We start from the raw sequence: 55360 nt of genomic DNA, 5'->3' as shown, positions 1-55360 counted from the left end.
GGCGGACGGTTCGCGGCTCTCGCACGCGGTGAAGTCCCGCCTCTGACCCCCACGTGAGTGGGAAAGCGTGCGCCTACACACTTTCCCACTCACCTGCGGTCACCGGGGTATGGGCGGCAGCTGGATCGGCGGCAGGCCGGGCAGCTGGATGGGCGGAACGGGGATTCCCTGAGCCGGGGCCTGCGGGGGAGCGGCCTTCACCGATCCGTCGCTGACGTAGATCGTGATCGTCGACCCCGGAATCGCCGAACCGGACGGCGCCGAGCTCGTGACTATCCCCTTGGCGACCTGTGACGCGGTGGTGATCGCGTTCACGGTGAATCCGGCTCCCTGCAGGCGGGACGTCGCGGCCGACTGGCTCAGGCCGGTGACGTCCGGAACCTGACCGTTCTGCGAACCCCGCGCGTATTTCTGATCGATCGGCGGCAGCGTCGTCGGCCCGAAGTTGTTGGCGACGGGATTCATCGCGGCGAACCACGTCTGCGCGGGCTCGTTACCGCCGTAGAGATTTCCGTCACCACAGGGCCTCAGCGGGCCCGAGCAGATCTCGCCCGGTGTGGGCGAGTCGCCGAACACGTAGACGGCGGCGGCGAAGTTGTTCGTGAACCCGAGGAAGCCCGACGACATGTGGGACTCGGTGGTTCCGGTCTTACCCGCCATCGGGAGCGTCCAGCCGGCGCTGCCCGCGGCCCCGGCCGACGTGCCGCCGGCCTTGTCGTCCTTGCTCATGGCGTTGGCGAGGGTGTCCGCGAGGCCGGGCTCGACCACCTGCTCGCAGGCCTGCTGCGTGACCGAGACGGGCTTGCCTTCACGGTCGAAGACCGAATCGATGGGGGTGGGCGGGCACCACTTGCCGTGCGACGCGAGCGTTGCCGCGACATTCGACAGTTCCAGCGGATTGACCCAGGTGGGTCCGAGAGTGAACGAACCCAGATTCTGATCCTTCTGGAAATCCGCCATGCTGCGGTCGTCGAATCCGGAGGTGCCGGGGTCGGCGTACGACCGCAGCCCCAGCCGCACCGCCATGTCGACAGTGGGGGCGACGCCGGTGGCCTGGATGAGCTTGACGAACGCCGTGTTGGGCGACTGTGCGAGCGCGTCCGTCACGGACAGCGACGCCGGGTACTTGCCTGCGTTCTCGACGCAGTACGTGGCGGCCGGGCATCCGCGGGCACCACCGCTACCCATCCCGCGGGCCTCGAACCGCCCGGGGACGTCCAGGACGGCGTTGGTGCCGAGGCCCTTCTCCATGGCGGCGGCGGTCGTGAAGATCTTGAAGATCGACCCGGCGCCGTGACCGGCCAGCGAGTACGGCTGGGCCTGCACGGTTTCGTTGGCGTTCGCGTCGAGACCGTAGGTGCGGCTACTGCCCATCGCGAGGATGCGGTGTGAATCCTGGCCGGGCTGGACCACGTTCATGACGTTGGCGATGCCGTCGAGTCCGGGGCTGGCCTTCGCGGTGAGCGCCGCCTTGGTGGACGCCTGCACCGCGGGGTCGAGCGTCGTCTTGATCAGGTAGCCGCCCTTGTCGATCTGCTCCCGGCTGATGCCGGCGTTCGCCAGGTACTGCAGGGCGTAGTCGCAGAAGAAGCCGCGGTCGCCGGCGGCGATGCACCCGCGGGGCAGCCGGTTGGGTTCGGGCAGCACGCCGAGGGGTGTCTCCTTGAGCTCCCGCAGTTCGGCGGCGCGCTCGGGGATGCTCGAGATCATCGTGTCGAGAACCACGTTGCGGCGTTCGAGGACGCCCTCGGGGTTCGTGTACGGGTTCAGCGCCGAACTGGACTGCACCATGCCCGCGAGCATCGCGGACTGCTGGGTGTTCAGTTCGGACGCGTCGATGCCGAAGTACGTCTGGGCGGCGTCCTGGATGCCGAACGAGGCGTTGCCGAACGGCACCAGGTTGAGGTAGCGGGTGAGGATCTCGTCTTTGGTGAGTTCCTTGTCGAGCGTCAGCGCCATCCGGATCTCGCGGATCTTGCGGGCGGGCGTCGTCTCGATCGCGGCCCGGCGTTCGGCGTCGGTCTTGGCGACGACGAGCAGCTGGTAGTTCTTCACGTACTGCTGGTCGAGTGTCGACGCGCCCTGCTGCACCTCACCGCTGGTGGTGTTGGTCAGGAAGGCGCGCATCGTGCCCTGCCAGTCGACGCCCTTGTGCTCCGGGAACCGGCGGTCCTCGACGGAGACGATGGCGAGCTTCATCTCGTTGGAGATCTTGTCGCTGGGCACTTCGAAGCGACGCTGGTCGTACAGCCACGCGATGGGATTGCCCGCGGAGTCGACCATCGTCGAGACTGCGGGAACGGTTCCTTCGACCAGTTCGGCGGAGACGTTGTCGACGGTGTCAGCCGCCCTGTTGGAGGCGTAACCGAAGCCTCCGGCGAGCGGAAACATCACGCCGGCGAGGAGCACTCCTGCCAAGGCGGAGGATCCTGCGAGCTTCCCCACTGTTTTTGCAATCGACACGATCTACAGACTACGTGGGGTCTGAGGGTGCGCTGGTTGGGCGCAGAATTCGGCCAGGAAAATGCCCTGAGCACGGGGTATGGACGGGCGTACCAAAAAAGCATGTTCACCGTCTTGCGCGTGGCGGTTTCTTTACCTAAATTGTTGGAACAGTGTGATGGAGATAACACCCCATCGCTTATGTGGTGCAGCCTCGGCGTGCTACGCGCTGGGTTTGCGCAGACTCGAAGAGGGGAAACGAATGCACATGACCACCCCAACCAGCCGTCTGGACGTCGAGCAAGCAGAAGCGCGAATCGCCTGGGTCACCCAGGCCCGTTGCCGGGAAGTCGATCCCGATCAACTCTTTGTACGCGGCGCAGCACAGCGCAAGGCCGCAACCATTTGCCGGCATTGCCCGGTACTGATGCAGTGCGGAGCCGATGCACTCGACAACCGTGTCGAGTTCGGCGTGTGGGGTGGCATGACGGAACGTCAACGCCGGGCGTTGCTCAAGCAGCACCCCGAGGTGGACTCATGGTCCGATTTCTTCGAAGCTCAGCGGCAGCACCAGTCCGCTGTCTGAGATTCGGGATCGGATTCGCAGTCAGGCAGGACACAGGCGGGTGACCGGTTCTCCGGTAGCGAGCTGATCAGCTCGTCCGGGTGAGCTGGTCGCCTACCGCTCTCAAGGCCTCGAGGTCCGACACCTCGAACGGCAGCGAGGGCACGCCGACGATCGGCACCCGAGGGTGGGCCGCCGTGAACCGGCTCAGTAGTTGGACCTCACGCTTGGCGATCACCGCCCGATGGGCGTGGATTCGCAGCACAGCGGCGGTGAGGGGGTCTTGGTCCCCGAGTTGGTCGGCGGCAGTGACCGCGTGATCGGCCGACAGGGAACTGAGAGTGGGGTGCGTCCGATTCAGGACGAGGCCCGCGAGTGGCATCTCGTCGCCTGCGAGCCGGTCGACGAAGAAAGCCGCCTCACGCAGCGCATCCGGTTCCGCGGCGGCGATCACAAGAAACTTCGTTCCCGGCTGCCGGAGCAATTCGTAAGTGCGCGTTGCCCTTTCCCGGAATCCGCCGAACATCGAGTCCAATGACTGGACGAAACTCGAGGCGTCCGACAGCATCTGACTGCCGACGATGGTGGACACGCCGCGCAGCGCCAGGCCCATCGCGCCGGTGACGAGCCGGGTGAGGCCGCGGCCGGGCGCGGTGAGCAACCGGATCATGCGGCCGTCGAGGAACGCGCCCAGACGCTGGGGCGCGTCGAGGAAGTCCAGAGCGTTGCGCGACGGTGGCGTGTCGACGACCACCAGATCCCATTCGTCGCTGGAGGCGAGTTGCCCCAGCTTCTCCATCGCCATGTACTCCTGCGTTCCCGAGAACGAGCTGGCGACGGTCTGATAGAAGGGGTTCGCGAGAATCTGCTCCGCCTTCTCCGGCGTGGAGTGCTCGATCACCATCTCGTCGAACGTGCGGCGCATGTTCAGCATCATGGCGTGCAGTTCGCCCGTCGCGTCCGGTCCGAGCTGCACGGGCTGCGGCGTGTTGTCGAGTTCCGCGACGCCGAGAGCCTGCGCGAGCCGGCGTGCCGGGTCGATGGTCAGCACGACCACCTTGCGTCCCTGCTCCGCCGCGCGCAGTGCCAGCGACGCCGCCGTGGTGGTCTTGCCGACGCCGCCGGCTCCGCAGCAGACGACGATCCGCGTTGCCCTGTTCTGCAGAATCCCCGCGACGTCGAGTGCGGAGGCGGTGCGGCGACGCTCGTGTTCAATTGTCTGGGTCATCGGACACCCTGTTCCGTCAGATATTCCGCGAGCTCGTACAGCCCGCCCAGGTCCACACCGTCGGCGAGGGACGGCAGATGCAGCCGCGCCCCGTCCACTTCGCTGAGCTGTCCGGCGCTCTCCTCCTGCGCTTCGAGGACGGACGCGTGTTCGATCGTCTCGGTGAGCAACCCGGCGAAATTCTCCTCGTCCAGGGTGATCCCGGTCTTCTGCAGTCCGGCCCGGACGGCCTCGGCGTCGATGCGGCCCTTCGCGACGTCGGCGAGGGTGTCGGCGGGCAGGAACTGCGGGCTGGTGCGGTTGACGACGACGGTGCCCAGCCGCAGGTCGGCGCGGGCCAGTTCCTCTGCGGCGTCGGTGGTCTCCTGCACCGGCAGCGCCTCGAGCAGCGTCACGAGGTGGACGACGGTCTCGTCGGAATGCAGCAGGCGCACCACGCCCTCGCTCTGCGAGCGCACCGGCCCGCCCTTCGCGAGGTCGGCCATCGCCTTCGTCACGTCGAGGAAGTTGCCGATCCGCCCGGTCGGCGGGGCGTCCACGACGACGGCGTCGTACACCCGTTTACCCGACTTGTCGGAGCGCACCACACATTCCTTGATCTTGCCGGTCAGCAGCACGTCCCGGAGACCCGGTGCGATGGTGGTGGCGAACTCGATGGCGCCGAACTTGCGCATCGCGCGGCCCGCGAACCCGAGGTTGTAGAACATCTCGAGGTATTCGAGGAACGCGGTCTCGATGTCGATGGCCAGCGCCATGACCTCTCCGCCGCCCTCGGCGGCCGCGACCTTCGTCTCCTGCGGCGGCAGCGGGGGCACGTCGAAGAGCTGAGCGATCCCCTGCCTGCCCTCGACTTCCACCAGTAGTACGCGGCGTCCACCCTCGGCCAGGGCGAGCGCCAACGCGGCGGCCACCGTGGACTTTCCGGTGCCGCCCTTTCCGGAGACGAAGTGCAGCCGGGCCCGCGCGGCCTTCTCGGGCCACGTCGGGGTGAGCTGGTCTGGGGATGCAACCACGGGGTCGAGCCTATAAGTCTGGGAGCCGGGATGTGCGGGGGATAGGCTCACCGGCATGAGTGAATTGACTTCCTGGGAGTACGCCACCATTCCGCTGCTCACACATGCGACCAAGCAGATCCTCGACCAGTGGGGCACCGACGGCTGGGAACTGGTGACGGTGCTGCCCGGACCCACCGGTGAGCAGCACGTCGCGTACCTGAAGCGTCCGAAGGGCTGAGGGCCGTGGCGCAGACTCAGAACTGGTCCGCCCGCCTGACCGAACTCGGCATCACGCTGCCGTCCGTCGTTCCGCCGGTGGCCGCCTACGTGCCTGCCGTGCGCACCGGCAACTACGTCTACACGTCCGGGCAGCTGCCGATCGTCGAGGGCAAGCTGACGATCGCGGGCAAGCTCGGCGCCGGTGTGTCGGACGAGGACGCCAAGGCCGCGGCCCGGGCGTGTGCACTGAACGCGCTGGCGGCGGTCGACGCCCTCGTCGGCATCGACTCGGTGGTGCGGATCGTCAAGGTCGTCGGATTCGTCGCGTCCGCCGAGGGGTTCACCGGTCAGCCCGGCGTCGTGAACGGTGCGTCCGAGTTCCTCGGCGAGGTGTTCGGGGACGCGGGCGCCCACGCGCGCTCGGCGGTCGGTGTCGCGGAACTCCCGCTCGGCGCCCCCGTCGAGGTGGAACTCATCGCCGAAGTGCAACCGGAGTCGTAGAGCCATGACGCTTGCCCATCCGGCCTACGCCCGGGTGCGAGAGGTCACCCCGATCGTCTCGGTCGTGCTCGAAGACAATCCCGGCATGATGACGCTCGACGGAACCAACACGTGGATTCTGCGGGCGCCGGGTCGGGATGAGTGCGTGGTGGTCGACCCGGGCGACGCCGACGAGGAGCACCTCGCCCGCGTCGCGGCACTCGGACCGGTCGCATTGACGCTGATCACTCACCGTCACTTCGACCACACCGGGGGAGTGCAGCGGTTCTTCGAACTCACCGGCGCGCCCGTGCGCTCGGTGGACCCCGAGTTCCTCCGCGGCGGCGGCGAACCCCTCGTGGACGGCGAGACCATCGACGTCGCGGGTCTCACCCTCACGGTGATCGCCACGCCCGGGCACACGAAGGACTCGGTGTCCTTCACCGTGGAAGGTGAGGGCACCGTCCTCACCGGCGACACGATCCTCGGCCGCGGCACGACGGTGCTCGATGACTCGGACGGCGACCTCGGCGACTACCTGTCGTCGCTGCGCCGACTGCTGGACCTCGGCACCGGACATCGGGTGATGCCCGGCCACGGACCCGAACTGCCCGAACTGAACGTGATCGCACAGCAGTACCTCGATCATCGCGAGGAGCGGCTCGACCAGGTGCGGGCCGCGCTCGAGACGCTCGGGGGCACTCCCACCGTCCGCGAGGTGGTCGAGCACGTCTACTCCGACGTCGACCCGAAGTTGTGGCCGGTGGCGGAGAAGTCCGTCAACGTGCAGCTCGCGTATCTGCGCGGCCTCGACTGACCGCACAACGACTTCGGCCACCCCCTCGCCGTGAGGGGGTGGCCGAAGTCGTTATGAGAGGGGACTACCGCGCGCGACGTGCCAGGCGCTCGGAGTCGGAGATCAGCACGCTCTTGCCTTCGAGGCGCAGCCATCCGCGGTGCGCGAAGTCGGCGAGCGCCTTGTTGACGGTCTCGCGGGACGCGCCGACGAGCTGGGCGATCTCTTCCTGCGTGAGGTCGTGGGTGACGCGCAGCGAGCCCGCCTCCTGGGTGCCGAACCGCTGTGCGAGCTGCAGCAGCGCCTTGGCGACACGACCGGGGACGTCCGTGAAGATGAGGTCGGCCAGGTTGTTGTTGGTACGACGCAGACGGCGCGCGAGAACCCGCAGCAGCTGTTCGGCGATCTCGGGGCGGTGGTCGATCCACGCCTTGAGCGCTTCGCGGTCCATGCTGACCGCGCGGACCTCGGTGACCGTGGTCGCGGTGGACGTACGCGGACCGGGGTCGAAGATGGACAGCTCACCGAACATGTCGGACGGGCCCATGATCGTCAGCAGGTTCTCACGGCCGTCCGGCGAGCGGCGGCCGATCTTCACCTTGCCGGAAACGATGATGTACAGGCGGTCACCGGGCTCACCTTCGTTGAAGATGACATGTCCGCGGGGGAAGTCGACAGGCTGCAGCTGCTTGGTCAGCGCCGCTACCGCTGAGGGCTCGACTCCTTGGAAGATGCCGGCTCTTGCCAGGACGTCGTCCACGTGCGCTCCTTGGGAATATTGTTCGTCTGTATGCATATTGTGCGCGATTTGCTGCATGTCGACGATGCCCCGGTGATCCGCGGCGTGTCGCTGTGCAACAGGTACGGCTCTGAAGTCTACGTTGAGACGGCTCGGTCTGAGTGACCGATACCACGGAAGTCGCAAAAGTTAACCGGATGATGCGTCCGGTGGTGCGTCTTTCCGGGGGTTTCCAGGGGTCAGCTGGCGCGCCGCGAGCCCACTCCGGTGATGTCGGCGTCGTCGGATTCGAAGCCCGACCGCCCCTTGCGACGTCGATGGAAGCGTGCCAATGCGTGGGGGAAACCTTCGTGGGCCAGGGTGGCCACTTCGTCGTGACTTGCCTGGTCGAGGAACTCTTCCACCTCTTGCTGACGAACCGTGAGCCGGCGGAGTCTGAACTCCACCCGCTCCATTGCCAGCGCAAACAGCATCAGCAGCACTGGGAAGAGGACCACAGCGAGACCTTGCATACCGGGAAGTAAACACTGCAAATGTCTCAGAAGCGACACAGCAGCAATTCGGATCGGTCGGGTATCCGTAGAGTTGATCCCGTGCATGCGACCCCCAGCGACGGCTCCGAAGTGCGTGGACGCACCCGTTCTCGGGCCGCGAAGCAGGAAGAAACCCGACTCGGACTCGTCCGGCGCGCCCGGCGGATGAACCGCAGGCTCGCCGAGGCCTTCCCCCACGTCTACTGCGAACTCGACTTCACCACACCCCTGGACCTCGCCGTCGCGACGATCCTGTCCGCGCAGTGCACTGACGTGCGGGTGAACATGGTGACGCCGGCGCTGTTCGCCCGCTACCCCGACGCGAAGGCGTACGCGGAGGCCGAACGGACCGAACTCGAGGAGTACATCCGGTCCACGGGTTTCTACCGAAACAAGACGAACTCTCTGATCGGGCTCGGGCAGGCGCTGCTCGAGCGTTTCGACGGTGAGGTTCCCGGCAATCTGAAGGATCTCGTGACGCTGCCCGGGATCGGCCGGAAGACGGCCAACGTGATCCTCGGCAACGCGTTCGATGTGCCGGGAATCACGGTCGACACCCACTTCGGGCGGCTCGTGCGGCGGTGGAAGTGGACCGAGGAGGAAGACCCGGTCAAGGTCGAGCACGCCATCGGCGCCCTGATCGAGCGCAAGGAGTGGACGCTGCTCTCGCATCGGGTGATCTTCCACGGCAGACGCGTCTGCCACGCCCGCAAGCCCGCCTGCGGGGTGTGTGTGCTCGCTGGCGACTGTCCGTCGTACGGGCTCGGCCCGATCGACCCCGACGTCGCCGCCGGACTTGTTCGTGGACCGGAGACGGAGCATCTGCTGCGTCTGGCCGGCAGGTGAGGGTAGAGACGAGTGTCTAGTGCAGCGCGGTGGAGTCTGGCCGCCCTCGTGGTCGTGGTGGCTCTCGTCGTCGCGATCTGGCCGCGGGGCGACGACGCGGAGACGCCGTCGTACGAGGACCGGTTCGGTGCGGGCGGCAGCACCCCGACGTCGGTGAGCGCCGATCCCGACGCGCTCGCGGCACTGAGGACGCAAGCGGGCCTGGCCCCGTGCCCCGCCCCGGCGGCCGCGTCCGGGCCTTCGGCGGATCCGGTGCTGTCCGGCATCACACTGGAATGCGTGGGCGACGGCAGTCAGGTGGATCTGGCGGCCGCGCTCGGTGGTAAACCGGCGCTGCTGAACCTGTGGGCGTACTGGTGTGGCCCCTGCGCCGAGGAGCTGCCCTATATGCAGCAGTTTTCGGATCGTGCGGGCGACGCGGTTACCGTGCTTACGGTGCACACCGATCCCAACGAGTCCAGCGCGCTGTCGCGGCTCATCGATTACTCCGTCACCCTACCCGGTGTGCAGGACGGCGACGGTCGCGTCCGCGTCGCGGTCGGGGCCCCTCCCGTCCTCCCGGTCTCGGTGCTGATCCGGCCCGACGGCACGGTGGCGAAGGTGCTGCCGCAGCCGTTCCGCAGTGTCGACGAGATCGCGGACGCCGTCGAACAGAACCTGGGGGTGGCGGCATGACGTCTTCCGTGGACGGCGTCGCCGTTCCGCCCTGGCTGCGCCGGGTCGTGCACCGCACGCCGGCCGACCCGCACCGGATCAACCCCGTCCTCGATCGGCGCGCACCCCGTGGTGCGATCACCCGTGAGGCGGCGGTGCTCGTGTTGTTCGGCGGTCCCGTCGACGCGGACCCGCTGATGGCGGGCGGCCTGCCCGCCGACGCCGACGTCCTGCTCACCCAGCGTGCGTCCACCATGCGCCAGCACAGTGGTCAGGTGGCCTTCCCCGGCGGCGCCAGCGACCCCGGCGACGAGGGACCGATCGCCACCGCGCTGCGGGAGGCCCAGGAGGAAACGGGACTCGACCCGTCCGGTGTCCGCCCGCTCGCCGTGCTCGAGGAGATCTTCATCCCGCCGTCCGGCTTCGACGTCACTCCCGTCCTCGCATACTGGGAGACGCCCAGCGCGGTCGGCGTGGTCGATCCCGCGGAGGCCGAACGTGTCGCCCGCGTACCGGTGCACACCCTGATCGATCCGCGGAACCGGTTCCAGGTGCGTCACCCGGCCGGATACCAGGGGCCGGCGTTCACCGTCGACGGCATGCTCGTATGGGGTTTCACCGCCGGCATCCTCGCCGCCCTGTTCGCCGTCTCCGGTTGGGAACAGGAGTGGGACCGCCACGACATCCGCGACCTCGACACCGTCCTCGCCGAACTCGACAACGACCTCGACGACGACCACCTGACCCACGGTCACGGCCGGCCGGCGGCCGAACGATGACGGGCTCGCACTGGATCGACCTCGCGATCGTCCTGATCGCCTTCGTCGCGGCGACGTCCGGCTGGCGGCAGGGCGCCGTGGCGTCGGTACTCGCCTTCATCGGCGTGGTGCTGGGCGCGGTCGCGGGCATCCTGATCGCCCCGCACGTGCTGGTGCACGTGGACGAGGGCCGCGGTCGCGTGCTGGTCGGCATCGCCCTGATCGTGGTGCTGGTGATCGTCGGCGAGGTCGCGGGCATGGTCCTCGGGCGGGCCGCGCGGGGAAGCATGCACAGTCCGGTCGCGCGTTCCGTCGACAGCGTGATCGGCGCCTGCGTGCAGGCCATCGCGGTGTTCATCGCGGCGTGGCTGCTGGCGATCCCGCTCACGTCCTCGTCGCAGCCTCAGCTGGCGGCTGCGGTGCGCGGGTCGAGCGTCCTCGAGACGGTCGACAACATCGCGCCCGCCTGGATGCGGCAACTGCCCACCGAGTTCACCGCGCTGCTCGACACGTCCGGGCTTCCCGACGTCATCGGGCCGTTCGGGCGCACCCCCATCACGACCGTCGACCCGCCGGACGCCAGTGTCCTGGAGAGCCCCGTCGCGTCCTCGCTGCAGTCGAGCGTGCTGAGGATCCGGGGTGTTGCCCCGAGTTGCCAGCGCGCGCTGGAGGGATCCGGGTTCGTCGTGGCACCCGACCGGGTGATGACCAACGCGCACGTGGTCGCGGGAACGGCCGGGATCGTCGTCGACACTGCGAACGGCCCGATGGACGCCGAGGTCGTGCTGTTCGACCCGTCCGCCGACGTCGCGGTCCTCGAGGTGCCCGGACTGGACGCTCCCGTCCTGAACTTCGCGCCCGAGCCTGCGCGGACCGGCGACAACGCGCTGGTGCTCGGCTACCCGGGCGGCGGCCCGTACACGGCCAGCGCCGCGCGGGTCCGGGAGATCCTGGACCTCAGCGGTCCCGACATCTACCGGGCGGGCACCGTTCAGCGTGAGGTGTACACGGTCCGCGGTTCCATCCGGCAGGGCAACTCGGGCGGGCCGCTCGTCGACAGCGACGGCCGGGTGCTCGGGGTGGTCTTCGGCGCCGCCGTCGACAACAGCGACACCGGGTTCGTGCTCACTGCCGCCGAGGTGTCGCGTCAGTTGCAGGCGGCGTCCGGGGCTTCGGTCGCCGTGGACACCGGGGCGTGCATCCTCTGACGGTCAGGCCGTGCGGGGCGCGACGAGGTCGAGCAGGGCGGCGTTGACGCGTTCCGGGGCTTCCCAGTGCGCGTAGTGGCCGACCCCGGTGACGGTCTGCATCTGCTGGGTGGGTGCGAAGCGGTGGCTGCGGCGCACGGTGTCCGCGAGCACGTACGGGTCGAGGTCGCCGTGCAGGTGCAGGACGGGGATCCGCAGAATTTGATCCATCGACGCCATGAACCGGCTGCCGTCCGGCCGGAACTGACTGCGGAACGCCCACCGCTGGTACTCCAGGGTGCAGTGCGCGGTGCCGGGAATCTGGATCGCCGACCGCATCCGTGACACGACGACGTCGAATTCCGGATTCTCGGTCCAGCCGGGGCCGGAGCGTTCGCGGATCAACCGCTCGACCTCCGACCCGTTGTCCCGGGTGAGGCGACGTTCGGGACGCCACGGCACCTGGCAGGAGACGAACGAGGGCAGCAAAGCTTTGCGCTGGTAGCGGTCGTGGAGGACGGCCTGCTTGAGCGCGAGGGGATGCGGTGAGCTGACCAGTGCGATCGACCGGACGAGACGAGCATGGAGGACCGCCGTGGCCCAGCAGACCAGGCCGCCGTCGGCGTGCCCGACCAGTGTGGCCTCGCCGTAGCCCATCGCCCGGATCAGGCCGGCGATGTCGCCGGCCAGCGTCCACCCGTCGTAGCCGCGCGGCGGTTTGTCGGAATCGCCGTAGCCGCGGAGGTCGACGGCGACGGCCCGGCACCCCTGCTCGGACAGCGCGGTCAGCTGGTGGCGCCACGACCACCAGAAGTCCGCGAACCCGTGCAGCAGGACGACGAGCGGCGCATCCGGTGCGGATGCGCCGACCTCGACGGTGTGGAATCGGATTCCGTTGGCATGGATGTCGCGATGAATCCAGGGGCCGTCGAAACGGACGGTGGACGGATCGGGTGGTGCCACAGGAGCGAGTTACCGCGCGTGACGTCCGCTGGGCGATGCGAGATGGGCCTCCGCATCCGAGTACGACGTGGGCAGCACCGTCTTGGCCTGCCTCAGGGAGTCGAGTGTCTTCTCGGGTGCGCGGAGTTTGCGAACCCGCAGATAACCGAGCAGCGCGAGGATCGCCGTCACCACGAGCATGATCAGGAAGACGATCAGGAACGCCAGCCAGCGGGCGATCCACACGTCGAGGAGTTCGGCGAGGAAGAAGAAGAAGAAGAACGAGCTGAACAGCAGCACGGTAAACGCGAGGATGAAGAACAGGCTGCCCTGCAGGCCCTTCTTGACCTCACCGGTGACCTCGGCCTTCGCGAGCTCGACCTCGGCGCGGACGAGGGTGGACACCTGCGCGGTCGCATGCTTGACCAGCGTGCCGAGGCTCGCCTCGCCGGGTGTCTGAGCGTCCACGTCCGTGAGCGGGATCGACGACACCGTGTTCGGCACCCCGTCTCCCGTATAACGCGGGCTGTCTCCCTTGCCGTGAGTGATGCTCACTTGTCGACCCCTCCAGGTAGCTCTTGCACGTCCGAGTCATCCTGCCGGGCCGCATGGGCCCGACCGCGTCGCCACAGTAACGCTGATCCGATCAGCGACGCTGTCAACGATGTCACGAGCACCGCGACCTTAGCTATTTCGGCCGCGCTGCCGTCACCGATTCCCGCAAGCGCGAGATCCGCTACGAGAAGGCTAACGGTGAACCCGATCGCGCCGAGCACTGAGAGGGCAAACATGTCCCGGAACCCCAGTGCTCGCGGTTTCTTCGCGATACCCAGGCGGATCGCGAGCCAGGAGACGCCGAAGATGCCGACGGTCTTGCCGACGAGGAGGCCGGCGATCACGGCCTGCGAGATGGGGTTGATGAACAGTTGCCCGAGGAGCTCGCTGCTGAGAGCGACCCCGGACGCGAACAGGGCGAACACCGGGACGCAGAAGCCCGCCGACAACGGCTGGATGCGGTGCTCGAGGCGGGACGCGGGGGATTCGCGTTCGCCGGGGTCGCGCCGCACCCGGGTGAGGAGGCCGAGGGCGACGCCGGCCAGCGTGGCGTGGATTCCGGCTAGGTGCATGCAGTACCAGGCGAACAGCGCGAGCGGAACGTAGAGCAGTGGGGTGGTGATGCGCCGGTGCTGGGCGACCGCGTAGACGGCCAGGCACACGGCGGCGCCCAGCAGCCACAGCAGGGCGATCGAACTGGTGAACAGGACGGCGATGAGCACGATCGCGAGAAGGTCGTCGACGACGGCCAGGCTGAGCAGGAACACGCGGGCGCTCGCCGGGATGCGGGACCCGGTCAGCGCCAGCACACCCAGTGCGAACGCGATGTCGGTGGCGACGGGGATGGCCCAGCCCCGGTCCATGCCGGGTGTTCCGGCGCCGATCGTCGCGGCGATGATCGCGGGCACCACGACGCCGCCGCAGGCCGCGATGATCGGGAGCAGCGCACGTTTGCGGTCGGCGAGTTCGCCCACCACCAGTTCCCGTTTCAGTTCCAGTCCGGCGACGAAGAAGAAGACCGCCAGCAGCCCGTCCTGCGCCCACGTCCCGACCGTCAGGTTCAGGTGGAGCGCCTCCGGGCCGATCGTCCAGTCGCGCAACGCGAAGTAGGAATCCGAGACGGGCGAGTTCGCCCACAGGAGGGCGACCGCGGCGGCGGCGAGCAGGATCGAACCGCCGACCGTCTCGGTGCGGAGGTAGCGGGAGAGTTCGGAGCGGAGGGGCTGGGTCACCGGGGTCGCTCGCTTTCGATGTGGTCGGGGTACGGCACATGCTCTGCCGACCAGACTTCCCGGCGCACCGAGGAGAGCTTATCCAATTTGCCAAGCGAAAGACACGAGGTGTTCAATTCCTAAGGAATGGACGTTCGTCCCAATAGTTGAAATAGCATCGTGCAGGAGTAAGTCGAGTGAGCAGTGCCGTCGATACGTCGAAGCCAGATCCGGACGGCGGGGCCACCGTCGCCGGCGTACCCAGAAGCCGGATCGTCGTCGCGAGCATGGTGGGAACGTCCATCGAGTTCTACGACTTCTACATCTATGCGACCGCGGCCGTGTCCGTGTTCCCGCATCTGTTCTTCCCCAAGGGAAACGGCACCACCGCCCTGCTGGCGTCCCTCGCCACGTTCGGACTCGCGTTCGTCGCGCGGCCGCTCGGTTCGATCCTGTTCGGCCACTTCGGCGACCGCATCGGACGCAAGACGACGCTCGTCGGCTCCCTCCTCACCATGGGCATCGCCACGTTCGTGATCGGACTGCTGCCGACCTACCACCAGATCGGCATCGTCGCGCCCGCGCTGCTGGCGTTGATGCGCTTCTGCCAGGGTCTGGGACTGGGCGGTGAGTGGAGCGGCGCGGCACTGCTCGCGACCGAAACCGCCCAGAAGGGCAAGCGCGCGTGGGCGGCCATGTGGCCGCAGCTGGGCGCGCCGATCGGCTTCTTCCTCGCCAACGGTCTGTTCCTGATCATCACGCTGTTCCTGGACCACGACAACAGCAGCCCCGACCTGGACGGCGCGTTCCTCACCTGGGGCTGGCGGATCCCGTTCCTGCTCAGCGCGATCATGGTGATGATCGGTCTGTACGTGCGGCTCAAGCTGGAGGAGACGCCCGTGTTCGCCCGCGCCGTCGCGCGCGGCGAGAAGGTGAAGACCCCGATCGCCGAGGTGTTCAAGACCAGCTGGCGTCAGCTGATCATCGGCACGTTCGTCATGCTCGCCACCTACACGCTCTTCTACATCATGACCACCTGGGTGCTGAGCTACGGCACCGGCAAGACCCCCGCGCAGGGCGGCACGGGAGCCGGCTTCCACTACACCGACTTCCTGGTGCTGCAACTGGTCGCGGTCCTGTTCTTCGCCGGCGCCGTCCCCGTGTCGGGGTGGCTGGCCGACCGCTTCGGTCGCCGCATCACGCTGCTCACGATCACCGGGTTCATCATGCTGTTCGGCCTCACGTTCGGTGTCATGCTGAACCAGGACGGCATGAGCAACGCCCGCATGCTCGTGTTCCTGGCCATCGGAATGTTGTTGATGGGCATGACGTTCGGGCCGATGAGCGCCGTTCTGCCGGAGCTGTTCCCGACCAACGTGCGCTACACGGGTTCGGGGATCGCCTACAACACCGCCAGCATCCTGGGCGCCGCCGTCGCACCGTTCATCGCCACCTGGCTCGCCACGTCGTACGGCGTCGGCTGGGTGGGCATCTACCTGCTGATCGCCGCCGCGCTCACGTTCATCGCGCTGCTGGTGATGAAGGAGACGAAGAACGAGTCCCTCGACGACGTAGGGGCGTAGCCCCCGTGAGTGGTTGACGAGTCCAGGGACTCGTCGACCACTCACGGGCAGCGGAGCGGCCTATAGTTCTTGCATGGCGAAAGCCGTGCTGCTGTCCAGGAAGGCCCGGATCCGGCTGCCGAAGCAGGATCTGTGGTCGTTCCTCGCCGATACCGATCGGCTCAATCGCAACATCGATCTGTCGCCGGTGCGCTTCGCTCCAATGCTGGACCGGCGCCGCAAGGGGCACTATTCGGCGGAGACGCGTTCGTACGGGCGGCGGGTGCGGTACGAGGAGTTCCCGTTCGAGTGGGTCGAGGGCCGCTTCTATGAGGTCCTTCGCCGTTTCTCCCGCGGTCCGCTCGCGGAGGTGTCCACGGGTGTCCGGCTCCACCCGGCCGCCGACGCCACCGAGGTCGAGGTGTTCGCCCGGATCGTCCCGCGTACCCGGTTCGGCGCGATCGCTGCTCGAACGCTGCTGGCACGCACGGGAATACGGAAGACGCTCGCGCTCGCGCACGCGCTGGAGCGACACGTCCGCGACCCGCGCGCGCATGCCGTCCCCGCCCTGCCGCCGCCGGAGCAGTTCGACGCAGGCCGGCTCGAATTCCGTACGGCGCAGCTGTCGCGATCGCACGACGCCCCGAACTTGATCGGGCGCTTGGAGTCCCACTTGCGGACCGCGTCCGACCTGGAGGTGACGGGCATGCGCCCGTTCGAGCTTGCGGACCGCTGGGGTGCCGACCGGATACAGCTGCTGTACGTTTTCCTCCACGCCGCGGACTGCGGTCTGCTGGACCTGAACTGGAGCGTGCTGTGCCCGGTCTGCCGGACCGCCCGCGAGGACGCCGCCCACATTCGACAGTTGCCGAGCCGCGTCCACTGCGACACCTGCGACATCGCGTTCGACACCGACCTCGCGCAGTCGGTGGAGATCCGTTTCGACGTCAACCCGGCCGTCCGCCGGGCGGAGCGGGCCCGGTACTGCATCGGGGGTCCGGCGAATTCACCGTCGGCGGTGGCTCAGTTGCGGCTCGAGCCGGGGGAGCGGCGCTGCGAGCGACTCGAACTCGACCCCGGGTGGCTGCGCATCCGGTGCTACCAGGTGGGTGCCCCGGTGGCCTGCGAGGTCGGTCCGGCCGGTGGCACGCTTCGGGTCGACTGCGGGCCCGGTGAACTTCGGGTGCGTGATGCGCCCGGCACCGACGGTGCCTGCCTGCTGGAGGTCGCGAACCGGCTTCCCGGTGAGGCGCTGGTGGTGGTCGAGCGGGAGCGGTGGAAGGACGCCGCGGCGACCGGCGCGCTCGTGACGTCGCTCGACGGTTTCCAGGACCTGTTCCCGGATCAAGGGGTGGCGCCGGGCGACGAGATCGGGATCGCGAACCTGGCGGTGCTGTTCACGGATCTGAGCGGTTCGACCGCCCTGTACGAGCGCATCGGCGACGTCCGGGCGTTTGCGTTCGTGCAGAGCCATTTCCGCTACCTGCGTGACGCGGTGGTCCGCGAGAACGGCAGCGTCGTGAAGCAGATGGGTGACGCGGTCATGGCGACGTTCGCGGACGCGCGGGAGGCCTGGTCTGCGGCGGCGTCGATGCAGGCGGGCTGGGACGACTTCCGTCGCCGGCACCTCGGCGACGACGACTCGGTGTCGTTGAAAGTCGGGTTGCACCAGGGGCCCGCCGTGATGATCGACAACAACGGCCGGACCGACTACTTCGGTGCGACGGTCAACCTGGCGGCCCGGGTACAGGGCTGTGCCGCGGGCGGAGACATCGTCCTGTCCCTGGCCGTGCACGACGACCCGGAGGTGGCGCCGCTGCTCGCGACGTCCGGCTACCGGTGCGACGTCTTCAAAACCGGGCTGAAGGGAATCGGCGAGGAGCAGACGCTGTGGCGGCTTCGCCGCCCGTGAGTGGTTGAGGAGTGCAGAGACTCGTCAACCACTCACGGGGCGCGGAGCGCCCTACTTGCCGCGGATGGCGTCGAAGACCTTGGGGTCGACGAGGGTGGAGGTGTCGCCGAGGTCGCGGCCCTCGGCGATGTCCTTGAGCAGGCGCCGCATGATCTTGCCCGACCTCGTCTTGGGGAGTTCGGGGACGATCGTGATCTGGCGGGGCTTGGCGATCGGGCTGATCTCCCGGGACACCTCGGCCTTGAGTTCGGCGATGAGGGTGTCGCCGGTGTTCTCCACACCTTCGCGGAGGATGACGAACGCGACGATGCCCTGGCCGGTGGTCTCGTCGGCGGCGCCGACGACGGCGGCTTCGGCGACGCCGTGGTGGCCGACGAGGGCGGATTCGACCTCGGAGGTGGAGATGCGGTGGCCGGAGACGTTCATGACGTCGTCGACGCGGCCGAGGACCCACAGGGCGCCGTCGTCGTCGTACTTGGCGCCGTCACCGGCGAAGTACCAGCCCTGCTCGGGGTAGCGGGACCAGTAGGTGTCGCGGTAGCGGTCCATGTCGCCCCAGATGCCGCGGAGCATCGCCGGCCACGGCTTGTCGAGGACGAGGTAGCCGGAGCCGCCGGCGCCGAGTTCGTTCGCGTCGTCGTCGACGATCTTCGCGGAGATGCCGGGCAGCGGTGCCATCGCGGAGCCGGGTTTGGTGGCGGTGATCCCGGGCAGCGGGGAGATCATGATGGCGCCGGTCTCGGTCTGCCACCAGGTGTCGACGATCGGGGCCTGGTTGCCGCCGATCACCTCGCGGAACCATTTCCAGGCCTCGGGGTTGATCGGTTCGCCGACCGAGCCGAGGAGCCGGATGCTGGACAGGTCGTGGGCGTCGGGAATCTCGCGGCCCCACTTCATGAACGTGCGCACCAGGGTGGGGGCGGTGTAGTAGATGCTGACGCCGTACTTTTCGATGATCTGGAAGTGGCGGTGCTCGTCGGGGGAGTTCGGGGTGCCCTCGTAGACCACCTGGGTGACACCGTTGGACAGCGGTCCGTAGACGATGTAGCTGTGGCCGGTGACCCAGCCGATGTCGGCGGTGCACCAGTACACGTCGCGCCCGGCCTTGTGGTCGAACACGTTGTGGTGGGTGTAGGAGGCCTGGGTGAGGTAGCCGCCGGAGGTGTGGATGATGCCCTTGGGCTTTCCGGTGGTGCCGGAGGTGTAGAGGATGAACAGCGGGTGCTCGGCGTCGAACGGGGTCGCCTCGTGGGTGCCGGAGGCCTTGTCGACGGTCTCGTGCCACCACAGGTCCCGGCCGTCGGCGACCGCGACGTCGATGCCGGTGCGCTTGACGACGAGAACGTGCTTCACCGAGGTGGCCCCGGCATCGGTCGGATCACCGGCTTCGCCGGCCAGCGCCTCGTCGACGGCGGGCTTGAGGGGTGCGGCCTGGCCGCGGCGCCACTGCCCGTCGACGGTGACGACGAGTTTGGCTTCGGCGTCGTCGATGCGCGAGCGCAGGGCGCTGGCGGAGAAGCCGGCGAACACCACCGAGTGGGTCAGACCGAGGCGGGCGCAGGCGAGCATGGTGACGATGGCCTCGGGGATCATCGGCATGTAGATCGCGACACGGTCGCCGGCGACGAGTCCGAGGTCGGTGAAGGTGTTGGCGGCCTTGGACACTTCGGTGAGCAGGTCGTTGTAGGTCAGGTCGCGGGTATCGCCCGGTTCGCCCTCGAAGTGGATGGCGACGCGGTCGCCGTTGCCTGCCAGGACGTGGCGGTCGACGCAGTTGTAGGCGACATTCAACTCGCCGCCGACGAACCATTTCGCGACGGGTGCGTCGGACCAGTCGAGGACCTCGGTGAAGGGCGTGTGCCAGTGCAGGCGCTCGGCCTGTGTCGCCCAGAATGCGAGTCGGTCCTCGTCTGCGGCGGCCTGCAGTTCGGGGCCGGCGTTCGCAGTAGCGGTGAACTCGGGGCTCGGCGCGTAGGCCACCGGGATGCCGTCGTGCGGTTCGGACTTCCCCGTCGCTCCGCTCGCCTGTGTGGCCTTCCCCGTCGCTCCGCTCGCCTGTGCGGCCTTCCCCGTCGCTCCGCTCGCCTGTGCTGCACTGGTCATTGTGGGCCGGCCTTCTTTCCAGTCTCGAATTCGGCACTTCTAGCACGTGTGAGGGTAGTCACAAGGGCTCCCGAGCGCACCGTTGCACAAGGTTGCATGCCCATATTCTGCGACGATCGGTCGAATGGGCGCGACGGACGGCAAGCGTGGACGACGAGTGGCGACCCCAGTGCCGACGATGTTTCGATCGGATGCCGATTCCGCGAGTTTCACCCGTCGTGGCCACACAGATTGAAACGTTGACTTATCGTCATCCCATCGTTCGGGCTGCGCCCGGCACGGCTGCCCGGAACCCTGCAGATCTGGGAGGATCGTCTTGCGCATCACACGTGTGGCAACCGCTGTTCTGGCGGTTGGCCTGGCAGCAGGGATGCTGTCCGCCTGCTCGTCCGGTGACTCGACGGGCGGGGGTGGCAGCGGCATCGTCAACGCCTGGGCGGGTGAACCGCAGAATCCGTTGATTCCCACCAATACCAGCGAGAATCAGGGTGGCCGCGTCGTCGATGCGCTGTTCGCGGGGCTCGTCTCCTATGACTCCGACGGTGGAGTGAACAACGAGGTCGCCGAGTCCATCGAGACGACCGACGGCAAGAACTTCACCGTGAAGCTGAAGGACGGCTGGACGTTCACGGACGGCACGCCGGTCACCGCGGCCTCGTTCGTCGACGCCTGGAACTACGGCGCGCTGTCGACGAACGCGCAGCTCCAGGCGTCCTTCTTCGACCCGATCCAGGGTTACGACGAGGTGGCTGCCGAGAACCCCACGGCGCAGACCATGTCGGGCCTGAAGGTGGTCGACGATTCGACGTTCACGATCGAACTGAAGCAACCCGAGTCCGCCTTCCCGGACCGTCTCGGTTTCGCCGCGTACTACCCGCTGCCCGCGGTGGCGTACCAGGACATGGCCGCGTTCGGCGAGAATCCCATCGGCAACGGTCCGTACATGATGTCGGGTCCCGGGGCGTGGCAGCACAACGTGCGCATCGACACCGTCGTGAACCCCAATTACAACGGCAACCGCAAGCCGAAGAACGCCGGCGTCGACTTCGTCATGTACAACAGCCTCGACACGGCGTACACGGATCTGCTCGCGGGCAATGTCGACGTCCTCGACCAGGTGCCGCCGAGTGCCGTCACCACGTTCGAGACCGACCTGCCCGGTCGCACCGTGAACCAGCCGTCCGCGACCATCGAGACGTTCACGATCCCGGGCCGTCTTCCGCACTTCAGTGGTGAGGAGGGCACGCTGCGCCGGCAGGCCATCTCGATGGCGATCAACCGCGACCAGATCACCCAGCAGATCTACAACAACACCCGCACCCCCGCGCTCGACTTCACCAGCCCCGCCATCGAGGGCTGGTCGGATTCGCTCGTGGGCAACAGCAACCTGAAGTACGACCCGGAGGCAGCGAAGAGGCTGTGGGCCCAGGCCGACGCCATCGCCCCGTGGTCGGGCAGTTTCGAGATCGCGTACAACGGCGACGGCGGCCACAAGGAATGGGTCGACGCCACCGCCAACAACATCCGCAACACTCTCGGTATCGACGCGAAGGGCAAGGAGTATCCGACGTTCGCGCAGATCCGCACGGAGGCCACCAACCGGACCATCCCGAGCGCGTTCCGTTCGGGGTGGCAGGGCGACTACCCGCAGCAGTACGGCTTCCTCGCGCAGAACTACCAGACCGGCGGCAGCTCCAACGACGGTGACTACTCGAATCCCGAGTTCGACCGGCTGCTGCGCGCCTCCGCGGGTGAGGTCGATCCCGGCAAGGCGCAGGACCTGCTGAACCAGGCGCAGGAGGTTCTCCTGCACGACCTGCCGGCGGTCCCGACGTGGTACCGCAACGCGGCGAGCGGCTGGTCCGAGAACGTGTCGAACGTGGTCATCGACTGGAAGGGCATCCCGATGTACTCGGACATCGAGAAGAACTGACGCACGGGAGTTTTCTCCGACGGGTGGGGCCGCGAGCTGTCAGTTCGCGGCCCCGTTCGGGAGTTCGAGCCAAGGCTCCGGATTCCTGACGTCACGGCCCCCGACGAATAGGAGGTGATCTGATGCTCTGGTACGTCGGTCGCCGTTTGCTCCAGATGATTCCCGTGTTCCTCGGGGCCACGTTCCTGATCTACGCGATGGTGTTCCTGCTGCCCGGAGACCCGATCGCGGCATTGGCGGGCGACAAGGCGCTCAGCCCCGCGGTGGCGGCGCAGCTCCGCGCCCGGTACCACCTCGACCAACCGTTCCTGATGCAGTATTTCCTGTATCTGAAGGGCATCTTCACGCTCGACTTCGGTACGTCCTTCTCCGGTCGCCCCGTCAGCGAGGTTCTGGCGCAGGCCTTTCCGATCACCATCAAGCTGTCTCTGATGGCACTGGCGATCGAGGGGATCTTCGGGATCGGCTTCGGCCTGTTCGCCGGGCTCCGCAAGGGCGGCATCTTCGACAGCACCGTCCTCCTCGTCAGCCTGGTGATCATCGCGATCCCGATCTTCGTCATCGGTTTCCTCGCCCAGTTCTTCATCGGCGTGAAGTGGGGGCTGGTTCCGCCGACGGTCGGGGGCAACACCAGCTTCAAGAATCTTCTGCTGCCCGCCTTCGTCCTCGGGTCCGTGTCGTTCGCGTACGTGCTCCGGCTCACGCGGACGTCGGTCGCCGAGAACCTCACCGCCGACTACGTGAGGACCGCGACCGCCAAGGGTCTTTCGCGGCGCCGGGTGGTGCAGGTGCACGTGCTGCGGAACTCGCTGATCCCGGTGGTCACCTTCCTCGGCGCCGATCTCGCCACCCTGATGGGCGGCGCGATCGTCACGGAGGGCATCTTCAACATCAACGGTGTCGGCGGCACGATCTATCAGGCGGTCACCCGCGGTGAGGCGCCCACGGTGGTGTCCTTCGTGACGGTGCTGATCGTCATCTATCTGCTCGCCAACCTGATCGTCGACCTCCTGTACGCCGCGCTCGACCCGAGGATTCGCTATGTCTGAGAAAGTGGAGAACGAGTCCGCCGGAACGGGCGACCGGAAGACCCGTCAGGCGCATTTCGTGGCGCCCGAGGAAGTGGCGGCGCCCGGGGAGACCGACGCCGTCCACATCGACCAGCCGCCGACGAGCATGTGGTCGGATGCCTGGCGCGATCTGCGTAAGCGCCCGCTGTTCCTGGTCGCATCGGTGATCATCGTCGTGGTGATCGCCGTGGCGGCGTTTCCGGACGTGTTCACCAGCACCGACCCGCGGTTCTGCGATCTCGCGTTCAGCATGCAGGGGCCGTCGGCGGGGCACTGGTTCGGATTCGACAAGCAGGGCTGCGACATCTACTCCCGCACGATCCACGGGGCGCGGGCGTCGGTGCTGGTGGGTGTCGGCGTCACGTCGATCGTGCTCGTGGTGGGCGTGGTGTTCGGTTCGGTCGCCGGGTTCTACGGCGGCGCGGTGGACTCGCTGCTGTCCCGGGTCGCCGACATCTTCTTCGGCATCCCGCTCATCCTCGCGGCGATCGTCCTGATGCAGCTGTTCACCAACCGCACCATCTGGACGCTGATCGTCGTCCTCGCCCTGTTCGGGTGGCCGCAGATGGCGAGAATCGCTCGGGGCGCGGTGATCTCGGCGAAGGGCAACGACTACGTGATGGCGTCGCGGGCGCTCGGCGTCTCGAACGTGCGCACCCTGATCCGGCACGTGCTGCCGAACTCCCTCGCTCCGATCATCGTGATCGCGACCATCTCCCTCGGCATCTACATCGTGGCCGAGGCGACGCTGTCGTTCCTCGGCATCGGGCTGCCGTCCACCGAGATCTCGTGGGGCGGAGACATCAGCACCGCCCAGGTCACCCTGCGCCAGGGTTCGCCGATCCTGTTCTACCCGGCGACCGCGCTGGCGATCACGGTCCTCGGCTTCATCATGATGGGCGACGCTCTCCGGGACGCGCTCGACCCCAAGGCCCGGAAGAGGTGAGCGCGATGACCGCGAACGATCCGGCCGGACCCCAGAATTCGGCCGACGAGGTGCCGCTGCTCGAGATCCGGGACCTGGAGGTGTCGTTCCAGTCCCATTCCGGGCTCGTGCCCGCGGTGCGTGGGGTCAGCCTCACGGTGTATCCGGGGCAGACGGTGGCTATCGTCGGTGAGTCCGGTTCGGGCAAATCCACCACCGCCCACGCGATCATCAACCTGCTGCCCGGAACGGGAAAGGTGACCGGCGGCCGGATCCTGTTCGAGGGGCAGGACCTCGCGGAGGCGACCGAGCGGGAGTTCGTCGCACTGCGCGGGAAGAAGATCGGCCTCGTCCCGCAGGACCCGATGTCCAACCTCAACCCGGTGTGGAAGGTCGGGTTCCAGATCGAGGAGGCGTTGGAAGCCAACGGGATCGCGAAGGGCAAGGCCGCGAAGGCGCGGGCCGCCGAGCTCCTCGAGGAGGCGGGCCTCGCCGACGCCGAGAACCGGCTGGGCCAGTATCCGCACGAGTTCTCCGGGGGCATGCGCCAGCGCGCGCTCATCGCCATCGGGCTGTCGGCCCGCCCGCAACTGCTGATCGCGGACGAGCCCACGTCCGCCCTCGACGTGACGGTCCAACGTCAGATCCTCGACCACCTCGACGGTCTCACCGACGAACTCGGCACCGCGGTCCTGCTCATCACCCACGACCTCGGTCTGGCCGCCGAGCGGGCGGAGCACCTGATCGTGATGAGCAAGGGACGGGTGGTCGAGGCGGGACCCGCGCTGGAGATCCTGCAGCGGCCGCGTCACCCGTACACCCGGAAACTGGTGGCCGCGGCGCCGTCGCTGGCGTCGCAACGGCGGAGTTCTTCGCTGGCCCGGGCGGACATCCGGGAGCACGCGCTCGAGGTGGTGGGCGAGGCCGAGGAGCACGGGCAGATCGGCGTCGAATTCGGCAAGGCCACCGACGACGTGGTCGTGGCCACCGGGCTGACCAAGGTGTTCAAGATCCGCCACGGGCTACGGAAGTCCACCGACTTCACCGCCGTCGACGACGTCTCGTTCGCGGTCCGGCGTGGGACGACCACGGCCATCGTCGGCGAGTCGGGGTCGGGCAAGTCGACGGTCGCGCAGATGGTGCTGGGACTGCTCGCTCCGACGGCGGGGAAGGTGGTGTTCGACGGCAAGGACGTCGCGACGCTGGACCGCAGGGAGACGCTCGCGTTCCGTCGGCGGGTGCAGCCGATCTTCCAGAACCCGTACGGCACGCTCGACCCGATGTACTCGATCTTCCGCACCGTCGAGGAGCCCCTGCGCACCCACAAGGTGGGGACGAAGGCGGAGCGGGAAGCGCGGGTACGCGACCTGCTGGACAAGGTGGCGCTGCCGGCTTCGGTGATGCGGAGGTTCCCGAACGAGTTGTCGGGCGGCCAGCGGCAGCGGGTGGCGATCGCCCGGGCGCTGGCGCTGCAGCCCGAGATGGTGGTGTGCGACGAGGCGGTGTCGGCGCTCGACGTGCTGGTCCAGGACCAGATCCTCACGCTGCTGAACGACCTGCAGGCGGAGCTGGGGCTGACGTACCTGTTCATCACCCACGACCTGGCGGTGGTGCGGCAGATCGCCGACGACGTGCTCGTCATGTCCGTCGGCGCGATCGTGGAGAAAGCCACCACGGACGAGGTCTTCACGTCGCCGAAGGAGGAGTACACGCGGAAGCTGCTGGACGCGATTCCCGGCGGATCGATCCGGCTCGGCGCCTGACCCGCGGCGGCGCCGGGTAGCGTTCCAGTACGTGAGCGACCCGTTGCAGCCCCTCGTCGACCTTCCCGGTGTCCGCGAAGCCGCGGACCGTGCGCGCGACGCGCTCGGCGCGGTTCACCGGCACAAGACCAACCGGCGCGGCTGGCCGACCACGGCGGCCGAGGCGGCGGTCCGGGCGGCCCGCGCCTCCGCGTCGCTGGACGGGGGAAGCACCGAACTGCCCGCCCCCGGCGAGGCCGGCGACCCCATCCTGTCGGGTGCCCTGCGCGTCGGGCAGGCTCTCGACGGTGACGCCCTCACGCTTCTGCAGTCCACGTGGCAGCGGGCGCCCCTGCAGGCCCTGGCCCGGCTGCATCTGCTGGCCGCGGCCGACCTCGTGGAGGATCAGGAATTGCTCGGCAGGCCGCGAGCCGGGTCCGGCGTCGCGGAGCGGCTGGACGGTCTGGCTCAGCTCGTGACGGGGGGCACCGCTGCACCCGCGCCCGTTCTGGCGGCGGTGGTGCACGGGGAATTGTTGACGCTGAGGCCGTTCGGGGTGGGCGACGGCATCGTCGCACGCGCCGCGTCCCGTCTGGTCTCGGTGTCGAGCGGACTCGATCCCCACAATCTCGGGGTTCCGGAGGTCAGCTGGCTGCGCCGGCAGCAGGCGTACCGCAACGGGGCAGCGGCCTTCGCCTCGGGCGAGCCGGACGGGGTCGGGAGCTGGGTCGTCCTCTGCTGCGGTGCGCTGGAGGCCGGAGCCCGTGAGGCCACGTCCATCGCCGAAGCGGCGGCAAGTTAACTCGTATCCGTTGCACTGCAACATGTTCCCGAACATGTGAAACGGGCGGCGCTGCCGACTGGTGTCGACTTCGCCGCCCGTTAGCACGGACAACCGGTTACCAAGCGTGCAATGGTGGGTTGTGTGGGTGGCCTCGGCGAGAGTCCGAATATCGTCGGGTCGTCCTTGCAACCTGTGCAGGGTCCTTGCCGGTGAAGACTCGAGTCTCGCAGGCCCACAACGCTTTTGCCCTTATAGTGGCTTATGCTTCGCGTGGGTACCTAGTGCCCGTGCTGGGAATCCTGGTCGGGAGATCGATCCTTCTCTTCTGGGTCGACCTTGGCCTTCCGTTCTTCCGTAACTCCTTTGTACCCCGTGACCCCCCTCACAGCAAGTATCAAATTAGGTTTGTGACCGTGTCGCGGGTTGCGGCGGTCAGCGCTTGCGGCGCAACACTCCATAGGTGAATGCACCCGCCACCAGGGCCCCGACGCTCACCGCGGCGGTGGTCGCCACGGTGGTCGCGGACGGCGCCTGGAGGCGCGCCCTGAGGGAGACCGGATTCGAGAAAGTCAATATGGGCCAACCGTTTCCGGCCGCGGCCTTCCGGAGCGCCCGGTCCGGGTTGACGGCCGTCGGGTGGCCGACCGCGGTCAGCATCGGCAGGTCGGTCACGGAGTCGGAGTAGGCGTAGCATGCCGACAGGTCGTAGCGGTGTTCGTCGGCCAGTTGCCGCATCGCCTCGACCTTGCCCTCGCCGTAGCAGTAGAACTCCACCTCGCCCGTGTAGAGCCCGTCCGCGACCGCCATGCGGGTGGCCATGCTGCGTGTCGCCCCGAGCGCTTCGGCGATCGGCGTCACCACCTCCTCGCCCGACGCCGAGACGACGATGACGTCGTGACCCCGCAACTTGTGGTCCGCGATGAGGTCGGCGGCCTCCGCGAACACCAGGGGGTCGACGATGTCGTGGAGGGTCTCGGCGACGACGGACCGGACCTGCTCCACGTTCCACCCCGCGCACATGCTCGTGAGGTAGGCGCGCATCCGCTCCATCTGATCGTGGTCCGCGCCCGACAGTAGGAACAGGAACTGCGCGTAACTGCTCTTGAGGACGGACCGTCGATTGATCAGGCCCTGGTCGAAGAACGGTCTGCTGAACGCGAGGGTGCTGGATTTCGCGATGATCGTCTTGTCGAGGTCGAAGAATGCGGCAACCCGACCCGTCTCGGTGTGTCGACCTGTCTTGGCACTTCTCTGTGGCTTCGCGGTCACAATGTCCAAGGATATGCGGACTTCGGCCCGGGGTGCGCGTTCCGTGCAACGGCCCGGAACAGGGGCGTTCGGTATCTCCGACACCGTAAAACATTTGAACAGTTGAACTTGCAAATACTGATCTGGGGAGGTGTAGTATTGCTGATGTCCGGATTTGATCCGGACGATGTTCAGCCCGACCCCCCGGGGCTGAACACTGACGACCCTCGCCTCCTCCCCCCCTGGCGAGGGTCGTCCTCTGTCTGTGGGCGCTCTGCCACTCTTCGTTTCCGCTCTCTAGAAATTGGTGCGGTAGTACCAGTTTTTATCCCCAGCCCCGAAGTTGTCCACAATTCGCACAGGGCACCTTTCCGCGGTCTCCGGCAGCGGGCACGCTCGCTGCATGGACGCACACGACGGTGGCAAAGTGCTGGTTCTGGTCGACGATCCGGCGCTGCTGCACAGCATCAGGCGCGTGGCGGCAGCGGCCGACCGGACGCTGAACGAGACCGACGTCGCCGACGCCCGGCACGCTTGGGGCAGCGCGCCGATCGTCGTGCTCGACGCGCGTGCCGCCGCCGCGTGCCGCAACCGGCTTCCACGCCGGCGGCGGGTCGTGCTGCTGTGCGACGGGCCGCCGGGCATCGACGAGTGGCGGATCGCGACCGCGGTCGGTGCCGAACACGTGCTGGCCGTGCCCGACGACGAGTCGGCCCTGGTCGCCGTTCTCGGCGAGCAACCCCAGCGGCCCGAAGCGGACGGAACCGTCGTCGCGGTGGTCGGCGGGTGCGGCGGAGCCGGAGCCTCCACCCTGGCGGCGGCGACCGCCCTCACCGCGGCGACGCGGTCGCAGCCCACGTTGCTGATCGACACCGACTCGTGGGGATCCGGGCTCGACGTGCTGCTGGGCATCGAGGACGTGCCCGGACTGCGGTGGTCGGGACTGTCGATCGAAGGCGGCCGGATCTCCTCGGGCGCGCTTCGGGACGCGCTGCCCGCCCACGGCGAGCACCTGCGGGTCCTCGCCTGCAGCAGGACCGGGCACGGCGCGGGACCGACGGCGGCCGCGGTCCGCGCCGTCACCTACGCCGGGCGTCACGCCGGCGACCTGGTCGTGTGCGACGTGTCGCGGTTCCCGGGCCCCGTCACGGAGGCCGTCCTCGAACTCGCCGACCTCGTGGTTCTCGTCGTGCCCGCGACCGTCCGGGCCTGCATCGCCGCGGGGAAGGTGTCGCAGTGGATCACCGAACGGAATCCCAACCAGGGACTCGTGGTCCGTGGCCCGGCACCGGGCGGGCTTCGCGGCGCCGACGTGGCGGACGTCCTCGACCTGCCGCTGATCGCGTCGATGCGCGCCGAGCGCGCGCTCACCGGAATGCTCGAACACGGCGGTCTGCGGCCGGGGCGGCGCTCCCCGCTGGGCGCCGCGGCCGAGGCGGTCCTCGACACCGTCGGCAGCAGACCGCGGACACGGGAGTGGGCGGCATGAGTTCCCTCGTCACCCCCGACCTCCTCGATAGGGTGCGCGAACGCCTCGCGCACACGTCCGGCGAGCCGACACCCGCGACGGTCGCCGCGGCCATCCGGACCGAGTCCGGCGGCGTGCTCGGCGACACCGACCTGCTCGGTGCGTTGCGGGTGCTCATGACCGAACTCACGGGCGCAGGCCCGCTCGAGTCGCTGCTGACCGAGCCCGGTGTCGCGGACGTGCTCGTCACGGCGCCGGACCGGGTGTGGGTGGACCGCGGCCGCGGACTCGAGCGCGCAGAGGTCCGGTTCACGGACGAAGCAGCCGTGCGCCGACTCGCCCAGCGACTCGCGCTGTCTGCCGGCCGCCGCCTCGACGACGCCCAGCCGTGGGTCGACGGAAGGCTGCGGGACGTCGGAAACGGTTCGTTCGGTGTACGGCTTCATGCCGTCCTCGCGCCCGTCGCTCAGGGCGGCACCTGCCTGTCGCTGCGGGTGCTGCGCCCGGCCACCCAGGGGCTGGGCGTGCTCGTCGCACGCGGTGCCGTGACCGAGGCGGCCCACGATCTGCTGGTGAAGATCGTGCACGCACGCCTCGCCTTCCTGGTCACCGGCGGCACCGGGGCGGGGAAGACCACGCTGCTGGCCGCGGTGCTGGGTGCGGTGGACCCGGCCGAACGGATCGTGTGCGTGGAGGACGCCGCGGAGTTGGCGCCGATGCACCCGCACGTGGTCAGGCTGGTGGCCCGGGCACCCAACGTCGAGGGAGTGGGCGAGGTGACCGTCCGGGACCTCGTCCGTCAGTCCCTCCGTATGCGACCCGATCGGATCGTCGTGGGCGAGGTGCGCGGCGCGGAGGTGGTCGACCTGCTGACGGCGCTCAACACGGGCCACGACGGCGGCGCCGGAACGGTGCACGCCAACTCGCCCGAGGAGGTGCCCGCCCGGCTCGAAGCGCTTGCGGCACTGGGCGGAATGGACCGCGCGGCGCTGCACAGTCAGCTGGCCGCCGCCGTGCAGGTGATCCTGCACGTCCACCGGTCGTCGAGTGGAGCGCGGCAGTTGACGCAGATCGGTGTCGTCACTCGTGACGAGCACGGACGCGTCACGATCGTTCCCGCCTGGAGTCACGACACGGGGGAGGGGCCGGCGGTGGACCGGCTCCGCCACTGGTGTTCTCGGCGGGAACCGTCGGCTTCTCCTCGGGAGGCGTCGTGATCGCAGGTCTGGTGGTGCTTGCGTGTGCGGTACTGGCGGTGCCGTCCGCGCGGTCGCGTCCGCGCTTGCTCGCGGTGACCGGACGGGGACGTTCCCGGCGGCGGATGCGTCTGCCGTGGGCAGTACCGGCGGCGGTCGTCTGCGCTCCGGTCGTGTACGAACTCGGCGGGATCTGCGCGGTTCTGGCGTCGGTGATCGTCTGTGCGACAGTGCGGTTCAGGTCGGTGCGACGTCGGTCGGTGAAAGCGAAGGACGCCGATCTGCGCGTCGTGCTGGCGGGCCTCGAGGTGGTGACGGCGGAACTTCGGGTGGGCGCGCATCCCGCCGCGGCATGTCAGACCGCGGCCGACGAATCGGTGGGCAGCGTGTCGGCGGCCTTCCGCGCCGCTTCGGCGCGCTCGCGGCTCGGGGGATCCGCCGCCGACGGGTTCCGGATCGCGGACTCCCGGGTCGGCGCCGAGTTGGGGCGGATCGCCGACATCTGGGCGGTGGCCGACGCGCACGGTCTCGCGCTGGCGGAACTGCTCGAGGCGGCGCGGACGGACCTGTTGGGGCGCAGTCGCTTCCGTCAGCGGACCGAGGCGTCCCTCGCTGGGGCGAGGGCGACGGCGACCGTGCTGGCCGGGCTGCCGCTCCTGGGTGTCGGTCTGGGTCAGATGATGGGGGCGTCCCCGCTGGCGGTGCTGTTCGGCGGCGGGGTGGGCGGCATCCTGCTGTTGCTCGGTGCGGGGCTGGTGTGCGCGGGACTGCTGTGGACCGACCGGATCACCGGGCGGGTGACGGGATGATCTGGGGCGCGGTACTTCTCCTCGCGTGCGCCGTGTTGGTTCTCCCCGCACCCAGATCGCCGGTGCGGCGCTTGCGCGGCGACACCGGCGGTCCGGGCGATGCGGTGGCCACGGCGGACGACCCCACGCGCCGCGAGGACCCACTCGCGACCGCCGCCGCCTTCGACCTGCTGGCAGCGTGCCTGCGCGCAGGGTTGCCGGTCGCGACCGCGGCGCGGGCCGTGTCGAGGTCCGCGCCGGCGCCGCTGTCGGAATCGCTCCGCCGCGCCGCAGACCTACTCGCGCTGGGGGCCGACGCGGCGACCGCGTGGGAGGCGGCGGCGTCGGACCCGGCCACCGAATCGCTCGCGCGGATGGCGCGACGGTCGGCGGCATCGGGTTCGTCGCTTGCCGGTTCGATGACGGAACTCGCCGCCGACGGCCGCACCCAGGTCGAGCACCTGGCGGCGGCATCGGCCGAACGGGCGGGCGTGCTCATCAGCGGACCGCTCGGGTTGTGCTTCCTGCCGGCGTTCATCTGCCTCGGGATCATCCCGGTCGTCGTGGGGCTCGCCTCGCGCGTGCTCGACGGCGGGTTGCTGTGACATGCAGGCACTTCCGGCGCAGAATCGCTGCGCCGGACACTCTGAAGGGGGAACATCATGAAACACGGAATCCGGTCTCTGGCGGCCGTGCGGGCACTGACGGCGCACTTCGCTCTGCTCGCGACGGACGAGGACGGCATGTCGACCGCCGAGTACGCCATCGGCACCATCGCGGCCGCGGCGTTCGGGGCCGTCCTGTACTCGGTCGTCACCGAATGTCAACTGATACTGTCGTCGCATGGACGTCGCGATTTATTGCCGGATCTCGCAGGACCGCGCCGGGGCAGGCCTTGGGGTCGAGCGCCAGGAAGCCGACTGCAGGGCGCTCGCTGAGCAGCTCGGATGGAACGTCGCACACGTCTACGTCGACAACGACGTGAGCGCGTACGGCAGCAAGCCGCGGCCGCAGTACCTCGCCATGCTCAAGGCCTTCGGGTCGGGCAAGTACCGGGGTCTGCTGAGCTGGCACACCGACCGGCTCTATCGGTCTATCCCCGACCTGTCGACGCTGGTCGAGGTGTGCGACGCGAACAAGATCGAGATTCGCACGGTGAAGGCTGGCGAGATCGATCTCTCGACGCCGACGGGGCGTCTCAGCGCGACCATGTTCGCGAGCATCGCACGGTACGAGGTCGAGCGCTCGGCTGAGCGGATCAAGAGCGCGAAACAGCAGCAGGCCCTAGACGGCAAGTTTCGCGGTGGTGCGCGGCCGTTCGGGTACACAGACGGCGGGATGGATCTCGAGCCCATCGAGGCCGAGGCGCTGCGGGACGCGGCCGAGCAGTTCCTGCGAGGCATCTCGCTCATGTCGATTGCGAGGCAGTGGGAAGAGAAGGGGATCACGACGGCGCGCGGCAAGCCGAAGTGGACCGTCACGGCGTTGCGAAAGGTGCTGATCCGGGCCCGTAACGCTGGACTTGTCGAGCAGGACGGGCGGATCATTGGGCCCGCGCAATGGCCGGCGATTTTCGACGCCGACACTTTGCACGCGATTCGAGCCATCATCGCCGACCCGTCGCGGCGTGTCAGCACGTCGTACGAGCGCAAACACCAGGGAGCCGGGGTCTATCGCTGCGGCGTCTGCGGGGACTCGATGAAGGTCTACACGATGCGCGGCGGCCGGAGCGTCTCGTACAAGAGCTACCGCTGCGCCGCAAAGCCTCACCTCTCGCAGCAGAAAGAGCCGCTAGACGAGTTCATCGACGAGGTGATCATTGCTCGCCTGTCTCGCGAGGACGCCGCGGGAATCCTTCACCGTGGCAAGGGTGTCGACGCCGTCTCGCTGCAGACCGAGCGCGAAGGGCTGCAGGCGCGCAAGAACCAATTGGCCACGCTCTTCACGAGCGGGGCGATCGATGGTTTGCAACTGAAGGCCGGGAGCGCCGACCTGAAGGCGAAGATCGACGACTTGGATAAGAAGCTCGCAGCGGCACGACGGTCGTCGCCTCTGGCGGAACTAGTTCTCGCTGGCGAGGACGTGCGGGCCGTGTGGGACGGGCTATCGGCCGACGTCCGCGGGAAGGTGATCGCCGAGCTCATGAATGTGGTGATCCTGCCTATCGGGAGTGGTCAGCGCCCGAAGGGTGGAGGGCTGGCAATGGAGCGAGTCAAGATCGAGTGGAAGGCCTGAGATGCCCAAGGCGCACAACGATATTCGGATCACCTGCAATCACGGGATCAACGAGGGTGCGGAAGAGTTCGTGCAACTGCTGCGCTATATGGATGGGCAGGGGGAGTGGTTGCCGGTGCGCAACCGCACCGTCGAGACTGTGACGTTGCTCGGTGACTCCGTAGAACGCGCCGCGGACTGGATGACCGACGCCCCTGCTCCGGGAGCTGAACAGGGCCCGCGCCGGGATCGGCACACATTCCGCTGTGACTGCGGGCGGCAAGTGCAGGCCCGCGACCGCAATCTGCGCGAGGCGCTAATGGAGCTCGACGCCGCGGGCATTCGCACGGTTTCACTGCCCGGGCTTGGTTACGCCGTCCAGCGTGCGGCGCGCCGAAAGCGGTAGCCCAACGCCGGGGCTGCTAGCATCTGTGACACGGCAGTGTCTGTGACACGCTCTACCGCCAGTGGCCTAGCGGCCCACCAACCTGGACAGCTCCAGGGCAATAACCATGCCCAGGAGCTGAAGTGTCCAGTATCCCCACAGCGCACGCACGCGTGGCAGGCCTCTCCAAGTTCCGGACCGCTGAGGATCCCGAACTAGTTGCAGCGAAGCAAGACCTCAAGGCACTTCGCCTCGAGGATTACGTCGCCCGCGTCGTGGCCGAGGCGCCGCCCCTGACCGTCGAGCAGCGCGACCGTATTGCCGCGATCCTGCAGGCCGGCGCTCGTGGGTGAGTGCCGGTGCCCGAGGAATTCATACCCATACGGCCGGCGCTCGTGAAACGCGTAGTCGACGGCAATGCCGCGATCGTCTATGCGTTGATCGAGTTCCGCTGCAAGGTGACGGGCGAGGACCGGATCGAGGACGAGTCCGGCCGATGGTGGCGCGCGCCCAGTCGCACGCTCTCAGAGGTGACGGGACTGACCGTTTCGCGGGTCGATACCGCGCTCAAGAACCTCCACAAGCGGGAGGCGATCGAGGCCGTACAGCACAAGATCTACGGTCCCGACGATCACGCGTTTTCGTACCGCGTCATACCGCTCTTACCTGCGATTCCTGAAATCCCCGAAGCGCTCTCAGCTGCGATTCCTGAAATCTCGGAGGCGCGCCCCCGAGATCTCCGAGGCGCGCCCCCGAGATCTCCGAAATCTTCCTCTTCTTTTAAGAAGAGAGAAGAAGGGGGGGAGCGCGTAACCGTTCCTGAGGCGATCTCGCCCGAGGCTTCGCCCCCACCCCGCTGCCCCAAGCACATCGACAACCCAACGACCGCAGCCTGCGGCGCGTGTGGTGACGCTCGGCGTGCTCGTGCGACATGGGACGCCGAGACGCTGCGCGCGGCGAAGGTCGCGACGTCAGCGGAGGCTCACGTGCGCGCCGAGGTCACTGCTCGCGGGATAGCCGAGTGCGACCTCTGCGACGAGTACGGCTATGCGAACCGTCGCGTCTGCAATCACAACCCAGCACAAGCCGAGACGAACCGAGCCGGCATCGCTGCCGTACGGGCCGCTCTCGCTGCAAAGAAGGCGAGCGCATGACACGACTCGACCGCACCGGTGAGCCCGTCGACGAGCACGAGGCCCGCGCCTCAAGTCGGGTCGCAAAAGCGGAACCCGCGCAGGTCCGCCCGCCGCACAATCCCGACTGCCGCTCGGGCTGGCTCGGCGCCGATCTCGACGACCGGCCTATTCCCTGCCTCCAATGCCGTCCGCACCTGGCGCGCATCGTCAACGCGAACGACAACGGGGTGACTCGATGAGGTCGGGACGGAGCCGCCGGTACGCCCGTTGTCACGAGGACGGGTGCGAGGCCAAGACTCGCGCGGCGTCGCAGCGTTGCCCGCGGCACCGCGGTCTACCGGCCATTGAGGTGCGCGGCGGCATCGTGCGTGTCGACACGTTGCGGCTCTCGCGGGCCGAGGCTCTCGCGCTCGCCGACTCGATCGTTGACGCCATCGAGGCAGCGCGGTGAGCCGAGTGAACAAGCCGACCTCACCCGAGGCGCTGGCCGAGACCGTCTCAGACCTCGATCGGCTGAGCATTCCCGTTGACGCGTCGATCTCGGACGCCAAGCGGCAGCTCGAGCGCCACTGCCTCACGGTCGGCCGGGCCCGCGTCAGCCTCGCGCAACGGGCACGGCAAGCGCGCGACGGGATCACGCCGCGCAAGCCGAAGGCGCAGGCCAAACCCATCGGGCCGCACTCGCTGCCCCGTGTGGGCCCGCTCGTCGCCGACCTCGTTGACGGGCGCCTCATCGATGCGGCGTGCGTCGGGCATCACCTGCTGTTTGAAGAGCGCCACGACCACGAGCGGGAGCCGGCCCGCGACGCTCGGCACCGCGAGGCCGTTGCGATCTGCCGACGATGCAACGTGCTCGACGCCTGCCGAGTTGTTGCGGATGAGCTCGGCGACCAGGCCGCGGGCGTGTGGGCCGGTGAGGTCCGATCCGATGGAAGCAAGCCAAAGCAATCGAAAGTGACAGCATGACAACACAATTCATGGCCGGGCGCGTATTGCAATGCCGGGCCGACCATTGCGGCAACGGCACGCGGGCCGACGACCGACTGTGTGCCGACTGCCGCCGCGAGCGGGCACTCGCCGCCGAGGCCGCGCTCGCCGCAGATGACGAATGGGTGACCCGACCTACCGCCGAGCCGATTTCGGGCCGCAGCGTTGATCTGGGCCCTGAGAGCGGGGGATCGCGGTGAGCGTCGGCGACACGTACCGGGCGCAGGGGCGACGACGGAGGCCGGCCGCGCGCCGCTGCCGCGCCCGCTCATACTGCGCGCACCTGACCCACCACCCGTCCGTGTTGTGCATCGAGCACCGCGGGATCGACACCACCACCGAAGGGGAACGCAATGCCTGAGTACATCAGCGCCGCAGACGAGCGCAGGGCAGCCGCGTGGACGTTGCGTCAGATCCGCGGGGATCTCGTCGGGGCGCAATTGGTGGCGGACGACGGGCCGATCAGCGCGCTTGCCGTGTTCCGCGCCTGCACCGCTGCCGCGCCGGACCTGTGGCTCGATCCTGACGCCGCTGCCGATCGGCTCGAGGGGCACGTTCGGCAGCTGCTCGAGCACGAGCACGGCATCGACGACGACGGGCGCAACGATGAGTGACTGGCCGCAACGCCTCGACCGCATGATCGCGATCTCGCTCGACGACGCACGGGAGATCGTGGCCGCCATTGACGTCCTCGAGACGCTGGCCAGACCCAAGGGGTCGAGCCTCTCGCACACGGTGCACGGCATTCGGTCCCAGCTCGCTTCGCTGTCGACTGACGCCGGTCCTGACGCCCACGTGAGAACGTCAGGACCGAATGACCTGGCGGCGTTGACTGCACGGCATGACGAGTTCATTCCTACCGACCAGGCCGCCGAGCTGCTCGGCTGCACGGCGGCCAACGTGCGCTATCTGGCGCGGGCCGGCCGGATCGGCGCTATCCGCAACGGTGGCCGGTGGTTCGTCTCGTCGTCCGATGCACACGAACTACTCGACGCCCGCCGCTGCGCGGGCTGAAAAAGGAGCCTGACCATGGCGAATCCCTTGATCCCGACCCAGACCGGCGATGTAATCAATGTGCCTGCGCTGCTCAACTCGCCGGCCCGCCTAACCGACCTGATTGCCAAGCTGACCGCCGAGCGCCTGCTGCTGGACAAGTTCTTTACTACCGGCGGTGTCGTCGCTGGTGGCGGCGTCCTGCACACGGTTCTCACCTCGGCGAACCAGTACCTCGCGGGCAATCCCGAAGAGCGCTCGCCCGGCGCGGAATATGTCATCCTGCGCGGCGACGAGCTGCGCGAACTGGCGACCGTGCAGGACTGGGGCGCGAAGGTCGAACTTCTCGACGAGGAGGAGCTTCGCAATGACTCGGTCTCGCTGGCCAACAAGCTGATTCAGCTCGCCAACAGCATCGCTCGCAAGCTCGATCAGGCTGCACTCGCCGCGATCGAGGCGTCGCTGACCCGGAACTCGGTCGCCAGCGTCAGCGGGCACTCATGGTCTTCGCTGGTAACGGTCGGTGATCCTGCGACGCTCACCGCGTCCGCCTTGCTTCCGACCGCCGACTTTGCCAATACCCAGCTCGCCGCCGATCTCGAGGACGTCGGGGTCACGTTCGACACGCTGGTGCTGCACCCGAACCAGCATGCCGCGCTCAAGATCGCCTACGCGGACAAGCTCGCCGCCGTGCTCGCCTCCGCCGGGCTGACCGTATTCAGCTCGAACCTCGTGACCGCCGGCACCGCGTACGCCGTCCAGAAGGGTCAGGCCGGCAAGGTGGCGTTCGAGACGCCGCTCAAGGTCGAGACCATCGACAAGCGCGAGAACCGGCTCAAGTGGCTCCAGTCGTACGTCACTCCCGCATTCGCCGTGTCCCGTCCGGGCGCGGTCCGCAAGATCACGGGATTGGCTGGCTGATGACCCGAACCGAGCGTGTGAACATCGTCGCGGCCGCAGTGGCCGACGGGCGGATTCCACCCGCACGGCGCGCATTCTGGCTGGCCCGCCTGCGCGACAGCCCGAGCACCGCGGCCGCCGAGATCGCCGGACTCACCGCGGTCCGGAGCGAGCCCGACATCGATACCTACTCCGCTCTATTCGGACACAAGGAGAACTGACATGCCTAGATTCGAGGGAAAGTACACCCCGCGCGGACAAGACGCGGACGTAGAGCTCGGGATCCGCTGGACGCCCGGCAGCAAGTACACCAAGATCGCCGGAACCAGGGTCCGGAACGTCTTGGGCACCGGCCGCCGACGGCGTCGATAGAGACTTCGGGCGTCAAACTCACTCCGGCCGCGTCAGGTAAACGCGGCGCAGGGGACGCATGGCCGGATAGCGGGTCTTGATCCTTTCTCCCGCAGTGACCCGACCAGCGCCCGACACCGCAACGCCCCGCCAGTCTCCGGATTGGCGGGGCGTTGTGCTGTCTCGGCGAGGCTCTGACCTGCGGCAATGCGAAGCGCAATAATATCCGGACCCCCCGGCTCTGAACTCCGCCACGGTCCAGTTCGGACGTCTCTCCCCACGTGCTGAGAATTTCCAGAAATTCAACGCCCCTCGCGCGCGTGCGCGACCCCCGGTAGGGCTCAGAGAGAGACCGGAGGGAACCGGCGGAGTCTCCGCAGGTGGTGGGGGTCCGGATAAAACGCCCGCCTATTCGCTGCAGGTGAGCGAGTTCTGAGCCCGCTGCATGAGCGTGACGGCCGTGACCCCGAGGGCGCCGGCGATCGCCTCGAGCTGGTCGAGCTCGACGTCCCTCTCAGCGCCCTCAATCGTGGCAATGGTCGCGCCGCTCAGGCCTGAGCGCCGAATCAGATCGGCGTGTGACATGCGTTTCCGCCCGCGCTCGGCTCGGATCTCGTCGGCGATCGCACGGCGAACGGCATCCATTCGGCTGCTCTTGGTGTCCACATTGCCGACCTAAGCACGGTGGCTCGCCGCTCGGACTCGATTCGGCGAGACCGACGCGCGATCGACTCGGACGAGTGCGAACACGAGAACGCCCCCGCCAGCGATCGACTGGCGGGGGCGTGCGGCTGCCTACTTGGCGATGACGCTCTTATGTGCAGGTTCGGCCGCGAAGGCGTCAACGTCCGCGATCACCGACTCGACCGTGCGCGTCGTGCTCTTGCCGCGACTGCAGAGCGTGCCCTGAAAGTCGAGGAGTTCGTCGAGGGCGACCACGAGGCCGGCCAGCACCGTCGGATCCTCGCCCCACGTCTTGCCGGCAATCTGTGCGATCCAATCGAGAACCTCGGCCGAGGTCACGCAAGAGCGCAGGTCGATCGAGTACCGATTGCCCGCGTGGGTCAGCGCGTAGTTCGCCACATCGAGCCGCCACGGCCCCCAATCGCCGGGGGGTGTGGGAGTGTTCAGGAGATCATCGAGCCCGGTCGTTGTCATGCCGCGATCATATGGGGCCGAGAGAGACTGGCTGCGCGCCACGCCCGTCGTTCTCGTTCCCCGACGGTCAAAAGTGAGGACGTAATCTTTCGGCGTCGGGAACACCGAATCCGCAGGAGGGTGATATGTCTCAGGAGTGGTCGGCGATCGAACGATCCGGGGTGCCGCGCATCGAGGACGTAAGTGCCAGTCCCGAACTAGGCGAAGGCCTGGTGAGGCTCGTAGTGAAGCTGTACCCGGACCCACCGGAGAAGTGGTCGGAGATCTTCGCCAACGAGCTCAGCACGCTCGGTGATGACGCAATGGACATTATGGGCAGCGGAATCTTGGGCGCCGACTTGCAGGGCCTCATTCGCGACAGCGACCTTGAGGACACCATTCGGAAGATCGACGAGGCCGCCGACGCCGCCAACGCCCGGTATGAAGCCGACGTTCTGCCTGAAGTGCAGCGGAAGCGCGAGGCTCGGGAGGCCGACAAGGCGTCTAAGGAGCAGCGCCAGCAAGCGCTGAACGATCGCGCGCAGGCCCTGGCGAAGCCGGACAAGTCGATTCGCGCAAGTCGCAAATGGTGACCTATAGCGCCTGAACAGCAGAGCGCCCCGCCGGTATTTGACCTGGCGGGGCGCTCGTTGTCCTGGTGGGCCTACCGGCAGTCGTCGGGCGAGGGGAGGGTCCGCTCGGTGGCAGCCTCGCGGAATGCTCGTGTAATGACTGCGAGCTGCGCCTCGGTCGCTGGCTTGCGGCGGCTCATGGTCTCCTCGAGCCATTCGGCTGCTGTCATCGGCGCCGTACGTTTCGCGTGAGTCGCGCCGCCCTGCGCCTTGACGACGTCGGCGAACAGGTCGGCGAGCGGCCGCCCCGTCGTCACTGACTGCCAGACGAGATCGGTAGCAGTGGGGCTGATGGATCCCTCGAGCAGGGTGGTGGGCGTGCTGCTGTCCATGTGTTCGTGGTGCTCTCTTCTGTGAGTGGTGCCGTTGATATGTCTCGGTTGCCCTGGTGGGCGTTACTGATTGAGCGAGGGCTGTGCAGCGAGTCACCGCACCTGCGTGGGTCGTGGGGTCCTACCGACTCCGAGCGGACACCGCATAGCGGTGCCTGTGCTACTGACCCCACCCCGGAACTTCCCACGAACCACGTCCCCGTATCGCGTCAGGCCAGCACGAATAGCCCGCCCTCGATGAGGTGCGAGCTTGTACCGGACCCTCACAAGGCCAGGCCTGACATCGATGTGAGAGCGCCCCCGCCGGTTCGGGGGATGAAGTACACCGGGCCGTCTCGGTTTGCGTCTGAGACGACGGGAGCGACGTGCAGGGGACACGGAACGTGGCGTGCAAAGCGCGGGCCGGTACGAGACCGGCCCGACTCAGCAGGTCACGGTCGGGTGAGCCTTGCCGTGATCACGTCGACGTCGTGCTCAGTCAGCACCGGCACCTCGCGGTAGCTGTGGGCGCTGAGACCGTGCTGCTCGGCGGCGTGCTCGAGCTCCCCGAGCGTGAGCCCGGCGGCGTCGATGACGTCGTCAGGATGGACGTCGAGCCTGTGAGCGGCCGTGTTGACCGAGATGAGGGCGCTCACGAGACGTACCAGCCGAGCGAGATCGCCAGGCGCAGGGCGCCGATCGTGGCGGCGTAGAGGCCGATGAGGGCGAGAACCGCGACGAAGGCGAGCAAGTACTCGAGCCTGTCGGCGGGCGTGGGTACACTTCTCTTACGGTGCATGACGGACTCGACTTCCGTTGTGGCCGAGGCCTTGGAAGAGTGTTGGCGCACTCTCCGAGGCCGTTGTCATTTAGACAGTGGAATTCTTACCCGCGTCGTCACCGGCGACAGCATCGTCACGGCGTTGACCAACATCATCGACAAAGCGCTGAACACCGCGGTGTGATGAGGTCCGCCGAGAACCTGCGCCGGTCGGAGGCGGGCGGCGTCACGGTGGAGGCGGCGATTGCGATCGTGTCGATCGTCGCGGTGGTCGTGCTGTGTGTCGGCGCGATCACCGCGGTGACGCTGCACGTCCGCTGTGTCGATTCGGCGCGCGAGGCCGCCCGGCTCGCCGCCCGCGGAGATCACGAGTCGGCGATCTCCGCGGCGGAGAGAGTGGCCCCGGGCGGCGCCGACGTGTCGGTACGGACCGAGGGGGAGTTCGTCGTCGCGACCGTGCGGGCACACAGCCCGCTTCTTCCGCTGGTGAACATCTCCGCGGAGGCGGTGGCCGCTCTCGAACCCGCGGTGCCGGGGTGGAGTGGGGGAAGTCGGTGAGGTCGGGGATCTCCGACGACCGCGGGGCCGCGACGGTGCTGGCGTGTTGTGCGCTCGCGGCCCTGGTGGTGGTCACGGCGATGTTGGTGCACGTCGGTTCGGCGGTGGCGGTGCGGCACCGCGCGCAGTCGGCCGCCGATCTGGCCGCTCTCGCCGCGGCGGTCGGTCTGGACCGCGGCACCGACGCGGCGTGCGACGCGGCGCGGGAGGTCGCGGGGCGGATGCGCACCGAGGTGGTGTCCTGTGAGGTCGACGACTGGGACGTGGAGGTCGCGGTCACCGCGCCGGTGCTCGTGTCAGTGCCGGGGGTCCGGGACGCCCGGGCGGTGGCGAGGGCGGGCCCCGCGGAGTGACGTCGACGGGGGAGCGGCACTGGTGACGCCCATCGCTCCAGCGTGCGCGGGGTTTCCCGGATTATGACCAGATCGGTAATAATCCCCGGCCGGAGAAGTATTGGACGGCATGGATCCTGTGATGCGAGTCTCACTGAAACGAGTTGGTTTCCATCCACACCACTCCCCTTGGCGAGAGAGGGCACTACATGACCACGGCACCACCGAAGCGGACCGAGGCCGAGACGAAAGCACGGAGAGCGGGCATCGCCTCGTTCATCGGCACCACGATCGAGTGGTACGACTTCTACATCTACGGCACCGCGTCCGCCCTGGTCTTCGGTCAGGTGTTCTTCTCCGACACCCTGCCGGCGGGCATGGGCACCCTGCTCGCGTTCGTCACGCTGTGGGCCGGGTTCCTGGCCCGACCGATCGGCGGCATCGTCTTCGGGCATCTCGGCGACAAGATCGGCCGGAAGACCACCCTGGTCATCACGCTCGTGATGATGGGGACCGCCACGGTCGGGATCGGTCTCCTGCCGTCCTACGCGCAGATCGGAGTGTGGGCGCCGGTCGCACTGGTGTTCCTTCGTGTCGTTCAGGGCGTGGCCGTGGGTGGCGAGTGGGGCGGTGCCGTGCTGATCGCCAGTGAGAACGCACCCAAGGGCAAGGGAATTCTGTACTCCGCGTTCGCGCAGCAGGGTTCGCCGGCCGGGAACCTCCTGGCCACGATGGCGTTCTTCCTGCTCTCCGCGATGCCCACCCCGGAATTCGTGCTGTACGGCTGGCGAATCCCGTTCCTGATCTCCGCGGTCCTGGTGATCGTCGGCATGATCATCCGCCTCAAGCTCGAAGAGTCGGACGCCATGAAGACCGTGCTGAAGCGCAAGAAGACCGTCGCACTCCCGATCGGTGAGGTGTTGCGCAAGCATTGGGTCCTCGTCCTGCTCGGTGCGGGCGCGCTGCCCCTGGCGCAGGTGACGTACTTCAAGAACACCTTTGCGTTGTCGTGGGCCACCAGCGAACTCGGCTACGACCGTGGCACGTTCCTCGGTGCCATCGCGATCGCCCTCGTGGTGCAGTTCATCGTGCAGCCGTTCGGCGCCGTCCTGGTGTCCCGGATCGACATGCGGAAAGCCATGTGCATCATGGTGATTCCCGAGTTCGTCCTCATGCCCGCGATGTTCTTCGCGATCCGGACCGAGAACTTCGCCGTCGCCGTGGTCGCGATGTGCCTCGCGACCATTCCGCACTCGATGTTCTACGGCGCCATCGCCGGTGTGCTCGCGCGTGCCTTCCCCGCCAACATCCGCTACACCGGCTTGTCGGCGGCTTACCAGCTGTGTTCGCTGATCGTCGGCGGCGGCACACCGGTGCTGGCGCAGTGGATGCTCAACTCGTCCGGCAACATCGTCGGTGTCGCCGTCGTGTCGGCCGGCTACGCCGCCGTGTCCCTGGTCTGCACGCTCCTGCTCCTGAACCGGACCGGATTCGACGCGCGACGGTTGTCGACGGCGGAGCAATCCGACGCCGACGAACTGCAACTCGACGTCGAGGACGACGACGCCGACGGCACTCCGAGCGCAGGGCAGGCGCATGCGACAGCCCACTCCTGACCGCGCAATGTCATTCCGGAGTGGGCAGTCATTCCGGAGTCGGCAACGCCTCCTCGGACAGCCTGAGGACTTCCCGCAGCGCGGCGCTGTCGTCGTCCGCACGCCACGCGATCCGCAACTGCAGGGTGCTGGGACCTCCAACCAGCGGGAGGAACACGACATCCGGGTTGTTGACGTTCTCGACGACGGAGGAGACGGTCAACGCGCAGCCGACCTCCGCGGACACCAACGCCATCAACGACATCGAGTCCGGCGCACTCTGCACGATCCGGGGCGTGAAACCGGCTTCGTGGGCGGCCCTCTGCAGGGAGTCGCGCAGCGCGGATCCGGGATCGGCGGGCAGCGCCACCCAGGGCTCGGTCGCGAGCTCCTCGATCCGGACGCCGTCCCTGCCCGCGAGCGGGTGGTCGACGGTCATGGCCACCACGAAGTCCTCGTTGAGGATGACGCGGGACGCGATGCCGGGTGGGGTGAAGATCCACCGGCCCAGGCCGATATCGAGGGTTCCGTCGAGAAGTTTGTTCAGTGCCTCGCTCGCGAAAGCGGAACTGTTCAAAACGAATTCGATTCCCGGATGAGTGTGCCGGACGAGTTTCGCCCACCGTCCGATGAGCAGATGGGACGAGACGCCGGAGAAGCCGATGCGCACCCGGCCGACCTGGCCGCGCCCGGCTGCGGCGACGGCGATCTCCGCGAGCCGGCAGGCGTCCAGGATCTCGCGCGCCGGGCCGAGCAGTGCCTCGCCGGCGGCGGTGAGACGGACGTTCCGGGTGTTCCGGTCGAACAGGGTTGCCCCGAGCTGCTTCTCCAGCTGCCGAATGGTTCTGCTCAGCGGCGGCTGAGCCGAGTGCAGGCGCTGTGCGGCCCGGCCGAAGTGCAACTCCTCGGCGACCGCGAGAAAGGCAGTGATCTGAGAAATCTCCACGACAGAACTATTGCAGTTCGAGCAAGAAATCTGCCAACACTATTGAGCGCGACGGCGGTAATCCGGTCGGGAGGGTCCCGAGGCGACGTCCGGCCGGTCCGGAGAAGGGCATGGCAATGAACAAAGTGATCAGCATGGCGGAGGCCATCGAGACGTACGTCGACGACGGCATGACCGTGTGTCTCGAGGGCTTCTCGCATCTCATCTCGTTCGCGGCCGCGCACGAGATCATCCGTCAGAAACGGCAGAACCTCACGCTGTGCCGGATGACGCCGGACATCGTGTCGGATCAACTCGTGGCCGCCGGCTGCGTCACCACGCTGGTGGCGTCGTTTTTCGCGAGCGGCTCGGCCGGGTCCCTGCACGAGTTGCGACGCCGCATCGAGCGCCACGATCCTGCGCCGCTCGAGGTCGAGGAGTACAGCCACTACGGAATGGTCTGCCGCTATCAGGCCGGCGCCGCCGGTCTGCCGTTCTTTCCGCTGCGGTCCTACGCCGGAAGCGACCTTCCGCGGCTCAATCCCCGAATTCGCCTGGTCGACGACCCGTACGGGGAGGGCACCGTCTACGTGGTGCCGCCGCTGAACCCGGACGTCACCATCGTTCACGCGCAGCGTGCCGACCGTCACGGCAATGTGCAGATCTGGGGGATCTCCGGGGTCCAGCAGGAGTCGGTCTACGCCGCGAGGAAGGCGATCGTGGTCGTCGAGGAGATCGTCGACGACGACGTCGTCCGATCCGACCCCAGCCGCACGTTGATCCCCTCCCACGCCGTCGACGCCGTCGTCGTCTGTCCGCGCGGGGCGCATCCATCCTACGTGCAGGGCTATTACGACCGGGACTGCGCGTTCTACCGGCGCTGGACCGCGATCAGCAAGGACTCGGGACTGCTGCAGGCGTGGCTGAAGGAGTGGGTCCACGGCACCGCGAATCACGAGGAGTACCTGGACAAACTCGGCGGCGACTACTGGGACGACCTCGCCGTCGCGCCTCGATTGTCCGAACCGGTCGACTACGGGAGCAGAAAATGACCACAGCACGAGTCGGAGAGATCTCGGCGACCGAGGTCATCGTGTCCGTCGCCGCCCGCGCACTCGCAGGCAAGAGGCGTGTCTTCGCCGGCGTCGGCCTGCCGACGCTCGCCGTCGACCTGGCCAAGCGGACCAGCAACCCGGACGTCGAACTGATCTACGAATCGGGTGTGTGCGGCGCCCATCCCAGCGCGATGGCCGAGGGCATCGCCGACTCGGTGGTCGTGTCGGGCGCGGAGTCGGTGGTGTCGATGTCGGCGTTGTTCGGGTACGTGCTGCAGGGCGGCAACGTCGACGTCGGGTTTCTCGGCGCCGCCCAGATCGATAGGTACGGCAGCCTCAATACCAGCATCATCGGCGACTGGGACAAGCCGACGGTCCGATTGCCCGGTGCCGGTGGTGCCGCGGAAATCATGCCCAACGCCGGCGAGATCTTCGTGGTCATGCGGCGACACGATCCGAGCGCCTTCCCCGCGGAACTCGACTTCTGCACGTCGCCGAGCCCGGTCCGGGCCCGGGGGGCGGGCGACGGGATCACTCCTCGCGGCCGCGGGGTGACGAAGGTGTTCACGAACCTCGGTGTGCTGTCGCGGCAGGGCCCGTTCGACGAACTCGAGTTGGTCAGCGTGCACGAGGGGGTCACCGTCGACGACGTGCGGGCGCAGACCGGCTGGGAGTTGAAGGTCGCCGACGATCTCACGGTCACCGCGCCGCCGACCGGCGAGGAGATTCACCTGCTCCGCGATGTGATCGACACGGTGCGGTTGTATCTGCGCTGACCGGAAGGCGGTATCTCAGCCGAGCGAGTCCAGCACCGCGGAGAGGACCCGGATCGCCCCGTCCTTGTCCAGGGGATCGTTGCCGTTTCCGCACTTCGGCGAGTACACGCAGGACGGGCACCCGGACGTGCATTCGCACGAGCGGATCGCTTCGCGGGTCGCGCCGAGCCAGCGGGTGAGTTCGGCGTGCCCCCGGTCGGCGAATCCGGCGCCACCGGCGTGACCGTCGTAGACGAACACGGTGGGAAGTCCGGTGTCGGCGTGCAACGCCGTGGAGACGCCGCCGATGTCGCCTCGATCGCACACCGCGACGAGGGGCAGGAGCCCGATCGCCGCATGTTCCGCGGCGTGGAGTGCCCCGGGCACGCGTTCCGCCGGAACACCCGCCTGCAGCAGAAGTTCCGGGGTGACCGTGTACATCACCGCGCGGGTGGGGAGGGTGTGCTTCGGCATGTCCAGTTCGACGGCGTCGAGGATCTCGCCGGACGACAGTCGCCGCAGGTACCCGATCACCTGATGGGTCACCTCGACCTCGACGAGCGCGACCTCGACGTCGCCGAACTGCTTCTGCTCGAGCACCGAGGTGACGGTGATCTCGGTGGTTTCGCGGGCCGACGTCGTCCAGTCGGGGTCCTCGGCGTGGACGAGGGCGAGGCCCTGGTCGAGGTCGAGTTCGTCGACGACGTACGACTCACCCTGATGGATGTGGACGGCACCGGGGTGCGCTGTGGCGGGAGCGCGGCCGGTGTCGACGGTCCCGAGCATGCGTCCGGATTCCGACACGACAATCGCAACCTGGGTTCCGATTCCACCCCGGATATCCACTGCGCCATGAGGATTTGTGCCGGCGGTGACGAACCAGCCGTGTGCGCGCCGTCGGATCAGGCCCTGCTCCGACAGCTTCGCGAGCACGTCGAGCGCCCCGAACGCTTCGGCCTCCGCGTCGGACAGTGGTAGTTCCATTGCCGCGCAGAGCAACTGCGGGCCGAGGACGTACGGATTGCTCGGGTCGGTGACGGTGGCCTCGACGGGCTTGTCGAGCAGCGCGGACGGATGATGGACGAGGTACGTGTCGAGCGGGTCGTCCCGCGCGACCAGCACGACGAGCGAGCCTTCGCCGCGCCGGCCGGACCGGCCGCCCTGCTGCCAGAACGACGCCACCGTCCCGGGGAACCCGGCGACCACGACGGCGTCGAGGCCGGCGATGTCGACGCCCAGTTCCAGCGCATTCGTCGTCGCCGCCCCCAGCAGGGTGCCGTCGGCGAGGGCCGTCTCGAGTTCACGCCGGTCCTCGGCCAGGTAACCGGCCCGATAGGACGCGACGCGCGACGCGAGTTCGGGATCGATCTCCCCGAGTAGGCGTTTGGTCGCCATCGCGGTCAGCTCGGCGCCCCGGCGGGAGCGCACGAAGGTCAGCGTGCGGGCGCCTTCGACCATCAGATCGGCCATGATGCGGGCGGCCTCGGACCCGGCGGGCCGCCTGACGGGGCTCCCGTTCTCCCCGGTGACCTCCCGCATGAGCGGGGGTTCCCACAGTGCGACGGTCCGGGGACCGTGCGGCGAACCGTCTTCCACGATCTCGGCGCAGGGTGCCCCGATCAGCCTCGACGCGGCCGCCCCGGGATCGGCTGTGGTGGCGGACGCGAGGATGAAGACGGGGTCGGCGCCGTACCGCGCCGCGATGCGCCGCAGCCGCCGCAGCACGAGCGCGACGTTCGAACCGAAGACACCACGGTAGGAGTGGCATTCGTCGATCACCACGTACGCCAGATTGCGGAAGAAGTGCGCCCATCGCTGATGGGTGCGGAGAAGCGACAGGTGCAGCATGTCGGGGTTCGTGAAGAGCCACCGCGAGTTCTCCCGGGCCCAGTGCCGCACCTCGAGTGGGGTGTCGCCGTCGAACGCACACGGGTACGCACCGTGCAGGTCGTCCCCGGTGTCCAGGACCTCGGAGTCGATGAGTGCCGTCACCGCCCGGAGCTGGTCCGCTCCCAGCGCCTTGGTCGGCGAGAGGTAGAGCGCGGTCGCCCGCGGATCCGTTGCCAGAGTGGTGAGTACCGGAAGCTGGTAGGCGAGGGATTTACCCGAAGCGGTGCCGGTGGATACCACGACGTTGGTCTTGTGATGCGCCAGGTCGGCGGCAGCGGCCTGATGAGTCCAGGGACGGGCGATCCCGTTCTCCTGCATGGCCCGGACGACGCTGGGGTGCGCCCAGGCCGGCCATTCCGACAGCTGGGAAGTCCGGGCGGGCATTTCTGCGGCGAAAGTGAGCGGGTTTTCGTCCCGGGGAACACCCTCGAGGACTCGGTTCAGCAGTGTTCGGCCGTATGTTTCGCCCGTATTTCCACTGTCGTCACGGGGTGAAAACGGTGTGCTCACTGAAGTCTCCGGGCTGTCGTAGGGACGGGCGAGTAGCTTCCACACCGCCACGACCTGCGCATTTGATGATAACGAGTGCCCCTTCGGGCCTGTCGTCCGGGGTATCGCGGCGCCGTCGCTAATGCCCAGTTCCGTGACTGTTCGCTACAAGATCAACTTTTTGTGTGAATTGTTCGGATTTCGACTGTTGCGTTCCCGGAGTTCATGGTTGACTACAACTGGTCGCAGCTTCTGTGTTCGTAGGCTTGAAAGAGTGAACGTTCGCAGGATCGATGTTGCGAACGCGGTGCTCTGCTTTTCCTGAGGGGGAAATCTAGAAGTACAGCGGTCGGAACCGGCCCGGCGGACTGTATGTGCTGTCCGCCGAATCCGGTGGTTAGAAAGAGAAGGAAAAGCATGGCACAGGGCACTGTGAAGTGGTTCAACGCGGAAAAGGGCTTCGGCTTCATCGCTCCCGAAGACGGCTCCGCTGACGTCTTCGTTCACTACTCCGAGATCCAGGGCAGCGGCTTCCGCACCCTCGAGGAGAACCAGCGCGTGGAGTTCGAGGTCGGCCAGGGCACCAAGGGTCCCCAGGCAACCGGCGTTCGCGCAGTCTGATTCTGCCGTTCACGTTCGTGAACACGTAAATGAGATAGGCGGGGTCCTCGTGGCCGCGTCTGATTCGTCCCCCATCGCCTGAGGCGGTGGGGGACGAGTCGTTTTCACGGCAACGGTGCCGTGGCAAAAGGGGGTACTTCAGTGAGCCAGCTCTCCTTCTTCTCCGCGGAGGCGATGCCGCCGGCAGTGACCGATCTGTGCGGCCTTCTCGCGGCGACGGGCCAGGTGGTCACGTCCGGCGGGCGGGCGCGCATCTCCATCGTGGTCGACGCGCAGTGGCGGGCGGAGGCGATCGCGGAGCTGATCGCGCAGGCCGGACTCGAGGTCGAGATCACGCGCAGCGACGAAGGCAGCCCCCTGGTCCGCACCGCGTCCGTCGTCGACCTGCGGCCTCTCGCGGACCAGTGGACGAGGGGAGCGGTCAAGGCGGTGCCCTCCGGCTGGGTGCCGTCGGGGCGTCAGCTGAGGGTGTGGGCGCTGGCGTCGGGCAGGGGTGAAGCGGAGGGCGAACGGTTCGTCCTCGGACTCGATCCGCACGCCCCGGATACCCACGCGCCGTTGGCGCAGGCGTTGATGCGGGCGGGCATCGCGCCGACGCTGATCGGCACCCGTGGGTCCGGTCCGGGGCTCCGGATCTCGGGTCGGCGTAGGCTCGGCAGACTCGTCGAGAGCATCGGCGAGGCTCCCGGAAATGTGGACGACCGTACCGGTTGGCCTCACGTGTAGAGCCGTGTAGACGGTACTGATCTGCGAGGATGGGTTCCGGGTATGTCACTCTAGTAATAGGCGAACCGGGTATAAAAGGGTTTGTCTGCACAACTGTCGAGTGGCAGCGATCGACTTCAGGAAGGCTCGGGCTTCACGTGGCTAAAGGGGACAACGGCAGTGCACAGGGTGCGGCGGGAGCGTCCGGCCAGCCTCGCCGCCTCGTGATCGTCGAGTCGCCGACCAAGGCCCGCAAGATCGCCCCGTACCTCGGGAAGAACTATGTCGTCGAGGCGTCGGTCGGCCACATCCGCGACCTTCCGCGAGGAGCAGCCGACGTCCCGGCCAAGTACAAGGGTGAGTCGTGGGCGCGGCTCGGCGTCAACGTCGACCAGGATTTCGAACCCCTCTACGTGGTCAGCCCGGAGAAGAAGTCCAAGGTCACGGAGCTGAAGGGCCTCCTCAAGGACGCCGACGAACTCTTCCTCGCCACCGACCCCGACCGCGAGGGCGAAGCGATCGCGTGGCACCTCCTCGAGACGCTCAAGCCGAAGATCCCGGTTCGCCGGATGGTCTTCCACGAGATCACCGAGCCGGCCATCCGCGCGGCGGCCGAGGACACCCGCGAGCTCGACAACGACCTGGTCGACGCGCAGGAGACCCGCCGCATCCTCGACCGTCTGTACGGCTACGAGGTCAGCCCCGTGCTGTGGAAGAAGGTCATGCCGCGGCTGTCGGCAGGCCGCGTGCAGTCCGTCGCGACCCGCGTCATCGTGCAGCGGGAACGCGAGCGGATGGCGTTCCGCTCGGCCTCCTACTGGGACATCTCCGCCACTCTCGACGCCGGCGCGGACGCCAGCCCCCGCAGTTTCGGGGCGCGCCTGGTGACCGTCGACGGGTCCCGGGTGGCCTCCGGCCGCGACTTCGGTTCGGACGGACAGCTGAAGACGAGCACCGTCACGGTTCTGGACGAGGCGCGGGCGCAGCGCCTGGCCGAGTCCCTCGCGGGTGTCGATCTCACCGTCTCCTCCGCGGAGAGCAAGCCGTACACCCGCAAGCCCTACGCACCGTTCATGACGTCGACGCTGCAGCAGGAGGCGGGCCGCAAGCTGCGGTTCACGTCCGAGCGGACCATGCGCATCGCGCAGCGGCTGTACGAGAACGGCTACATCACCTACATGCGTACCGACTCGACGACGCTGTCGTCGTCGGCGATCGCTGCCGCCCGGGCGCAGGCCACCGAGTTGTACGGGGCCGAGTACGTGCACGACACTCCGCGGCAGTACACCCGCAAGGTCAAGAACGCGCAGGAGGCGCACGAGGCGATCCGCCCCGCCGGCGACGTGTTCCAGACCCCCGGTCAGCTGCATTCGCGCCTCGACACCGACGAGTTCCGTCTGTACGAGCTGATCTGGCAGCGCACCGTCGCGTCGCAGATGGCCGACGCGCGGGGCACGACGCTGACGCTGCGGATCACCGGAACCGCGGGCACCGGCGAGGAGTGCACCTTCTCGTCGTCGGGCCGCACCATCACGTTCGCCGGCTTCCTGAAGGCCTACGTGGAGAGCGTCGACGAGGAGGCCGGTGGCCAGTCCGACGACGCCGAGTCCCGTCTGCCGGTGCTCGTCGAGGGCCAGGCGGTCACCGCCACCAAACTCGACCCCGACGGCCACACCACCAACCCGCCCGCCCGGTACACCGAGGCGAGCCTGATCAAGACCCTCGAAGAGCTGGGCATCGGCCGCCCGTCCACGTATTCGTCGATCATCAAGACCATCCTCGATCGCGGATACGTCTACAAGCGCGGCAGCGCGCTGGTCCCGTCCTGGGTGGCGTTCGCCGTCATCGGCCTTCTCGAGATGCACTTCGGACGGTTGGTCGACTTCGACTTCACCGCCGGCATGGAGGACGACCTCGATGCGATCGCCGGTGGTCGCGAACAGCGCGGCAACTGGCTCAGCAGCTTCTACTTCGGCGGCGATCACGGAGCCGAGGGTTCGGTGGCCCGTGAGGGCGGCCTGAAGAAGATGGTCGGCGTCAACCTCGAGGAGATCGACGCCCGCGAGGTCAACTCGATCCGGCTCTTCGACGACGCCGAGGGGCGGGAAGTGCACGTCCGCGTCGGACGGTTCGGTCCGTACCTCGAACGGATGGTCCAGAACCCGGACGACCCCGAGGGCGACCTCGTCTCCCAGCGCGCCAACCTGCCCGACGACCTTCCGCCGGACGAGCTGACACCGGAGTACGCGGAGAAGCTGTTCTCGACGCCGCAGGAGGGTCGCAAGCTGGGCGTCGACCCGCTGACCGGGCACGAGATCGTCGCGAAGGAGGGCCGCTTCGGCCCGTACGTCACCGAGATCCTGCCCGAGCCGGAACCCGAGCCCGAGCCGGCCGTGGTGCCGGTGCCCGACGAATCGGCCGACGGGACGACCAAGACGAAGACCGCTGCCGCCAAGAAGGCACCCGCGAAGAAGGCGGCGAAGAAGGCCACCGGCCCGAAGCCGCGGACCGGCTCGCTGCTCAAGTCCATGGACCTGGCGACGGTGACCCTCGACGACGCCCTCAAGCTGCTGTCGCTGCCGCGTGTGGTGGGTGTCGATCCGGAGTCGAAGGAGGAGATCACCGCGCAGAACGGCCGCTACGGCCCGTACCTGAAGAAGGGCACGGACTCGCGGTCCCTCGCCAACGAGGACCAGATGTTCACGGTGACCCTCGACGAGGCGCTGAAGATCTACGCGGAACCGAAACGTCGCGGACGTCAGGCCGCCGCCACCCCGCCGCTGCGTGAGCTGGGCGTCGACTCGGTCAGCGAGAAGCCGATGGTGATCAAGGACGGCCGGTTCGGACCGTACGTCACGGACGGTGAAACCAACGCCAGCCTCCGCAAGGGCGACGAGGTGGAGTCCATCACCGACGCTCGCGCTTCGGAACTGCTCGCGGATCGGCGTGCCCGCGGCCCCGTCAAGAAGAAGGCCGCTGCGAAGAAGGCGCCCGCCAAGAAGGTTGCGAAGAAGACCGCCGCCAAGAAGGCACCCGCCAAGAAGGCCGCCTCGAAGAAGGCCGCGGACAAGAAGGCGTGAGCCGGTACCGCGGGCCGGTAGGGATGTCGCACGTGCCGGTTAGGCTGGCGCGGTGACGGTATTCGACCGGTTGGTGGGCCAGGAGGACGTCGAGTCCGAGCTGACGGCCGCGGCGACCGCCGCCCGTCGTGGAGTCGGCGAGATGGGCTCCTCGATGACGCACTCGTGGCTGTTCACCGGTCCGCCGGGCTCGGGTAGGTCGGTGGCGGCGCAGTGTTTCGCCGCCGCCCTGCAGTGCACGAGCGACGGCACACCCGGCTGCGGCGTCTGCCACGCCTGCACCACCGCGATGGCCGGCACCCACGGCGACGTCCGGCAGGTCGTCCCCGAGGGCCTGAGCATTAGCGTCAAGGAGATGCGCGCCATCGTGCAGACCGCCGCCCGCCGTCCCAGTACCGGGCGCTGGCAGATCGTGGTCGTCGAGGACGCGGACCGGCTCACCGAGGGTGCGGCCAACGCGCTCCTGAAAGTGGTGGAGGAGCCACCGGATCGCACCGTGTTCCTGCTGTGCGCGCCGTCCGTCGACCCGCAGGACATCTCCGTGACGCTGCGGTCGCGCTGCCGACACATCCATCTCGTGACGCCGTCCGCCAACTCCATCGCCAAGGTCCTGCGCGAGCGGGACGGCCTGGCCCCCGCAGACGCGCAATTGGCGGCCTCGATCAGCGGCGGCCACGTCGGGCGCGCCCGACGTCTCGCGACGGATCTGAACGCCAAGGTGCGTCGGAAGGATGCGCTCGATCTGGCGGTCGCGGCGCTGCGACCGGCCACCGCGTTCGCCGCTGCGGAAGAACTGGTGCGTTCCGCCGACGCGGAGGCGAAGGAGATGAGTGCCGCTCGGGACGAGCAGGAGACCGAAGAGTTGCGCACCGCGCTGGGCGCGGGCGGTACCGGTAAGGGTGCGGCCGGAGCACTCCGCGGCTCGGCAGGCGTGCTGAAGGATCTCGAGAAGCGCCAGAAGTCCCGGGCCACCCGCACGGGCCGCGACGCACTCGACCGCGCACTGATCGATCTGGCCGGTCTCTACCGCGACGCGCTCGCCGTCGCGTGGAAGTCGAACGCCGCCGCGAACCACCCGGACATGGCCGATCGAGCCGCCGACCTCGCGTCTCGAACAACCCCGGAAGGCCTTCTGAAGTGCATCGAAGCCGTCCTGGAGTGCCGCGAGGCGATCACCGTCAACGTCAAACCGCAGTGGGCTGTCGACGCCATGGTGGCCAGTCTCGGCGACGCGTTCAGGGAGCCGTTTTCGCATACTCGGGGTTGAGGCGCTAGACTCGCCACCGCCGAAAGGCACCGCTGCCTTAGCTCAGTCGGTAGAGCATTTCACTCGTAATGAAAAGGTCGAGAGTTCGATTCTCTCAGGCAGCTCAGCGGTCCTCTGGCCCTTCCCGATCAGTCGGGAAGGGCCAGAGTCGTCTCCGGGGTCCGATCCACCGCAGACCGGAAGAATCGGGAAGACTGGACGGGTGGACACCCAGAGTGGAACTCCGGCGACGCGGGCGGGCGGTCTGCGCGCACTCGGAGCACCCGCCGCTGTCGCCGCCGGCGCCGTGGTCGCGACCGCCATCCTCCACTTCCGGGATCCGCATCAACCGGGTTCGTACGGTTTCTGTCCCGTCTACGCACTGACCGGGTGGTGGTGCCCGGCCTGTGGAGGGCTGCGGGCGGTGCACGACCTGACCAACCTCGACCTCGGCGCGGCCGTCGCCGGCAATGTTCTGATCGTCCCGTTCATCGCGGTCATGGTTTTCGCCTGGATCGGATGGGCACGTCACCGCTGGCAAGGACGACGCGACCGCGTCTTCGTGGTGGGACCGCGAGTAACAGTGGGTGTGCTCATTGTCCTCGCGGCGTTTACCGTCACCAGGAACACATCTTGGGGAAGCTGGCTCGCGCCGGCCTGACACCTGGTCGCCGCGGGCACGAAACAGAGAGTCGGTTCACAGATGGCAATGCAGGTCTTTTCGTTGATCGCGATCCTGGGCGCGCTGATCGTCCTCATTCCGACCGCGCTGCGAGTCTTCGGCAAGAGCGACAACGTGAAGGCGCCGGACGAGACCGAGGAGTGAGCGTGTTGCACTCTCGACAACCCATCGCCGCACGACCATGATTTCGATATGAGCGATTCGCTGAAGGACCGGGTGCGCGAGAAGCTGTTGCGTCAGCTGGCCGAGGACGGGGGGCACCCAGTCCAGGAGGCGGAGGGGGACGACCCACGATTGGTCTCCATCGACTCCGACCTCGCGACGTTGGAACAGGCATCGGAGGGAGATCTGGTGATCGAGGAGCTGGCTGCCAAGTACTGGGTGCCCTGAATCGGCCGAATAGCAGCGTTGACCTGGCGATTTGGTGTTCGCGTTTCCCTTCGCGTAACCTATTCCAGGTCAGAGCGACACGGACACCGACCCCGGCCGGAAGGCGGGGGACACGAGGTTGGACGCAGGCGCCTGGTAAATCGGAAGTTCACCGCCGTGTATGGTGGTGCTTCCATCCCGGTTTGATCTTGATCAGCGTCACGGCTTGCGCCGGTGAGGCTGGTAGGATAAGATGGAACGGTTGCCCCGGAGAGGCCGAAGTTGATACTTCGGCAGTGATGGTGTGCGCGTGTTCTTTGAGAACTCAACAGTGTGTCGATGAATGTCAG

Annotated in this window: 63 protein-coding genes, 1 tRNA gene and 1 pseudogene (1 of these 65 cut by a window edge); 49 read left to right on the top strand and 16 right to left on the bottom strand. The window is 67.8% G+C overall.

From position 1 onward, the window contains the following. Positions 1-46, top strand: the 3' portion of a protein-coding gene (locus P3H15_RS11500; protein ID WP_005248498.1) for a GatB/YqeY domain-containing protein. The gene continues 422 nt to the left of window position 1, outside the view; only the last 46 of its 468 coding nucleotides appear in the window; its start codon lies off the left edge, out of view; it ends in the stop codon at positions 44-46. A gap of 53 nt (positions 47-99) precedes the next feature. On the opposite strand, the gene P3H15_RS11495 is transcribed toward P3H15_RS11500, so the two are convergent. Further along, positions 100-2445, bottom strand: a complete 2346-nt coding sequence (locus tag P3H15_RS11495; RefSeq protein WP_276137421.1) for a transglycosylase domain-containing protein — start codon at positions 2443-2445, stop codon at positions 100-102. 259 nt (positions 2446-2704) lie between these two features. On the opposite strand from P3H15_RS11495, the gene P3H15_RS11490 reads away from it, so the two are divergent. Next, a complete protein-coding gene (locus P3H15_RS11490) occupies positions 2705-3028 on the top strand; it encodes a WhiB family transcriptional regulator (RefSeq protein ID WP_072938072.1) in 324 nt (107 codons plus the stop codon). 67 nt (positions 3029-3095) lie between these two features. Here P3H15_RS11490 and P3H15_RS11485 read toward each other — a convergent pair whose 3' ends face one another. Then, on the bottom strand, positions 3096-4235 hold the full coding sequence (locus tag P3H15_RS11485; RefSeq protein WP_276137342.1) for an ArsA family ATPase: 1140 nt from the start codon (positions 4233-4235) through the stop codon (positions 3096-3098). Beyond that, positions 4232-5248 (bottom strand): ArsA-related P-loop ATPase, encoded by a 1017-nt coding sequence (locus tag P3H15_RS11480; protein WP_095862954.1) that lies wholly within the window; start codon positions 5246-5248, stop codon positions 4232-4234. Before P3H15_RS11480 ends, P3H15_RS11485 begins: the two co-directional genes overlap by 4 nt. Before the next feature lie 55 nt (positions 5249-5303). Here P3H15_RS11480 and P3H15_RS11475 point away from each other — a divergent pair, with 55 nt between their 5' ends. The 3 genes from P3H15_RS11475 to P3H15_RS11465 are packed head-to-tail and all read left to right on the top strand — an operon-like array spanning position 5304 to position 6746. Then, on the top strand, positions 5304-5468 hold the full coding sequence (locus P3H15_RS11475; RefSeq protein WP_276137341.1) for a hypothetical protein: 165 nt from the start codon (positions 5304-5306) through the stop codon (positions 5466-5468). A gap of 5 nt (positions 5469-5473) precedes the next feature. Continuing rightward, positions 5474-5950 (top strand): RidA family protein, encoded by a 477-nt coding sequence (locus P3H15_RS11470; protein ID WP_087557261.1) that lies wholly within the window; start codon positions 5474-5476, stop codon positions 5948-5950. Between the two features lie 4 nt (positions 5951-5954). Then, positions 5955-6746, top strand: coding sequence for an MBL fold metallo-hydrolase (locus P3H15_RS11465; RefSeq protein ID WP_276137340.1), 792 nt, complete (start codon positions 5955-5957; stop codon positions 6744-6746). A gap of 64 nt (positions 6747-6810) precedes the next feature. On the opposite strand, the gene P3H15_RS11460 is transcribed toward P3H15_RS11465, so the two are convergent. Further along, the gene (locus tag P3H15_RS11460; protein ID WP_005256089.1) at positions 6811-7485 is read right to left on the bottom strand and encodes a Crp/Fnr family transcriptional regulator; all 675 of its coding nucleotides are present in this window, start codon (positions 7483-7485) and stop codon (positions 6811-6813) included. Positions 7486-7703: 218 nt separating this feature from the next. Beyond that, positions 7704-7976: a hypothetical protein gene (locus tag P3H15_RS11455; RefSeq protein WP_072938063.1), complete on the bottom strand. Its 273-nt coding sequence runs from the start codon at positions 7974-7976 to the stop codon at positions 7704-7706. A gap of 21 nt (positions 7977-7997) precedes the next feature. On the opposite strand from P3H15_RS11455, the gene nth reads away from it, so the two are divergent. From nth to marP, 4 genes are read left to right on the top strand one after another with little or no spacing between them, the layout of a single operon-like run. Then, positions 7998-8843 (top strand): endonuclease III, encoded by an 846-nt coding sequence (nth, locus tag P3H15_RS11450; RefSeq protein ID WP_095862956.1) that lies wholly within the window; start codon positions 7998-8000, stop codon positions 8841-8843. Between the two features lie 12 nt (positions 8844-8855). Continuing rightward, positions 8856-9518: a TlpA disulfide reductase family protein gene (locus tag P3H15_RS11445; protein WP_095862957.1), complete on the top strand. Its 663-nt coding sequence runs from the start codon at positions 8856-8858 to the stop codon at positions 9516-9518. Beyond that, a complete protein-coding gene (locus P3H15_RS11440; RefSeq protein ID WP_276137339.1) occupies positions 9515-10276 on the top strand; it encodes a CoA pyrophosphatase in 762 nt (253 codons plus the stop codon). The genes P3H15_RS11445 and P3H15_RS11440 overlap by 4 nt, the downstream gene beginning before the upstream one ends. Next, on the top strand, positions 10273-11463 hold the full coding sequence (gene marP, locus P3H15_RS11435) for an acid resistance serine protease MarP (RefSeq protein ID WP_276137338.1): 1191 nt from the start codon (positions 10273-10275) through the stop codon (positions 11461-11463). The genes P3H15_RS11440 and marP overlap by 4 nt, the downstream gene beginning before the upstream one ends. A gap of 3 nt (positions 11464-11466) precedes the next feature. Here the strand turns inward: marP and P3H15_RS11430 are convergent, their stop codons facing one another. From P3H15_RS11430 to nhaA, 3 genes are read right to left on the bottom strand one after another with little or no spacing between them, the layout of a single operon-like run. Further along, positions 11467-12405, bottom strand: a complete 939-nt coding sequence (locus P3H15_RS11430) for an alpha/beta fold hydrolase (RefSeq protein WP_276137337.1) — start codon at positions 12403-12405, stop codon at positions 11467-11469. Between the two features lie 9 nt (positions 12406-12414). Further along, entirely contained in the window at positions 12415-12939 is a 525-nt protein-coding gene (locus tag P3H15_RS11425; RefSeq protein ID WP_276137336.1) for a phage holin family protein, read from the bottom strand. Then, positions 12936-14171, bottom strand: a complete 1236-nt coding sequence (gene nhaA, locus P3H15_RS11420; protein ID WP_276137335.1) for a Na+/H+ antiporter NhaA — start codon at positions 14169-14171, stop codon at positions 12936-12938. Before nhaA ends, P3H15_RS11425 begins: the two co-directional genes overlap by 4 nt. A 176-nt stretch (positions 14172-14347) precedes the next feature. Between nhaA and P3H15_RS11415 the strand changes: the two genes are divergently transcribed. Together P3H15_RS11415 and P3H15_RS11410 are read left to right on the top strand one after the other, a co-directional pair. Beyond that, positions 14348-15733: an MFS transporter gene (locus tag P3H15_RS11415; protein WP_276137334.1), complete on the top strand. Its 1386-nt coding sequence runs from the start codon at positions 14348-14350 to the stop codon at positions 15731-15733. Positions 15734-15806: 73 nt separating this feature from the next. Then, positions 15807-17624: an adenylate/guanylate cyclase domain-containing protein gene (locus tag P3H15_RS11410; RefSeq protein ID WP_276137333.1), complete on the top strand. Its 1818-nt coding sequence runs from the start codon at positions 15807-15809 to the stop codon at positions 17622-17624. Positions 17625-17675: 51 nt separating this feature from the next. Here P3H15_RS11410 and acs read toward each other — a convergent pair whose 3' ends face one another. Further along, positions 17676-19727 carry an acetate--CoA ligase gene (gene acs, locus P3H15_RS11405; RefSeq protein WP_276137332.1) on the bottom strand — a complete coding sequence of 684 codons (2052 nt, stop codon included), beginning with the start codon at positions 19725-19727 and terminating at the stop codon, positions 17676-17678. Between the two features lie 316 nt (positions 19728-20043). Between acs and P3H15_RS11400 the strand changes: the two genes are divergently transcribed. The 5 genes from P3H15_RS11400 to P3H15_RS11380 all read left to right on the top strand — a co-directional run bounded on the left by P3H15_RS11400 (position 20044) and on the right by P3H15_RS11380 (position 26199). Then, positions 20044-21660, top strand: coding sequence for an ABC transporter substrate-binding protein (locus tag P3H15_RS11400; protein ID WP_276137331.1), 1617 nt, complete (start codon positions 20044-20046; stop codon positions 21658-21660). Between the two features lie 122 nt (positions 21661-21782). Next, positions 21783-22709 carry an ABC transporter permease gene (locus tag P3H15_RS11395; protein WP_276137330.1) on the top strand — a complete coding sequence of 309 codons (927 nt, stop codon included), beginning with the start codon at positions 21783-21785 and terminating at the stop codon, positions 22707-22709. Continuing rightward, positions 22702-23676, top strand: coding sequence for an ABC transporter permease (locus P3H15_RS11390; RefSeq protein WP_072938040.1), 975 nt, complete (start codon positions 22702-22704; stop codon positions 23674-23676). Before P3H15_RS11395 ends, P3H15_RS11390 begins: the two co-directional genes overlap by 8 nt. Beyond that, positions 23673-25418 carry an ABC transporter ATP-binding protein gene (locus P3H15_RS11385; RefSeq protein WP_276137328.1) on the top strand — a complete coding sequence of 582 codons (1746 nt, stop codon included), beginning with the start codon at positions 23673-23675 and terminating at the stop codon, positions 25416-25418. The genes P3H15_RS11390 and P3H15_RS11385 overlap by 4 nt, the downstream gene beginning before the upstream one ends. A 31-nt stretch (positions 25419-25449) precedes the next feature. Then, positions 25450-26199, top strand: a complete 750-nt coding sequence (locus P3H15_RS11380) for an oxidoreductase (protein WP_072938038.1) — start codon at positions 25450-25452, stop codon at positions 26197-26199. Positions 26200-26613: 414 nt separating this feature from the next. On the opposite strand, the gene P3H15_RS11375 is transcribed toward P3H15_RS11380, so the two are convergent. Next, entirely contained in the window at positions 26614-27450 is an 837-nt protein-coding gene (locus P3H15_RS11375; RefSeq protein WP_276137327.1) for an HAD-IB family hydrolase, read from the bottom strand. Between the two features lie 382 nt (positions 27451-27832). Between P3H15_RS11375 and ssd the strand changes: the two genes are divergently transcribed. From ssd to P3H15_RS11285, 18 genes are all read left to right on the top strand, one after another. Next, a complete protein-coding gene (gene ssd / locus P3H15_RS11370) occupies positions 27833-28918 on the top strand; it encodes a septum site-determining protein Ssd (protein ID WP_276137326.1) in 1086 nt (361 codons plus the stop codon). Continuing rightward, positions 28915-30114, top strand: a complete 1200-nt coding sequence (locus tag P3H15_RS11365; protein WP_276137325.1) for a TadA family conjugal transfer-associated ATPase — start codon at positions 28915-28917, stop codon at positions 30112-30114. Before ssd ends, P3H15_RS11365 begins: the two co-directional genes overlap by 4 nt. Next, a complete protein-coding gene (locus P3H15_RS11360; protein WP_276137324.1) occupies positions 30111-30902 on the top strand; it encodes a type II secretion system F family protein in 792 nt (263 codons plus the stop codon). Before P3H15_RS11365 ends, P3H15_RS11360 begins: the two co-directional genes overlap by 4 nt. Next, positions 30899-31486, top strand: coding sequence for a type II secretion system F family protein (locus tag P3H15_RS11355; protein WP_276137323.1), 588 nt, complete (start codon positions 30899-30901; stop codon positions 31484-31486). Before P3H15_RS11360 ends, P3H15_RS11355 begins: the two co-directional genes overlap by 4 nt. 57 nt (positions 31487-31543) lie before the next feature. Further along, positions 31544-31819, top strand: coding sequence for a DUF4244 domain-containing protein (locus P3H15_RS11350; RefSeq protein WP_276137322.1), 276 nt, complete (start codon positions 31544-31546; stop codon positions 31817-31819). Continuing rightward, on the top strand, positions 31725-33116 hold the full coding sequence (locus tag P3H15_RS11345) for a recombinase family protein (protein ID WP_276137321.1): 1392 nt from the start codon (positions 31725-31727) through the stop codon (positions 33114-33116). Before P3H15_RS11350 ends, P3H15_RS11345 begins: the two co-directional genes overlap by 95 nt. Before the next feature lies 1 nt (position 33117). After that, positions 33118-33501: a hypothetical protein gene (locus tag P3H15_RS11340; protein WP_276137320.1), complete on the top strand. Its 384-nt coding sequence runs from the start codon at positions 33118-33120 to the stop codon at positions 33499-33501. Between the two features lie 122 nt (positions 33502-33623). Next, on the top strand, positions 33624-33833 hold the full coding sequence (locus P3H15_RS11335; protein WP_276137319.1) for a hypothetical protein: 210 nt from the start codon (positions 33624-33626) through the stop codon (positions 33831-33833). A gap of 6 nt (positions 33834-33839) precedes the next feature. Then, the gene (locus tag P3H15_RS11330; protein ID WP_276137318.1) at positions 33840-34634 is read left to right on the top strand and encodes a hypothetical protein; all 795 of its coding nucleotides are present in this window, start codon (positions 33840-33842) and stop codon (positions 34632-34634) included. Then, complete coding sequence (locus P3H15_RS11325) at positions 34631-34855, top strand: hypothetical protein (RefSeq protein WP_276137317.1); 225 nt, start codon at positions 34631-34633, stop codon at positions 34853-34855. The genes P3H15_RS11330 and P3H15_RS11325 overlap by 4 nt, the downstream gene beginning before the upstream one ends. Then, the gene (locus P3H15_RS11320) at positions 34852-35067 is read left to right on the top strand and encodes a hypothetical protein (RefSeq protein ID WP_276137316.1); all 216 of its coding nucleotides are present in this window, start codon (positions 34852-34854) and stop codon (positions 35065-35067) included. The genes P3H15_RS11325 and P3H15_RS11320 overlap by 4 nt, the downstream gene beginning before the upstream one ends. 5 nt (positions 35068-35072) lie before the next feature. Further along, on the top strand, positions 35073-35582 hold the full coding sequence (locus tag P3H15_RS11315; protein ID WP_276137315.1) for a WhiB family transcriptional regulator: 510 nt from the start codon (positions 35073-35075) through the stop codon (positions 35580-35582). Continuing rightward, positions 35579-35803, top strand: a complete 225-nt coding sequence (locus tag P3H15_RS11310) for a hypothetical protein (protein WP_276137314.1) — start codon at positions 35579-35581, stop codon at positions 35801-35803. The genes P3H15_RS11315 and P3H15_RS11310 overlap by 4 nt, the downstream gene beginning before the upstream one ends. A 153-nt stretch (positions 35804-35956) precedes the next feature. Then, positions 35957-36217 (top strand): hypothetical protein, encoded by a 261-nt coding sequence (locus P3H15_RS11305; protein ID WP_276137313.1) that lies wholly within the window; start codon positions 35957-35959, stop codon positions 36215-36217. Positions 36218-36239: 22 nt separating this feature from the next. Next, positions 36240-36617: a helix-turn-helix domain-containing protein gene (locus tag P3H15_RS11300; protein WP_276137312.1), complete on the top strand. Its 378-nt coding sequence runs from the start codon at positions 36240-36242 to the stop codon at positions 36615-36617. 15 nt (positions 36618-36632) lie between these two features. Further along, positions 36633-37517, top strand: coding sequence for a major capsid protein (locus P3H15_RS11295; RefSeq protein ID WP_276137311.1), 885 nt, complete (start codon positions 36633-36635; stop codon positions 37515-37517). Continuing rightward, a complete protein-coding gene (locus P3H15_RS11290; protein ID WP_276137310.1) occupies positions 37517-37717 on the top strand; it encodes a hypothetical protein in 201 nt (66 codons plus the stop codon). Before P3H15_RS11295 ends, P3H15_RS11290 begins: the two co-directional genes overlap by 1 nt. Position 37718: 1 nt before the next feature. Further along, positions 37719-37868, top strand: a complete 150-nt coding sequence (locus P3H15_RS11285) for a hypothetical protein (RefSeq protein ID WP_276137309.1) — start codon at positions 37719-37721, stop codon at positions 37866-37868. Between the two features lie 387 nt (positions 37869-38255). Here the strand turns inward: P3H15_RS11285 and P3H15_RS11280 are convergent, their stop codons facing one another. Both P3H15_RS11280 and P3H15_RS11275 read right to left on the bottom strand, forming a co-directional pair. Then, on the bottom strand, positions 38256-38492 hold the full coding sequence (locus P3H15_RS11280; protein WP_276137308.1) for a helix-turn-helix domain-containing protein: 237 nt from the start codon (positions 38490-38492) through the stop codon (positions 38256-38258). A gap of 150 nt (positions 38493-38642) precedes the next feature. Beyond that, the gene (locus P3H15_RS11275; RefSeq protein WP_276137307.1) at positions 38643-39005 is read right to left on the bottom strand and encodes a hypothetical protein; all 363 of its coding nucleotides are present in this window, start codon (positions 39003-39005) and stop codon (positions 38643-38645) included. 125 nt (positions 39006-39130) lie between these two features. Between P3H15_RS11275 and P3H15_RS11270 the strand changes: the two genes are divergently transcribed. Continuing rightward, positions 39131-39577, top strand: coding sequence for a hypothetical protein (locus P3H15_RS11270; RefSeq protein ID WP_276137306.1), 447 nt, complete (start codon positions 39131-39133; stop codon positions 39575-39577). A gap of 71 nt (positions 39578-39648) precedes the next feature. Here P3H15_RS11270 and P3H15_RS11265 read toward each other — a convergent pair whose 3' ends face one another. Then, the gene (locus tag P3H15_RS11265) at positions 39649-39948 is read right to left on the bottom strand and encodes a hypothetical protein (protein ID WP_276137305.1); all 300 of its coding nucleotides are present in this window, start codon (positions 39946-39948) and stop codon (positions 39649-39651) included. A 431-nt stretch (positions 39949-40379) separates the two neighbouring features. Continuing rightward, complete coding sequence (locus P3H15_RS11260) at positions 40380-40583, bottom strand: hypothetical protein (RefSeq protein ID WP_276137304.1); 204 nt, start codon at positions 40581-40583, stop codon at positions 40380-40382. A 225-nt stretch (positions 40584-40808) separates the two neighbouring features. Between P3H15_RS11260 and P3H15_RS11255 the strand changes: the two are divergent. From P3H15_RS11255 to P3H15_RS11240, 4 genes and pseudogenes are all read left to right on the top strand, one after another. Continuing rightward, a pseudogene (locus P3H15_RS11255) lies at positions 40809-40892 on the top strand (DUF4244 domain-containing protein); the annotation flags it as partial. Beyond that, on the top strand, positions 40892-41266 hold the full coding sequence (locus tag P3H15_RS11250; RefSeq protein ID WP_276137303.1) for a TadE family type IV pilus minor pilin: 375 nt from the start codon (positions 40892-40894) through the stop codon (positions 41264-41266). The pseudogene P3H15_RS11255 and the gene P3H15_RS11250, both read left to right, overlap by 1 nt. After that, positions 41263-41619 (top strand): Rv3654c family TadE-like protein, encoded by a 357-nt coding sequence (locus P3H15_RS11245; RefSeq protein ID WP_276137302.1) that lies wholly within the window; start codon positions 41263-41265, stop codon positions 41617-41619. The genes P3H15_RS11250 and P3H15_RS11245 overlap by 4 nt, the downstream gene beginning before the upstream one ends. A gap of 188 nt (positions 41620-41807) precedes the next feature. Further along, positions 41808-43214 (top strand): MFS transporter, encoded by a 1407-nt coding sequence (locus tag P3H15_RS11240; protein WP_276137301.1) that lies wholly within the window; start codon positions 41808-41810, stop codon positions 43212-43214. Between the two features lie 28 nt (positions 43215-43242). On the opposite strand, the gene P3H15_RS11235 is transcribed toward P3H15_RS11240, so the two are convergent. After that, the gene (locus tag P3H15_RS11235) at positions 43243-44139 is read right to left on the bottom strand and encodes a LysR family transcriptional regulator (protein ID WP_276137300.1); all 897 of its coding nucleotides are present in this window, start codon (positions 44137-44139) and stop codon (positions 43243-43245) included. A 110-nt stretch (positions 44140-44249) separates the two neighbouring features. Between P3H15_RS11235 and P3H15_RS11230 the strand changes: the two genes are divergently transcribed. Together P3H15_RS11230 and P3H15_RS11225 are read left to right on the top strand one after the other, a co-directional pair. After that, positions 44250-45170, top strand: a complete 921-nt coding sequence (locus tag P3H15_RS11230; protein WP_276137299.1) for a CoA transferase subunit A — start codon at positions 44250-44252, stop codon at positions 45168-45170. Continuing rightward, a complete protein-coding gene (locus tag P3H15_RS11225) occupies positions 45167-45949 on the top strand; it encodes a CoA-transferase subunit beta (protein WP_276137298.1) in 783 nt (260 codons plus the stop codon). Before P3H15_RS11230 ends, P3H15_RS11225 begins: the two co-directional genes overlap by 4 nt. Before the next feature lie 15 nt (positions 45950-45964). Here P3H15_RS11225 and P3H15_RS11220 read toward each other — a convergent pair whose 3' ends face one another. Then, positions 45965-48328 (bottom strand): DEAD/DEAH box helicase, encoded by a 2364-nt coding sequence (locus P3H15_RS11220; RefSeq protein ID WP_276137297.1) that lies wholly within the window; start codon positions 48326-48328, stop codon positions 45965-45967. Positions 48329-48724: 396 nt separating this feature from the next. Between P3H15_RS11220 and P3H15_RS11215 the strand changes: the two genes are divergently transcribed. From P3H15_RS11215 to P3H15_RS11180, 8 genes are all read left to right on the top strand, one after another. Further along, positions 48725-48928 carry a cold-shock protein gene (locus tag P3H15_RS11215; protein WP_005248460.1) on the top strand — a complete coding sequence of 68 codons (204 nt, stop codon included), beginning with the start codon at positions 48725-48727 and terminating at the stop codon, positions 48926-48928. Between the two features lie 141 nt (positions 48929-49069). After that, complete coding sequence (locus P3H15_RS11210; RefSeq protein ID WP_012691438.1) at positions 49070-49654, top strand: hypothetical protein; 585 nt, start codon at positions 49070-49072, stop codon at positions 49652-49654. Positions 49655-49791: 137 nt separating this feature from the next. Continuing rightward, a complete protein-coding gene (gene topA, locus P3H15_RS11205) occupies positions 49792-52713 on the top strand; it encodes a type I DNA topoisomerase (RefSeq protein ID WP_276137296.1) in 2922 nt (973 codons plus the stop codon). Positions 52714-52765: 52 nt separating this feature from the next. Beyond that, positions 52766-53980, top strand: coding sequence for a DNA polymerase III subunit delta' (locus tag P3H15_RS11200; RefSeq protein WP_276137295.1), 1215 nt, complete (start codon positions 52766-52768; stop codon positions 53978-53980). Between the two features lie 31 nt (positions 53981-54011). Continuing rightward, positions 54012-54084, top strand: a tRNA-Thr gene (locus P3H15_RS11195). 98 nt (positions 54085-54182) lie between these two features. Continuing rightward, complete coding sequence (locus tag P3H15_RS11190) at positions 54183-54620, top strand: DUF2752 domain-containing protein (protein ID WP_276137294.1); 438 nt, start codon at positions 54183-54185, stop codon at positions 54618-54620. 42 nt (positions 54621-54662) lie between these two features. Further along, a complete protein-coding gene (locus P3H15_RS11185) occupies positions 54663-54785 on the top strand; it encodes a hypothetical protein (RefSeq protein ID WP_005248443.1) in 123 nt (40 codons plus the stop codon). Between the two features lie 48 nt (positions 54786-54833). Further along, on the top strand, positions 54834-55031 hold the full coding sequence (locus tag P3H15_RS11180) for a hypothetical protein (RefSeq protein ID WP_072938013.1): 198 nt from the start codon (positions 54834-54836) through the stop codon (positions 55029-55031). Positions 55032-55360 lie beyond the last annotated feature (329 nt).

The organism is Rhodococcus sp. T2V (assembly GCF_029269925.1).
In the GTDB taxonomy this organism is placed as follows: Bacteria; Actinomycetota; Actinomycetes; order Mycobacteriales; family Mycobacteriaceae; genus Rhodococcus_F; species Rhodococcus_F koreensis.
The sequence above is the reverse complement of the archived record's forward strand: the minus strand, read 5'-3'. Positions and strand labels throughout refer to the sequence as shown.

Coding starts and splice junctions, on each gene's coding strand:
- P3H15_RS11180 (WP_072938013.1), top strand. CDS start 54,834: ATGAGCGATTCGCTGAAGGACCGGGTGCGCGAGAAGCTGTTGCGTCAG.
- P3H15_RS11275 (WP_276137307.1), bottom strand. CDS start 39,005: ATGACAACGACCGGGCTCGATGATCTCCTGAACACTCCCACACCCCCC.
- P3H15_RS11305 (WP_276137313.1), top strand. CDS start 35,957: ATGCCTGAGTACATCAGCGCCGCAGACGAGCGCAGGGCAGCCGCGTGG.
- P3H15_RS11365 (WP_276137325.1), top strand. CDS start 28,915: ATGAGTTCCCTCGTCACCCCCGACCTCCTCGATAGGGTGCGCGAACGC.
- P3H15_RS11345 (WP_276137321.1), top strand. CDS start 31,725: ATGGACGTCGCGATTTATTGCCGGATCTCGCAGGACCGCGCCGGGGCA.
- P3H15_RS11350 (WP_276137322.1), top strand. CDS start 31,544: ATGAAACACGGAATCCGGTCTCTGGCGGCCGTGCGGGCACTGACGGCG.
- P3H15_RS11485 (WP_276137342.1), bottom strand. CDS start 4,235: ATGACCCAGACAATTGAACACGAGCGTCGCCGCACCGCCTCCGCACTC.
- P3H15_RS11285 (WP_276137309.1), top strand. CDS start 37,719: ATGCCTAGATTCGAGGGAAAGTACACCCCGCGCGGACAAGACGCGGAC.
- P3H15_RS11355 (WP_276137323.1), top strand. CDS start 30,899: ATGATCTGGGGCGCGGTACTTCTCCTCGCGTGCGCCGTGTTGGTTCTC.
- P3H15_RS11270 (WP_276137306.1), top strand. CDS start 39,131: ATGTCTCAGGAGTGGTCGGCGATCGAACGATCCGGGGTGCCGCGCATC.
- acs (WP_276137332.1), bottom strand. CDS start 19,727: ATGACCAGTGCAGCACAGGCGAGCGGAGCGACGGGGAAGGCCGCACAG.
- P3H15_RS11290 (WP_276137310.1), top strand. CDS start 37,517: ATGACCCGAACCGAGCGTGTGAACATCGTCGCGGCCGCAGTGGCCGAC.
- P3H15_RS11280 (WP_276137308.1), bottom strand. CDS start 38,492: ATGGATGCCGTTCGCCGTGCGATCGCCGACGAGATCCGAGCCGAGCGC.
- P3H15_RS11440 (WP_276137339.1), top strand. CDS start 9,515: ATGACGTCTTCCGTGGACGGCGTCGCCGTTCCGCCCTGGCTGCGCCGG.
- P3H15_RS11265 (WP_276137305.1), bottom strand. CDS start 39,948: ATGGACAGCAGCACGCCCACCACCCTGCTCGAGGGATCCATCAGCCCC.
- P3H15_RS11455 (WP_072938063.1), bottom strand. CDS start 7,976: ATGCAAGGTCTCGCTGTGGTCCTCTTCCCAGTGCTGCTGATGCTGTTT.
- P3H15_RS11320 (WP_276137316.1), top strand. CDS start 34,852: ATGAGGTCGGGACGGAGCCGCCGGTACGCCCGTTGTCACGAGGACGGG.
- P3H15_RS11465 (WP_276137340.1), top strand. CDS start 5,955: ATGACGCTTGCCCATCCGGCCTACGCCCGGGTGCGAGAGGTCACCCCG.
- P3H15_RS11240 (WP_276137301.1), top strand. CDS start 41,808: ATGACCACGGCACCACCGAAGCGGACCGAGGCCGAGACGAAAGCACGG.
- P3H15_RS11295 (WP_276137311.1), top strand. CDS start 36,633: ATGGCGAATCCCTTGATCCCGACCCAGACCGGCGATGTAATCAATGTG.
- P3H15_RS11225 (WP_276137298.1), top strand. CDS start 45,167: ATGACCACAGCACGAGTCGGAGAGATCTCGGCGACCGAGGTCATCGTG.
- nth (WP_095862956.1), top strand. CDS start 7,998: ATGTCTCAGAAGCGACACAGCAGCAATTCGGATCGGTCGGGTATCCGT.
- P3H15_RS11300 (WP_276137312.1), top strand. CDS start 36,240: ATGATCGCGATCTCGCTCGACGACGCACGGGAGATCGTGGCCGCCATT.
- P3H15_RS11390 (WP_072938040.1), top strand. CDS start 22,702: ATGTCTGAGAAAGTGGAGAACGAGTCCGCCGGAACGGGCGACCGGAAG.
- P3H15_RS11395 (WP_276137330.1), top strand. CDS start 21,783: ATGCTCTGGTACGTCGGTCGCCGTTTGCTCCAGATGATTCCCGTGTTC.
- P3H15_RS11185 (WP_005248443.1), top strand. CDS start 54,663: ATGGCAATGCAGGTCTTTTCGTTGATCGCGATCCTGGGCGCGCTGATC.
- marP (WP_276137338.1), top strand. CDS start 10,273: ATGACGGGCTCGCACTGGATCGACCTCGCGATCGTCCTGATCGCCTTC.
- P3H15_RS11490 (WP_072938072.1), top strand. CDS start 2,705: ATGCACATGACCACCCCAACCAGCCGTCTGGACGTCGAGCAAGCAGAA.
- P3H15_RS11325 (WP_276137317.1), top strand. CDS start 34,631: ATGACACGACTCGACCGCACCGGTGAGCCCGTCGACGAGCACGAGGCC.
- P3H15_RS11475 (WP_276137341.1), top strand. CDS start 5,304: ATGAGTGAATTGACTTCCTGGGAGTACGCCACCATTCCGCTGCTCACA.
- P3H15_RS11215 (WP_005248460.1), top strand. CDS start 48,725: ATGGCACAGGGCACTGTGAAGTGGTTCAACGCGGAAAAGGGCTTCGGC.
- P3H15_RS11410 (WP_276137333.1), top strand. CDS start 15,807: ATGGCGAAAGCCGTGCTGCTGTCCAGGAAGGCCCGGATCCGGCTGCCG.
- P3H15_RS11340 (WP_276137320.1), top strand. CDS start 33,118: ATGCCCAAGGCGCACAACGATATTCGGATCACCTGCAATCACGGGATC.
- ssd (WP_276137326.1), top strand. CDS start 27,833: ATGGACGCACACGACGGTGGCAAAGTGCTGGTTCTGGTCGACGATCCG.
- P3H15_RS11310 (WP_276137314.1), top strand. CDS start 35,579: ATGACAACACAATTCATGGCCGGGCGCGTATTGCAATGCCGGGCCGAC.
- P3H15_RS11250 (WP_276137303.1), top strand. CDS start 40,892: ATGAGGTCCGCCGAGAACCTGCGCCGGTCGGAGGCGGGCGGCGTCACG.
- P3H15_RS11230 (WP_276137299.1), top strand. CDS start 44,250: ATGGCAATGAACAAAGTGATCAGCATGGCGGAGGCCATCGAGACGTAC.